The 52,215-nt window shown below is 32.8% G+C and carries 43 protein-coding genes; 26 read left to right on the top strand and 17 right to left on the bottom strand.

Annotated features, from left to right (window positions below; translation table 11 throughout):
- Positions 1-957: 957 nt before the first annotated feature.
- Both ACXAHM_RS20705 and ACXAHM_RS20700 read left to right on the top strand, forming a co-directional pair.
- On the top strand, positions 958-1,365 hold the full coding sequence (locus ACXAHM_RS20705; protein WP_474964172.1) for a hypothetical protein: 408 nt from the start codon (positions 958-960) through the stop codon (positions 1,363-1,365).
- A 579-nt stretch (positions 1,366-1,944) separates the two neighbouring features.
- Positions 1,945-2,796, top strand: a complete 852-nt coding sequence (locus tag ACXAHM_RS20700) for an Rpn family recombination-promoting nuclease/putative transposase (RefSeq protein WP_474964170.1) — start codon at positions 1,945-1,947, stop codon at positions 2,794-2,796.
- A gap of 444 nt (positions 2,797-3,240) precedes the next feature.
- Here the strand turns inward: ACXAHM_RS20700 and ACXAHM_RS20695 are convergent, their stop codons facing one another.
- The 5 genes from ACXAHM_RS20695 to ACXAHM_RS20675 form a co-directional block, all read right to left on the bottom strand.
- Positions 3,241-4,236 (bottom strand): 3-oxoacyl-ACP synthase III family protein, encoded by a 996-nt coding sequence (locus ACXAHM_RS20695; protein ID WP_474964168.1) that lies wholly within the window; start codon positions 4,234-4,236, stop codon positions 3,241-3,243.
- A 93-nt stretch (positions 4,237-4,329) separates the two neighbouring features.
- Positions 4,330-5,145: an orotidine-5'-phosphate decarboxylase gene (pyrF, locus tag ACXAHM_RS20690; RefSeq protein ID WP_474964166.1), complete on the bottom strand. Its 816-nt coding sequence runs from the start codon at positions 5,143-5,145 to the stop codon at positions 4,330-4,332.
- 154 nt (positions 5,146-5,299) lie between these two features.
- Entirely contained in the window at positions 5,300-6,856 is a 1,557-nt protein-coding gene (locus ACXAHM_RS20685; protein WP_474964164.1) for a protein adenylyltransferase SelO, read from the bottom strand.
- 152 nt (positions 6,857-7,008) lie between these two features.
- On the bottom strand, positions 7,009-10,983 hold the full coding sequence (locus tag ACXAHM_RS20680) for an Ig-like domain-containing protein (protein WP_474964162.1): 3,975 nt from the start codon (positions 10,981-10,983) through the stop codon (positions 7,009-7,011).
- Positions 10,984-11,273: 290 nt separating this feature from the next.
- Positions 11,274-11,849 carry a sulfatase-like hydrolase/transferase gene (locus ACXAHM_RS20675; protein ID WP_474964160.1) on the bottom strand — a complete coding sequence of 192 codons (576 nt, stop codon included), beginning with the start codon at positions 11,847-11,849 and terminating at the stop codon, positions 11,274-11,276.
- Positions 11,850-12,184: 335 nt separating this feature from the next.
- On the opposite strand from ACXAHM_RS20675, the gene ACXAHM_RS20670 reads away from it, so the two are divergent.
- The 8 genes from ACXAHM_RS20670 to ACXAHM_RS20635 all read left to right on the top strand — a co-directional run bounded on the left by ACXAHM_RS20670 (position 12,185) and on the right by ACXAHM_RS20635 (position 21,351).
- Positions 12,185-14,875, top strand: a complete 2,691-nt coding sequence (locus ACXAHM_RS20670) for an alpha-L-rhamnosidase-related protein (RefSeq protein WP_474964157.1) — start codon at positions 12,185-12,187, stop codon at positions 14,873-14,875.
- A 304-nt stretch (positions 14,876-15,179) separates the two neighbouring features.
- Complete coding sequence (locus ACXAHM_RS20665) at positions 15,180-16,679, top strand: phytoene desaturase family protein (protein WP_474964155.1); 1,500 nt, start codon at positions 15,180-15,182, stop codon at positions 16,677-16,679.
- Between the two features lie 13 nt (positions 16,680-16,692).
- Complete coding sequence (locus ACXAHM_RS20660) at positions 16,693-17,529, top strand: phytoene/squalene synthase family protein (protein ID WP_474964153.1); 837 nt, start codon at positions 16,693-16,695, stop codon at positions 17,527-17,529.
- A gap of 1 nt (position 17,530) precedes the next feature.
- Positions 17,531-18,067 (top strand): isopentenyl-diphosphate Delta-isomerase, encoded by a 537-nt coding sequence (idi, locus tag ACXAHM_RS20655; RefSeq protein WP_474964150.1) that lies wholly within the window; start codon positions 17,531-17,533, stop codon positions 18,065-18,067.
- Between the two features lie 6 nt (positions 18,068-18,073).
- The gene (gene crtD / locus ACXAHM_RS20650) at positions 18,074-19,525 is read left to right on the top strand and encodes a 1-hydroxycarotenoid 3,4-desaturase CrtD (RefSeq protein WP_474964148.1); all 1,452 of its coding nucleotides are present in this window, start codon (positions 18,074-18,076) and stop codon (positions 19,523-19,525) included.
- The gene (locus ACXAHM_RS20645; protein ID WP_474964146.1) at positions 19,522-20,187 is read left to right on the top strand and encodes a carotenoid biosynthesis protein; all 666 of its coding nucleotides are present in this window, start codon (positions 19,522-19,524) and stop codon (positions 20,185-20,187) included. Before crtD ends, ACXAHM_RS20645 begins: the two co-directional genes overlap by 4 nt.
- 2 nt (positions 20,188-20,189) lie before the next feature.
- Complete coding sequence (locus ACXAHM_RS20640) at positions 20,190-20,672, top strand: sterol desaturase family protein (RefSeq protein WP_474964144.1); 483 nt, start codon at positions 20,190-20,192, stop codon at positions 20,670-20,672.
- Complete coding sequence (locus ACXAHM_RS20635; RefSeq protein ID WP_474964141.1) at positions 20,656-21,351, top strand: lycopene cyclase domain-containing protein; 696 nt, start codon at positions 20,656-20,658, stop codon at positions 21,349-21,351. The genes ACXAHM_RS20640 and ACXAHM_RS20635 overlap by 17 nt, the downstream gene beginning before the upstream one ends.
- On the opposite strand, the gene ACXAHM_RS20630 is transcribed toward ACXAHM_RS20635, so the two are convergent.
- On the bottom strand, positions 21,323-22,630 hold the full coding sequence (locus tag ACXAHM_RS20630; protein WP_474964139.1) for a TRAP transporter large permease: 1,308 nt from the start codon (positions 22,628-22,630) through the stop codon (positions 21,323-21,325). The genes ACXAHM_RS20635 and ACXAHM_RS20630 overlap by 29 nt on opposite strands.
- A gap of 9 nt (positions 22,631-22,639) precedes the next feature.
- The gene (locus ACXAHM_RS20625) at positions 22,640-23,134 is read right to left on the bottom strand and encodes a TRAP transporter small permease subunit (protein WP_474964137.1); all 495 of its coding nucleotides are present in this window, start codon (positions 23,132-23,134) and stop codon (positions 22,640-22,642) included.
- 245 nt (positions 23,135-23,379) lie between these two features.
- Between ACXAHM_RS20625 and ACXAHM_RS20620 the strand changes: the two genes are divergently transcribed.
- From ACXAHM_RS20620 to ACXAHM_RS20610, 3 genes are all read left to right on the top strand, one after another.
- A complete protein-coding gene (locus ACXAHM_RS20620) occupies positions 23,380-24,108 on the top strand; it encodes an isoprenyl transferase (protein WP_474964135.1) in 729 nt (242 codons plus the stop codon).
- Positions 24,109-24,149: 41 nt separating this feature from the next.
- Positions 24,150-26,690 (top strand): outer membrane protein assembly factor BamA, encoded by a 2,541-nt coding sequence (bamA, locus tag ACXAHM_RS20615; protein WP_474964133.1) that lies wholly within the window; start codon positions 24,150-24,152, stop codon positions 26,688-26,690.
- Between the two features lie 154 nt (positions 26,691-26,844).
- Positions 26,845-27,987 carry an acyl-CoA dehydrogenase gene (locus ACXAHM_RS20610; protein ID WP_474964130.1) on the top strand — a complete coding sequence of 381 codons (1,143 nt, stop codon included), beginning with the start codon at positions 26,845-26,847 and terminating at the stop codon, positions 27,985-27,987.
- A 45-nt stretch (positions 27,988-28,032) separates the two neighbouring features.
- On the opposite strand, the gene ACXAHM_RS20605 is transcribed toward ACXAHM_RS20610, so the two are convergent.
- Positions 28,033-29,853 (bottom strand): glycosyltransferase, encoded by a 1,821-nt coding sequence (locus ACXAHM_RS20605; protein WP_474964127.1) that lies wholly within the window; start codon positions 29,851-29,853, stop codon positions 28,033-28,035.
- 244 nt (positions 29,854-30,097) lie between these two features.
- Here ACXAHM_RS20605 and ACXAHM_RS20600 point away from each other — a divergent pair, with 244 nt between their 5' ends.
- The 4 genes from ACXAHM_RS20600 (at position 30,098) to ACXAHM_RS20585 (ending at position 33,395) form a co-directional block, all read left to right on the top strand.
- Entirely contained in the window at positions 30,098-30,490 is a 393-nt protein-coding gene (locus tag ACXAHM_RS20600; RefSeq protein ID WP_474964125.1) for a CesT family type III secretion system chaperone, read from the top strand.
- Between the two features lie 11 nt (positions 30,491-30,501).
- The gene (locus ACXAHM_RS20595; protein WP_474964123.1) at positions 30,502-31,305 is read left to right on the top strand and encodes a PspA/IM30 family protein; all 804 of its coding nucleotides are present in this window, start codon (positions 30,502-30,504) and stop codon (positions 31,303-31,305) included.
- A 273-nt stretch (positions 31,306-31,578) separates the two neighbouring features.
- A complete protein-coding gene (locus tag ACXAHM_RS20590; RefSeq protein ID WP_474964120.1) occupies positions 31,579-32,283 on the top strand; it encodes a hypothetical protein in 705 nt (234 codons plus the stop codon).
- A gap of 185 nt (positions 32,284-32,468) precedes the next feature.
- Positions 32,469-33,395, top strand: a complete 927-nt coding sequence (locus tag ACXAHM_RS20585; protein WP_474964119.1) for a hypothetical protein — start codon at positions 32,469-32,471, stop codon at positions 33,393-33,395.
- Here ACXAHM_RS20585 and ACXAHM_RS20580 read toward each other — a convergent pair whose 3' ends face one another.
- Together ACXAHM_RS20580 and ACXAHM_RS20575 are read right to left on the bottom strand one after the other, a co-directional pair.
- Positions 33,396-34,343, bottom strand: a complete 948-nt coding sequence (locus ACXAHM_RS20580; RefSeq protein ID WP_474964117.1) for a DMT family transporter — start codon at positions 34,341-34,343, stop codon at positions 33,396-33,398. It lies immediately after the preceding gene.
- Between the two features lie 93 nt (positions 34,344-34,436).
- Complete coding sequence (locus tag ACXAHM_RS20575) at positions 34,437-35,075, bottom strand: DUF1684 domain-containing protein (RefSeq protein WP_474964115.1); 639 nt, start codon at positions 35,073-35,075, stop codon at positions 34,437-34,439.
- A gap of 142 nt (positions 35,076-35,217) precedes the next feature.
- Between ACXAHM_RS20575 and ACXAHM_RS20570 the strand changes: the two genes are divergently transcribed.
- On the top strand, positions 35,218-35,580 hold the full coding sequence (locus ACXAHM_RS20570; protein ID WP_474964112.1) for an HIRAN domain-containing protein: 363 nt from the start codon (positions 35,218-35,220) through the stop codon (positions 35,578-35,580).
- Between the two features lie 12 nt (positions 35,581-35,592).
- On the opposite strand, the gene ACXAHM_RS20565 is transcribed toward ACXAHM_RS20570, so the two are convergent.
- Positions 35,593-38,064, bottom strand: a complete 2,472-nt coding sequence (locus tag ACXAHM_RS20565; RefSeq protein WP_474964107.1) for a type ISP restriction/modification enzyme — start codon at positions 38,062-38,064, stop codon at positions 35,593-35,595.
- Between the two features lie 292 nt (positions 38,065-38,356).
- On the opposite strand from ACXAHM_RS20565, the gene polA reads away from it, so the two are divergent.
- Both polA and ACXAHM_RS20555 read left to right on the top strand, forming a co-directional pair.
- Positions 38,357-41,158 carry a DNA polymerase I gene (gene polA, locus ACXAHM_RS20560; RefSeq protein ID WP_474964105.1) on the top strand — a complete coding sequence of 934 codons (2,802 nt, stop codon included), beginning with the start codon at positions 38,357-38,359 and terminating at the stop codon, positions 41,156-41,158.
- Between the two features lie 3 nt (positions 41,159-41,161).
- On the top strand, positions 41,162-42,040 hold the full coding sequence (locus ACXAHM_RS20555) for a geranylgeranylglycerol-phosphate geranylgeranyltransferase (RefSeq protein WP_474964103.1): 879 nt from the start codon (positions 41,162-41,164) through the stop codon (positions 42,038-42,040).
- Between the two features lie 187 nt (positions 42,041-42,227).
- Here ACXAHM_RS20555 and ACXAHM_RS20550 read toward each other — a convergent pair whose 3' ends face one another.
- From ACXAHM_RS20550 to ACXAHM_RS20535, 4 genes are all read right to left on the bottom strand, one after another.
- On the bottom strand, positions 42,228-43,031 hold the full coding sequence (locus ACXAHM_RS20550) for a 2-oxoadipate dioxygenase/decarboxylase family protein (RefSeq protein ID WP_474964101.1): 804 nt from the start codon (positions 43,029-43,031) through the stop codon (positions 42,228-42,230).
- Positions 43,032-43,164: 133 nt separating this feature from the next.
- Positions 43,165-44,493, bottom strand: a complete 1,329-nt coding sequence (locus tag ACXAHM_RS20545) for a hypothetical protein (RefSeq protein WP_474964099.1) — start codon at positions 44,491-44,493, stop codon at positions 43,165-43,167.
- A gap of 153 nt (positions 44,494-44,646) precedes the next feature.
- Complete coding sequence (rbfA, locus tag ACXAHM_RS20540) at positions 44,647-45,039, bottom strand: 30S ribosome-binding factor RbfA (protein ID WP_474964097.1); 393 nt, start codon at positions 45,037-45,039, stop codon at positions 44,647-44,649.
- A gap of 82 nt (positions 45,040-45,121) precedes the next feature.
- Positions 45,122-46,399, bottom strand: coding sequence for a DUF3137 domain-containing protein (locus ACXAHM_RS20535; protein ID WP_474964095.1), 1,278 nt, complete (start codon positions 46,397-46,399; stop codon positions 45,122-45,124).
- Between the two features lie 171 nt (positions 46,400-46,570).
- Between ACXAHM_RS20535 and ACXAHM_RS20530 the strand changes: the two genes are divergently transcribed.
- The 5 genes from ACXAHM_RS20530 (at position 46,571) to ACXAHM_RS20510 (ending at position 50,705) form a co-directional block, all read left to right on the top strand.
- Positions 46,571-47,566, top strand: a complete 996-nt coding sequence (locus tag ACXAHM_RS20530) for a glycosyltransferase family 9 protein (protein ID WP_474964093.1) — start codon at positions 46,571-46,573, stop codon at positions 47,564-47,566.
- A 32-nt stretch (positions 47,567-47,598) separates the two neighbouring features.
- A complete protein-coding gene (locus ACXAHM_RS20525) occupies positions 47,599-48,681 on the top strand; it encodes an aminotransferase class V-fold PLP-dependent enzyme (protein ID WP_474964091.1) in 1,083 nt (360 codons plus the stop codon).
- 59 nt (positions 48,682-48,740) lie between these two features.
- Positions 48,741-49,289: a hypothetical protein gene (locus tag ACXAHM_RS20520; RefSeq protein ID WP_474964089.1), complete on the top strand. Its 549-nt coding sequence runs from the start codon at positions 48,741-48,743 to the stop codon at positions 49,287-49,289.
- Positions 49,290-49,499: 210 nt separating this feature from the next.
- Entirely contained in the window at positions 49,500-49,970 is a 471-nt protein-coding gene (locus ACXAHM_RS20515; protein WP_474964086.1) for a VIT1/CCC1 transporter family protein, read from the top strand.
- A gap of 105 nt (positions 49,971-50,075) precedes the next feature.
- On the top strand, positions 50,076-50,705 hold the full coding sequence (locus ACXAHM_RS20510) for an SRPBCC family protein (RefSeq protein WP_474964083.1): 630 nt from the start codon (positions 50,076-50,078) through the stop codon (positions 50,703-50,705).
- A 39-nt stretch (positions 50,706-50,744) separates the two neighbouring features.
- Here the strand turns inward: ACXAHM_RS20510 and bla are convergent, their stop codons facing one another.
- Positions 50,745-51,479 (bottom strand): subclass B1 metallo-beta-lactamase, encoded by a 735-nt coding sequence (gene bla / locus ACXAHM_RS20505; protein WP_474964081.1) that lies wholly within the window; start codon positions 51,477-51,479, stop codon positions 50,745-50,747.
- Positions 51,480-51,611: 132 nt separating this feature from the next.
- Positions 51,612-51,782: a hypothetical protein gene (locus tag ACXAHM_RS20500; protein WP_474964078.1), complete on the bottom strand. Its 171-nt coding sequence runs from the start codon at positions 51,780-51,782 to the stop codon at positions 51,612-51,614.
- An 87-nt stretch (positions 51,783-51,869) separates the two neighbouring features.
- On the opposite strand from ACXAHM_RS20500, the gene ACXAHM_RS20495 reads away from it, so the two are divergent.
- A complete protein-coding gene (locus ACXAHM_RS20495) occupies positions 51,870-52,175 on the top strand; it encodes a transposase (RefSeq protein WP_474964075.1) in 306 nt (101 codons plus the stop codon).
- Positions 52,176-52,215 lie beyond the last annotated feature (40 nt).

The following is a 52,215-nucleotide window of genomic DNA, read 5'->3' as shown; positions in this document are numbered from 1 at the left end:
GTGTGAGAATATGTTTTTTTTATGCAACTCAAAGTTAATTGAGATACTTAAACTTTTCTCACACTTTTTTAAACGTTTAGGACGCTATTGAAAAATTATTATATTTATGAAAAATTGTATTGCACAAATTATAGTCACAAACATTGAAGTGATTTTGCAATGCAACAATGTAATAAGAAGGCTTCCTTAAGCAGAAAACAAACTTTATATTATGAATAACTAATCATTGCATCTCATCTTTTATGGCTATTTAATTATGTCATAATCTCATGTGAAGCTATATCTTATCAGAACTTATATGAAAAAATAAATCTAATTTCGCTAACATTACAACCAAATAATAGTGAATTATATACATTCGTTTGAGCATTGGCATTCACTAGGGTTGATTTAATAAAATATCTCTTCAGAAAATGCAGTGCAGACTTAAATTTTTTGAAGCACAAAAATAGAACTAAGCATTTCCATTTAAATAGGAAAAACATTCGATTATTTAAAATAGAGACACAAACAATTAGAAAATTCAAGACAAACTCTGGTCCAAGACAAGCTAAACTGATATCTGGGTTTTCTTTAATCGTAAATACTATTACATGGGGTAAGGAAACATATGCTAATTGTTTTAGAATGTGTGATAATAATACACTAAAAAAACAACTTTCGATTTTAGAAAAAAAAATTATGGCAGATGTTAAAACTACTATTAAAAAAAATATATCAAATCTAAGCATCTGAATAAGAAAGATTTATCAGATATTTCATATGTAGTATTAACAGGCAATTCAAATTCTGATAATTAAGAAATTTATGAAATAGGAATGAAAATAGTGAAAGATATTTCTAAAAATTTAAGAACAAAAAAGAAGTCATATCAAGAAAGTATTGATAATGTAAAAAAAGACTCAAATAATATTAATAATTGGATAAGATTTTTTATTAAAGGAAAAAAATAAAACTATGAAAAAAATTTTAATAATCTTTTTATTACTATCATCATGTGGAAAATTAAGAGAACCCAAATTCCTTGGAACTTGGTCAATCCATGATGCTAGTATAAAGAATTATGATAATACATTGATATTTTATACTAACATTTTCTCTTTGGAAGAAGATTGGACTTGTTCCTTACCAAAAGTTATTGATTCTACAGCTACAGATTGTGGAAGTCGTTGTGAAGGACAATGGGAAGTTATAAGAGAAAATGATATCACATATTTAAATTTTACCACCACTAACAAAATTTTTAACAGAAAGTTTACTGTTAAATCGATAAGAAAAATTCAAGATATGAATAATGGATTTGGTTATATATTTAATATGAAATTAGAATCAGATTCAATTTATTTAGATTGTTATAGATATTGAATTTAAATTCAAAAAAATAATAAATTTTCAATTCAATCTAAATACTTATTAAGTTTTCTACAGTTTGAGGTATTAAACGATAGTATCATTATGTACTAATAAAATATAATAGTCTCCCAACTGTTCTAAATATCACCACATAAGCGTTATTTAGAACGATCTAATTATATAAGTTTTCAACTTATCATAAAATTGCAAGCCAATCTATGTTGAGGTAGATTGACCCCACTGTTAGTAAAGTTAAACGTTAGCGTCATTACGAACTATAATATTGTTTAAGTTTGTACCTTATAACAACAAAACAAGCCAATCTATCCCAAAAATAGATTGGCTTGTTTCATTAAGAAGAATACGTCTATTTAGTTTTTAAAATCCCTCACCACCATATCCAAAAACTGTTCAATCATTTTTCTATTATCCCCTTTCATTTCTTGTATGATATGAAATTTTTTAAAGAGTGCTTTATCAATTAAATTTAGGTTAGTGTCATCGAGTAGAGCATTGGCGGAAATTTCTAATATATTCTCACTTTACTCAAAAAAAACTTTGCTATCTTTACCCCATAAACGAACAACAGTTATGTGTACATCCCGCTTTATCAATCCCTTTACGGATTTCGGCTTTAAAAAAATATTTGGAGAAGAGGATAATAAAGATATTCTTATTGACTTTTTAAATTCAGTACTCCCCGCAGAAGATCAAATTAAAGATTTGACATATAAGTCTACGGAACATTTACCGAAAAATGATACTGACCGTAAAGCTATTTATGATTTATATTGTGAGAATGAAAAAGGCGAGAAGTTTATCGTTGAACTACAACGAGCCTCTCAAAAGTTTTTTAAAGATCGTACCATTTATTATTCTAGTTTCCCAATTCAAGAGCAAGCAGAGAAGGGTATGTCTTGGAATTACGAATTGAAAGCCGTGTACGTGATCTCCATAATGGATTTTATTTTTGATGAAGAAGATGAAGAATTTCATCATATCGTAGAACTAAAGAACCAAAAAAATAAAGTTTTTTATGATAAACTAAAGTTTGTTTACTTAGAATTACCAAAGTTTAATAAGCAAGAAGCAGAATTGAAAACTGCCTTTGATAAATGGATATTCTTACTTAAAAATTTAACTTCTTTTGAAGAAATGCCTTCTATCTTAAAAGAAAGAATCTTTAAAAAGATTTTGAAATTAGCAGAATACACAGCCCTTCCAAAAGCAGATCAAAAAAGGTATGATGATGACTTGAAACGATTTCGTGATTATGTCAATACTTTGGACGCGAGGGAAGAAAAAGGAGAGAAAAGAGGAATTGAAATAGGAGAAAAGAAGAAAGCTATTGAAACAGCTAAAAACTTCCTACAAATGGGTTTATCAATCGAGCAAGTTGCAAAAGGTACAGGTTTAACAATCGAAGAAATTAAGAATCTTTAGAAGGAGTAATTTTTCAATGGAAATATCTCCCAAATGATTATAAGGCTTCCTTTAGAAGCAACCCCCACTGTTCTAAGTCTACTCCCTGTTTTAAGTATTAAGCAGTAGACGTTACTTAGAACTATCCCATTGTATAAGTTTTCAACTTATCATAAAATTGCAAGCCAATCTATGTTGAGGTAGATTGACCCCACTGTTAGTAATGTTAAGCGTTAGCGTCATTACGAACTATAATATTGTTTAAGTTTGTACCTTATAACAACAAAACAAGCCAATCTATCCCAAAAATAGATTGGCTTCTTTCATTAAGAAGAATTCGTTTGCTTAGTGTCAAAAAAAACTCACCATCATATCTAAAAATTGCTCATTCATTTTAAAAAAATAGCACCAGGAATATTCCTGATGCTACAATTATTTACTAGTCTAAAACTTTAATTTCATTGGTTACCACTTGATGATTGCAGATGCCCAAGTAAACCCTGAACCAAATGCAGCAAGGCAAATCAAATCACCTTTCTTAATTCTTCCTTCTTTGAATGCAGTAGTTAAACTGATTGGAATAGAAGCTGCAGTAGTATTACCATATTTTTGAATTGTATTGATCACTTTTTCATCTGGTAATCCCATCTTACCTTGTACAAATTTAGAGATTCGTAAGTTGGCTTGATGTGGTACTAATAAGTCAATATCTGTTGGTTGTAGATTATTTGCCTTTAATGCTTCTGCAATAACTTCTTGGAAACGAACAACAGCATTTTTAAATACTAATTGACCATCCATATAAGGGAATGCTGATCCACCTGGTTTCCAATAATCAGGATTGTTTCTTTCTGGTTTTGTAAACCCGGGATCAATTACAGCTAATTTTTCAGCAAATTCACCTTGAGAGTGCATATGAGTAGATAATACCCCACAATCTTCATCAGTAGCTGATAAAATAGCAGCACCTGCACCATCACCGAATAAAACAGTTACTGCTCTACCTTCGTCTGAGAAATCTAATCCTCTTGAGTGTATTTCAGAACCTACCACTAAGATGTTTTTGTACATCTCAGATTTAATATATTGATCAGCAATTGAGATTCCGTATACAAAACCAGAACATTGCTGTCTGATATCTAATGCAGGAACATTATTAAAACCTAATTCTCTTTGTAGAAGGACACCTGAACCTGGAAATATATAATCTGCACTTAATGTACAATAGATAATCATGTCGATGTCTGTAGCTTTTAAATCAGCCATTTCTAAAGCTTCTTGAGTAGCTTTTGCGGCTAAGTGATAGTTGGCTTCATCAGGAGCCGCATAACGTCTTTCCTCAATTCCAGAACGTTCACGAATCCATTCGTCTGAAGTAGTTATTTGTTGTGCTAGATCATCATTGGTTACCACTTTCTCAGGTACATAAAAACCTAAGCCAGTAATTTTTGCATTTTTCATACTCTGTAGTGCTTATATATGTTACAATGAAGTGACAAAAGCTTCAAAACAGACTAAAATATATTGTTTTGAAGCTCCGATCATTTGTTAATTCTATAAATATTGGTCTAGTAGTTGAGACATTTCGTCTCTAAGTTTTTTGGCTTCTTGTCTTGCAACATCAGCAAAATCCTCTCCATTTGAAGCATAAATAATACCTCTTGAAGAATTGACAAGTAAACCACATTCTTTGGTCATTCCATATTTGGCTACCCCTTGTAAATCACCTCCTTGTGCACCAACACCAGGTACAAGTAAGAAGTTGTCAGGAGCAACTTTACGAACATCCAATAAACTCTCAGCTCTTGTAGCTCCAACTACAAACATCAGCTGATCGCTAGATGCCCATTCTCTATTTTTTAAAATAACATCTTGGAAAAGGTAGTTCCCAGTATCCTTATTGACGATTCGTTGGAAATCCAATCCCCCTTTATTAGAAGTGTGGGCTAATACAATTACCCATTTGCCATCCATTAGGAAGGGAGTTACAGAGTCTTCTCCCATATAAGGAGCGACCGTAATAGAATCGAAAGACATGTTTTCAAAGAAAGCTTTTGCATACATTTTAGAAGTATTTCCAATATCACCTCTTTTTGCATCAGCAATAGAAAAGTGCGTTTTTGGCATATACTCTAATGTCTTTTGTAAAGATTCCCAACCTTGTGGTCCTAAGGATTCATAAAAAGCGATATTGGGCTTGTAAGAAACACAATAATCAGCCGTAGCATCAATAATTTGTTTATTGAAAGCAAAAATAGGATCGTCCTCTTTCTGTAAGTGAGCAGGTATTTTGTGAGGGTCAGTATCTAAACCTACACATAAAAAACTCTCTTTTTTCTTGATCTCCTCAAAAAGCTCTTGCTTAGTCATGATGCTTACTATGGTTTTTAAATCTGTAAAGGCACTTGCCTGTTACTTTACTACTTAAATCATACAAAGTTATCAATTCATAGCAAAAACGCACTTTTTTAACCTATAAATTTCTTACAATAAATGCCAACTACTTCTCTATTATTGACTTTTATTAAGAACTACAAGACAGCATAGAGCATCCTACTTTATGTCGAGCCCAATCTGGACGTTTTGCAAACCATCGCTCTTGGTTTACTTGTTCGTCATATGGTTTTTTTAAGAGCTCGAATAATTCACCTATTAATGTATAATTACCTTTGTCTGCTTCATCAATCGCCAATTGAGCCATATAATTACGAAGGACATACTTTGGATTTACTTTATTCATCCTTTGTAACCTATCTGTATCATCAGCGTCTTCCTTTTGTAATCGTAGCGTATAGCGTTGTAACCATGATTCCCATTCGTCTTTAATTTTTCCATCCAATTCTTCAGGAGTATAAAAAGCGTCTGTTAGGTAATCTAAGGCTTTGTCGGTAGTTTTTGGAACATTGGCTAAATTCCTAAAGAAAATAGTCATATCTGTTTCAATTAAATGTAACGTTTTTTCAAGATCCTGTACCAATTCTTCATCTTCATCTGTGATAAAAGTAAAGCCTAATTTTTGGCACATCATATTCAAATAAGCCTTCTGATACTTTTCTTTATATTCATCTAAAGCATCTTGTAAACCTTCTGGAGCTCCGATTAATGGATAAATAGCATTGGCTAATTTGAAGAGATTCCAAGCTACAATTTCACCTTGTGTTCCATAACGATACCTCTTAAATTGGCTATCCGTTGTATTGGGTGTCCAACCAAAATCATAACCTTCTAACCATCCATACGGACCATAATCGATTGTTAATCCAAGAATAGACATATTATCGGTATTCATGACACCGTGAACAAATCCAACCCTTTGCCAATGAATAACCATTTCTAAACTTCTATCACAAACTTCTTTGAAAAAAGATAAATAAGTTTCAATAGAGGGTTCACCTAAATGAGGGTAAAAAGTTGAAATAGTATAATCAGTAAGTTTCTTTAAAGTATCGTGATCTTGGTTTGCAGCCAATATTTCGAAATTACCAAAACGAATAAAGCTTTCCGCAATTCTACAAACAATGGCTCCTTTTTCATATGCTGAATTGCCATTGTACATCATATCTCGTAATACTTCATCACCACTTAGAGAGAGACTTAATGCACGAGTTGTTGGTACGCCCAAATGATACATTGCTTCACTACATAAATATTCTCTGATAGAGGATCTTAAAACAGCAAGTCCATCTGCAGATCGAGAATAGGGTGTTTCTCCAGCCCCTTTTAGTTGTACCGCCCATAGTTTATTATTATGTGCTACTTCAAAAAGATTTATCGCTCTTCCGTCTCCTAATTGCCCTGCCCAATGACCAAATTGATGTCCTCCATAGCACATAGCATAGGGAGTTGTATTAGGGTAAACTTCATTACCAGTGACAATATTTTGGAAGAATTCACTTTGAGTATCTTCAGCAGAAATACCTAATTCCTCTAACATTTCAGGTGAAATATGAAGTACTTTTGGATCTTTTGTTTGTTTGGGTGTAACAAAAGAATAGCAAGCATTCATAACTTGTCTTCTATGATTTTCTTTTACCGGATCTGCTGGAAGTGAAGTGAAAGTGTTTTTTATCTGTAGGTGCATAATTTAAATATGGTTACACTGCGAAGGTAATTAATTTTAATGGACAACGAGTACTTATACCTCTAAACTAGAATGGGATTAAGAAGTTTTGAGCAAAAAAAAGCGAGAAGTGAAAACCTCTCGCCTTTAGCAATTTAAAATTATACTATGATTTATTTTCGTATCATTAATTTCTTTGGTTGGTAGCCCTCTACCATAATAAAATAGAGTCCATTAGAAAGATCACCAATACTAAGGATCCCATTGGTCACTTCTTTTTCAATCAATTGACCTTGTAAATTTGAAACCATCACAGATTGTACAGGATAATCTGTTTGAATATTAACTTGTTGTTGAGCAGGATTTGGATAAATTTTTAATTCCAATAGATCTTCTTTAAGAGAAGTTACATCTTCCTCACGCTCCACTGTGATAGTAATTGATGAAGTAAACCCGCCATCAACAGAAGTAACTGTAATTTCAGCTTCACCTTCCGTAATTGCATTAATATTACCGTTTTGATCAATACTTACAACATTAGGATCAGAACTAACCCAAGTATGATTTTTATTGGAAGCATTTTCAGGATAAACTGTAGAAGATAAAGCGAACTGTTCATTCACCTTTAGCGTTTGATTATCTTGATCAATTTCGATAGAAGTGACATGTATTACTTCCACAACTTTTTTCACTGTAATGGTAATCGATGAAGTGAACCCTCCATCAACAGAAGTAACTGTAATTTCAGCTTCACCTTCTGTAATTGCATTAATATTTCCATTTGCATCAACACTTACAATTGATGGAGAAGAAGATGCCCAAGTATGGTTTTTATTCGTTGCATTTTCTGGACTTACTGTAGCGGATAATGTCGCTTCTTCACCTTCTTTCAATGTCAAATTATTCTCATTGATTTGAATAGCAGTCACATCGATTACTTTAGGTTCTTCTGGTTCTTCGATACTTAATACATCAGAGATGAAGGCAATATTATCTATCAGTAGAGGAATCCATTGATTTTCTGCGTTTTCAGCTTTAAAATTAATAGTGATATACTCTTGTGGAGCTAATGTAATATCTTCAAATACATCACTTAATGTAATATCAACATCAACAAAATTTCCTCTTAAACCAAATACGCCTTCTGTATGGTCTTTTAAAGTGAAGATTTCAGTACCTTCTTCAATTGATAAACTACCCTCTAAGTAGGTAACTAATAGATCTTTTGGAGAAGTTGTCGCCACACGACTATAATCAAAATGTAACGTTTTTAACTCAATATCCTTTTCAGATGTATTCCTTAATGTAACTGTAAAATGATCATTATTTGAATTTCCAGTAACAACTCTTAAAGCATTTTCGGTTGTGATTTCATCCATAAAATCGATAGTACCGTAATTTCCATCTGCAGAACCACTTTCATCTTGAAGTTGATTGATATGAAAAATCTTAATTTGTCCTTCTAATTCCTCTACTGATGAAGTAGGAGCGAAGGTTAGATTATCCTCATTAAACGTATGCCATGCTACTAATTTCTCTTCTTTTGTGATCACTAAAGCATCTTTAACTTGTATCGTGATAGAAGAAGTATAGCCTCCGTCTTCAGTAGTTACAGTGATGACAGTTTCTCCTATGTTCAATGCTTTGACTACACCTTCTTGTGTAATAGAAGCGACTTCAGGTTGACTACTAGACCATGTGATATTTTTATTAGTAGCTAAAGAAGGTTTTACATCTGCATTTAATGTTACTTCATCCTCGAGTTCTAATGTAAGATTACCTTGGGTTATCTCAACATCAGTTACAGCTATTTCTCCTCCATCATTTGCACTTCTAACATCCAATGAAATATTATCAATATTAACGGCTAGGTATTTTTGAGCAGCATCATCTACTTCAAAACGAATGGTCATTTCTTCACCATTTTCTAATCGGTAATCAGATAAAATTGACGTTAAATCTGTATTGACATCCGCAAAGTTTCCAAAATTTCCACCAATGTTTCCTGTATTATTAGTGAAAGAATATAATTCAGTATTATCACTATCATCAAGGTCTCCATTAAGATAAGTTACTTTCAAATTCTTTGGAGCATCATTACTATTTCGAATAAAATCAAAATTCAACCCCAAAATATCCATTGCTACTCCAGTCTCATTTTTAAAATAAAGATCAAATTTTTTATTCGAGTTATTTTGAGCAGTCAATTTAATTGCACCAACATGATCGCCTGCTAGCGGAATTTCATTTTCACCATATGTACCATCATTACTATTGAATGTAGCAGCAAATTGTCTAATATCATATAACTTTACATTTGCAGTGAAATCTGTAATCATCAAGTCTGATTTAATTTCTAATAATCCACGATTAAAAGAATGCCATGCAATGGTCTTTAGGGTGTTATCAGGTAAGGTAGTGATAGCAAAATTCTCCGATGGAGAAGGTTGATTTCCTTCCTTATCTCTCACTTGGAGTTGATATGTATAGGTGGTGTTGGCTGTTAAACCGTGGAATTCAAAATTTATATCACTTTGCCAGCCGCTACTAAATGCTTCATTTTCTAGACAAACAAAATTATATTCAACAGCACCTTTTGATGCTAGAGTAGCAATAGCTGACATGTACACAGCATTTTCACCTAATACTGTTGGTTGAAGGTCAAACTGAGCTTTGGCAGGACTAAAAGCAGGCTCATTACTAAGTGAAACTAATTGGATCCCTCCGATACCAGCATCTCCACCTTCTACATTACTTAATGTAAAAGTCAATTCATCAACATTTTCATAAGGGCCAAACACTGCATATGTTGCTTCTTGTTGTTCACTTTGAGATGTAGTTGAAGTAGCTTTTGATAACATGTAAGGATATAAATCAATGGAAGGGCCACCAAAAATATCTGGAGATTGATAATGATAAGTAGTTGACCCATCAGAAATTGAGGCAGAGGTATTTCCAGTACTTAATTGATTATAAATGTAATCACCATCCTCATCTTTATTCCAATTGTCATATGCATAAGTAGGGCGTTCACCTGTTAAATAGACGATCGCCATATATTGACCATTAAAATCAGATGAAATATTTGATAATTTAACTTTTAAATCTGTATCTACATTTGGAGCCAATGACAAACCTGCTTCTAATGCAGTAGCTGATACACCATCAAAATCTTTCGATTCTGCATTTTCGATCGATAATTGAACGCCACTTTCAGAAGCATCTGATAGAATAAGAGAAGAACTATTTTCATTACTCAGGTTATTCCAATTGTACATTACAGAACCTAGTTTGTGTACACCAAAACCGGCAGTGATTTGTTCATCTGCATTTTGTGTATTGACAAAATTGATACTTAATGCTTTTGACTTTGGAGGTGTTTTATCTGTTTTTGTTTGTGCATCAACCCATTCAAAGTAACCCGGTTGATCAAACTCATGTCCCCAAACATTATGTCCTTTTTCCGGTAAAATAGTTAGCATTGCTTCTGATCCAGCACGGACAGCATTTTCAGCATAACTTCGAGAGCTATTTGGGCTAACTAAACCATCTCTATTTCCATGAATCAACCAAATAGGTAATTCTGGGTAATCTTGCATGACTTCATTAATATTAAAAGCACCAGATGAAGCAGGGGCAGTAGAAGCAATAGCCGCAAAACGATTTCTTCCTTGAGATAATTCATAGGCTAATAAATCCCATGTACCACGCCCTCCAAAACTATAACCACTTAAATACACACGATCAGGATCCGTTTTATATGTATCCATAACATGATCAAGTAGTTTTGATACTTCTTCAAAATTCCATATGCCTGCTGTACGAGGACGGATGACTAAGTAAGGCATATTATCTCTGTATAATTTACCTACTTTGTAAGTCCCTTTCATTACGAAATCTTCTACTGAAGCACCTTGGTTATTATTACCATGAAGGTGAATATATACCGGAACCTTTTCCACATCGTTATAATTATCAGGAAGGTATAAGGTATAATTAAAAATGATGTTGCTATTTACAGATGGAGGACATTCTTGAGGAGTTTCAACTCCTAATGTTGTCAATTGTCCATATGAATTTGAATAGGAGAGGAGAATTAGTCCCCAAAAAGCTATTCTAAACAGTACAAATTGTAGTTGTTTGCTCATAATCATTAAAAAGTTCATATCATTTCATTTATCTTGATCAGATCAATATATTCTTGTAATTACATGACCTCAAAGATGTAAAAGCAATATGGCTCATTAATCAACACAAATCTTGAATAAACTTTACCACTAGTAGTACAAAATTGATTTAAGTAAAAAAGGCCTTCCTGAATCAGAAAGACCTTCACTACTGTGTAAGATAAATTGCTACTTTACTTTTTGTTCTACTTCTTTTAAGCGTTGCATATCTTTAAGTTGTTTAAAGAAGTTATAATTAATATTATCAGCTCTTAGTGCTGCCATTTGGAAGGGGTACTCTGGTACCGTTCTAACAAACTTCTCAACTTGTTCACCAATCGAACCAAAGAGCCACATATTTTCAACATACCATTTAAAAGCTGTTTTGGATTGATCTTGTGCTGTTTCAAATGGGTCAAATTAAACTCTTCATCCTTTGGATAATAGTATGACTCTGGCTCTTCTTCAGCATTTAAGTGATATAAATTTCCAAAGAATTCATCAAATCCATTTTCTGTAGGAAGATGTTCATCCTGATCCCCCAAGTGATTTTTTCCAAATTGTCCTGTTGTATATCCTTCTTCTTTTAATAAATCAGCAATTGTAGGAGCCCATTCAGGAATACCATGAGGCGATCCTGGTAATCCAATGGTCAATAATCCAGTTCTAAAAGGTTCTTCATCGAGAATAAATGAAGCTCTACCAGCTGTACAACTTTGTTGAGAATAATAATGTGTAAATAATCCGCCTTCATCAGCAACTCTATCTATATTGGGCGTTTGATAAACCATAATTCCTAAATTATAAGCTGACACATTTGTTAACCCTATATCATCACCCCAAACCACTAAAATATTGGGTTGTTTTGATTTGGCATAACTGTGTAATGTAAAAAGTAGTAGTAATGCAGTAATGTAACTATAATTCTTTTTTATATTTGCAATATTGTTTGATATTAAATAATATTACAAATATGAGAATTGTCCATGAATTATAAATTAATCTGTGATATTTAAAATTTATAAGTGAGAAAATGAGATGAATTTATAAGAAAGACTAAAAATTCTTATAAGTAACCGATTGCAGAGAAAATCAAATTGTGAGATTGAAAAATCCTTTTGTAAATTGAATAGGTAAAAACTACAATGACCCGTTAAAAATAATATTGTCTATAAATATGAAAATGAAGTATTTAAATAAACTGATTATTCCTACAGCTTTGCTCATTTTTGCAGGTTGTTCTGGACAAGAAGAAAAAAATGAACTTTTATATTCTTCCAATACCTATCAAGTCTATAAAGACCATGTTGTACAAGGAGAGTTTGAAGCCAAAGTAGTTTCAGATAAAGAAATGACCTCCAATTACAAAAGCCCTTTACAAGATGCTTATAGTAGAGCCGTAGAGTTTAAGTTTAGCATCAATGGTAAAGATGATGAATTACCATATGGCATTAATCATAGAGTGGTCATCAAACCTCAAAATGGGGAATATACTACTGAAGTGATGAAATTTGGTCAGCCATGGGCAATGGAGGATAAAGTTGATCCCATGGATTGGTTGGAAAAAAATACTAAAGTGACTTTCAAATTAGATATGTCCCCTGTCTTGAATGCTTTTAAAGAAAAAGGGTTTTATCAAGATTTACATGGTGATAAAATTTACAAAGATGATTTTAAAGGTGTATATATTGCTGGAGGAAGTGCTCCCTTGCGTTGGGATTTTGAAAATCTAAGTGAAAGAGAGCAATTACAGGATAAAGATGGAGATGGTATTTATGAAATTACGTTTGTGATGAATGCTCCAGATCCTGAAAAACAAACTTCACCAGTTTGGAAATCTTCTAAGAACCTTGCTAAATACCCTACTTATACTTCTGATATTCCATTAGTCAATGCATTATATAATTTAGCATTAAATGAATTAGTAGCAGACTCTGAAGCAGATGGTACTTTTAGAACAGGAAAAGAATGGGGAGGTGTTTGGACTAGAGATATTAGTTACTCTATCGTTTTGAGTTTATCAATATTAGACCCAGAACGAGCAAAAACTTCTTTAAGAAAGAAAGTTAAAAGAAATAGAGTGATTCAAGATACTGGTTCAGGGGGAGCATGGCCTGTTTCATCTGATAGAATGACATGGGCTTTGGCAGCATGGAATGTATATACGACAACAGGTGATAAAGCGTGGTTAAAAGAAGCCTATAAAGTCATTTCTAATTCTATTGATGATGATCGAATGGTCGTTTTTGATCAAGAAACAGGTTTAATGCGAGGTGAATCGTCATTTTTAGATTGGAGAAAACAGACCTATCCACGTTGGATGGACAATAATGACATCTATCGTTCTCTCAATCTTGGGACAAATGTTGTACATTATGAGGCCATGAATATTGCAGCTAAAATGGCAAATGTACTTGGTAAAGCAAAAGATGAACAAAAGTACCAAGAGTATGCAAATGAATTGAAAAATGCTATCAATGCCAATCTATGGTTAGATAAGGAAGGATATTATGCTCAATACCTTTATGGAAGAAATAATATGATCTTATCTCCAAAATTCGAAGCATTAGGAGAAGCATTGGCCATTCTTTTTGATGTAAGTGATGCGGAACGCTCGAAAGAAATTGTAGCTAAATCACCAATCGTACCTTTTGGTGCAGCTTGTGTTTACCCTCAAATACCAGGTATTCCTCCATATCATAACAACGGTATTTGGCCTTTTGTACAGGCATACTGGAATATTGCAGCTGCAAAAACAGCTAACGGTACTGCATTGGAACAAGGTTTAGCGTCCATCTATAGACCTGCTGCATTATTCTTAACAAACAAAGAAAACTTTGTAGCCGAGGATGGTGATTATATGGGTACAGAAGTCAATTCAGATGAAATGTTATGGAGTTTATCGGGAAATATGGCAATGATTTACAAAGTCTTTTTTGGAATTACGATTGATGAAAATGGCGTTTTAACTTTCAATCCTACTGTCCCAAAAGCATATGCTGGAAAGAAGCAATTGAACAATGTTAAATTATGGAATGATAATCTTTCGATTTCATTAGAAGGATATGGAAATCAAATCAAGAGTTTCAAAGTAGATGGAGAAGAAGTGAGTGCTAAAGCATTTTCTCTTTCTGGAGGTGGAAACCATACTATTGATATTGTCTTAGCAAATAATGATATTACAAATGGGACTTCAAGCAATAAAGTACCTAATGTTTTTCATTTAGAAACACCACAAGCCTCACTAAAAGGCGAAATTCTAACTTGGAAAGAGGTAAAAGGAGCTGTTAACTATGAAGTCTTTGTAGATGGAAAAAATGTTGGAACTACAAAAGATCTTCAATATAAAATTCCTTTATCAACTACATCCCTGAAAGAATATGCAGTAAGAGCAGTGGATCAAGCAGGATACTTTTCTTATATATCAGAACCAATCAATGGCAATACATTTATAACAAAAACGTTACAAAGTATTGCTAAAGTTGATAAAAAGGTGACAATTAATGGTGCACCAGCTAATGTTGTAGAAATATCAAAATCAACAAATAAAAAGATAGCTTTCAGCTTAAATGTAAAAGAAGCAGGTGATTATTTGATTTGGTTTTCTTACACAAATGGAAGTGGCCCTTGGAACACCGATAATAAGTGTGCAATCAGAACGTTAGAAGTCAATGGTCAAGAAGTTGAAACTATTGTAATGGCACAAAGAGGGACTGATGAGTGGTCAAGTATTGGAAACACAAATAGAATGAAAGTGTCTTTAGAAAAAGGGAAAAACAAGTTGCAAATCGTCTTTAATAATCACAATGAAAATATGAATGTAGATGTGAATACTGCACTCATCGAAAATATTAATTACGGGAAGGTAAATTAGACCCAATCGTTAAACAAAATGAAGCCTAGAACACCTTTTAGATCAGGGGGTTCCAGGCTTTTTTGTTTGTTTTTGCTATTTATTCAATTTCATCTTGAAAAAAACATATTTAGGAGTGATTTATGTTTAAGATAAATAAATTAGCATTATCAAATCGAAATTTAGTGGCTAGTAAATGAGCTATTTAACATTTTGTTTAATGTTTTGTTTAAACATTTTAAACGTTCTATTGTTATTCAATTCGTTAAAGGCTCGTTTTAAAACGAACTAAAAACACTATCAAGTAAAAATTAAAAACATTTATATGGCTTCAATTGGCATTATAGGTTCAGGATTTTCAGGATTGTCTGCTGCTATTACCCTAGCAAGTGAAGGACATGAAGTTCATGTTTATGAAAAAAATGAACAAATTGGAGGACGTGCAAGAATAAAGCAAATAGATGGATTTACCTTTGATTTAGGCCCCTCATGGTATTGGATGCCCGATGTATTTGAAAACTTTTTTGCAAAGTTTGGAAAAAAAGTTTCAGACTACTACGACTTAGAAAGGTTAGATCCTTCTTATAGAATATATTGGTCAAAAGATGATTATACTGATATTCCTGCTGAATTAGATCGTCTTGGAGATTTGTTTGAAGAATGGGAGGCTGGTGCTAAACAAAAATTATTTCATTTTATGGATGAAGCCAAAATCAAATATGATATTGGTATGAATGATTTTGTCCATAGACCTTCTTATTCTATAATGGAATTTGCTGAATGGCAAGTAGTAAAGAATATACCAAGATTGCATCTGATCTCAAACTTTGCTTCTTATATTAGAAAATATTTTAAGCACGAAAAAATTCTAAAAATATTAGAGTTTCCAGTTCTCTTTTTAGGTGATGTTGCCAAACGAACTCCAGCTTTATATAGTTTGATGAACTATGCTGATTTAAAGTTGGGTACTTGGTATCCCAAAGGTGGATTAGGTGCTGTAATCAAAGGGTTTGAAAGTTTAGCCATAGAAAAAGGTGTGATTTTTCATACTGGAATGCCTATTGATAAAGTGAATTGTGAAGGAAGGAAGATTATTTCAATGCAATCAAATGGTACACTAATTCAGCATGATGAATGGGTGGGTACTTTAGATTACCATCATTTTGAACAAAAACTTTTACCTAAACAATACAGAAATTATACACCTGAATATTGGGAGAAAAGAAAAATGGCTCCATCATGCTTATTGTATTATGTTGGTTTAGATAAAAAAATCGAAAATATCTATCATCATAATCTATATTTTGATACTCCATTTGATCCTCATGCAGAAGAAATATATGATAATCCTTCTTGGCCTAAGGAACCACTCTTTTATGTATGTGCACCATCAAAATCTGATGAAACAATTGCTCCAGTAGGAACAGAGAATCTTATGCTTTTGATACCAGTAGCACCAGGGTTAGAAGATACAGAAGAAATCAAAGAAAAATACTTCAATATTATAGCAGATCGATTGAAAGAGTCATCTGGAGTAGATATACGAGAACATATTTTAGTAAAAGAAACATTTGCTCATAATGATTTTGTCGAAGCATATAATGCATTTAAAGGCAATGCGTATGGACTTTCGAATGTATTGACCCAAACAGCGTTTTTAAAACCATCTATAAAGATCAAAAAACTAGATAATATTTTGATGGCAGGGCAATTGACAGTACCTGGACCAGGTGTACCTCCATCCATTATCTCAGGAGAACTCGTAGCAAGAGAAATCCTTAAAAAAAAGACACTCATAACTTCCAAAAATAAAATATACAACTAGAAACTCTAAAGAAATGAAACAGATTTATGACAATCTTTCCTATAGCATTTCCAAAAGCTTAACTCTTAAGTACACAACATCTTTTGCGATTGGAATTAGATTCTTAGCACCCTCTCTGCGCCCAGCTATTTATGCTATCTATGGATTTGTAAGAGTAGCAGATGAAATTGTAGACTCTTTCCATGGATTTGATAAAGAGAAACTATTAAATGAGTTTGAGCAAGATTGTTACCAAGCAATCGACGAAAAAATAAGCACCAATCCTATTCTACATTCTTTTCAGGAAGTAGTACATGAATTTGGTATTGAAAGAGAATTAATCCGTTTATTCATCAATAGTATGAGAATGGATTTAAAGAAAACAAAATATACGGAAGAAGAATACAAAAACTACATTTTGGGCTCTGCTGAAGTTGTAGGTTTAATGTGTTTACGTGTTTTCTTAGAAGGAAATGATGAAGAATATAAGCGATTAAAGCCTTTAGCTATGGCATTAGGTTCAGCTTTCCAAAAAATAAACTTCCTTCGTGATTTGAAAGCAGATGTTAGAGATTTGGGTCGTGTGTACTTCCCAGATATCGATATTACTGTTTTTAATGATGATGTGAAAAAAGAAATCGAAGCAGACATTCAAAAAGATTTCGATCAAGGTTTTGAGGGCATTAAACAATTGCCCAAAAAAGCAAGATTTGGTGTTTATCTAGCATATATCTATTACACAAGATTATTTAAAAAAGTAATCAATGCTCCTGCAGAAAAAATCTTAGAAGAGCGATTAAGAATACCAGACCCAAAGAAATACATGATTCTTTGTCAGTCTTATATTCGTCACCAAGTAAATTACCTTTAAGATGAATCGTAATCAAGTAATCCTTGTCGATAAATTCGATCAGCCATTAGGTGTAATGGATAAGCTACAAGCTCATGTTGAAGGAAAACTTCATAGAGCCTTTTCTATCTTCATCTTTAATGAGGAAGGAAAACTTCTCCTTCAACAAAGAGCACTAAAAAAATATCATTCGGGTGGTTTGTGGACTAATACATGTTGTAGTCATCCACAACCCAATGAAGATACCTTAGAGAGTGCACAAAAGAGACTGCAAGAAGAAATGGGTTTTTCAACTGAAATCTCTTGGGTGGACTCGATTACATACAAAGCTTCATTTTCAAATCAACTAATTGAGCACGAGTATGATCATATTTTTATTGGTCATTATAATGGAGCATTTCAACCAAATCCAGAAGAAGTAGAAAATACTCAATGGATTGAAATAGAAGATTTAGAAAAGTGGATTAAGAGAGAACCCTCTCATTTTACAGCTTGGTTTGGTTTGTGTCTTGAAAAAGTGAAATTATTTCTTGAGACAGAAAAGAAAATTTTAGCATAAAAGAATATGAAAAAGGCGGTGATCATTGGAGGTGGAATTGCAGGGATTGCTTCATCACTTAGATTAAATAAGCTTGGATATGAAGTGACATTACTTGAAGCTTCGGATACAATAGGAGGTAAATTAAGACATTTTGAAGTAGAAGGATTCCGTTTTGATAAAGGGCCTTCTCTTTTTACTTTACCACATTTAGTCGAGGAGTTGTTCACGCTTTATGGAAAGCAGACGGAAGATTATTTTCAATATATAGAATCACCTATTGCAACTCAATATTTCTTTTCAGATAAAACACCTTTCACTGCTTATTCTAATCCTCAAAAGTTTTCAGTAGAAGTAGAAAAGCTTTGGGGTGTTAAAGTGGAAAAAGTATTGGGAGAAATTATTGATGATTACAATAAAACATCACCAATTTTTATCGAAAATGGTCTATCAAAAATCTCAGATTTAATTTCCAAACAGGTGTGGGATGCTTTACCTGTTTTATCTAGAATAGGTGCTTTTGAATCTTTACATCAGTTCAATAAGAAGCATTTTAAACATCCTCAATTAGTCCAACTTTTTGATAGATATGCCACTTATAATGGTTCAAATCCATACCAAACACCTTCAATAATGAGAGTGATAAGTGCTCTAGAACATCAAGATGGAGTGTATTTCCCAAAAAATGGAATGCGTTCTATTGCCACTTCATTAATCAAGCTTGGTGAAGAAAATGGTGTGACTTATCTCAGTGATAAAAAAGTCAAAAGTATAGAAGTAAAGAATAAAAAGGTAGTCAGTGTATCTACTGAAGATGAAAAGTTTGACGCTGATATTGTGGTATCAAATGTAGATGTCAACTTCTTTCTGCCTAATATTCTTGATAAAAAAATAAAAGTGCCTCAAAAAGAAGATTTATCTTCTTCTGCAATGGTGTTTTATTGGGGAATTAACCGTCAGTTTGAACAATTGCATCTTCATAATATCATCTTTTCTGAAGACTATAAAAAAGAATTTGAACAACTTTTTAAAGAATTTAAAATTCCTGAAGATCCGACAATTTATGTGCATATAAGCAGTAAAGTAAATCAAGATGATGCTCCAAAGGGAAGTGAAAATTGGTTTGTGATGATTAATGTTCCTCCTTCTCCAGAATTATTTTCAGAAGAGGTGGTCTTGAAAATTGAAAAGAAATTAATTGAAATTATCTCAAGACAATTAGACTGTGATTTAGAAAAGCATATTGTTAATTCATCATACTGGACACCTAAATTAATCGAACAAGATACATTAAGTTGGAAAGGTGCATTATATGGTTTAAACAGTAACAAATTAACCAGTGCATTTTACAGACAACGAAATCAATCGAAACAATATAAAAACCTATTTTTTGTAGGTGGTAGTGTACATCCAGGAGGAGGAATTCCTCTATGTTTAAATAGTGCAAAAATAGTTGAGTCTTTAGTGCCATCAGTATGAAAGCAATTACAATAAATAACGATATCAAAACTTGGACTACTATCCAATGGGTAAAAGTGATATTATTTATCTTTTATACTGTTGGCAGCATTGCGGCCTTCCTGCCTCTCAATCAATATATATTACCATTTACTCCATTTTTACTGTTTTCAACTTTCTTAACCTTAGGTTATTTTGAAGAAACCAAAAACAATAGACTTGCTATATGGTATGCTTTTGTCTGTATTGGAAGTTTCTTGGTTGAGTGGGTTGGCGTACATAAAGGATTCCTTTTTGGATGGTATGTTTACCTAGATAATTTAGGAATCAAGCTTGATGGTGTACCAGTATTAATCCCAGTGAACTGGATGATTTTGGCTGTAGCAGGAGTGATGTTCAGTAAAAGAATTCGATCAAATAAAATTGTGAAATCCATTATTTCAGCAGCTTTTGTTGTTTTTCTTGATGTTTTAATTGAACGTGTTTGTGAACCTTTAGGCTTCTGGAAATGGGATGATGGAATGCCTCCTTTTAAAAATTACATTAGCTGGTGGCTTTTTATGAGTATTTTTATTTATTTCCGCTTACGATTTATAAAATCAGAGAATAAAATATCCTTATATATATACCTATTATTCTTTAGTTACTTTTTCTTTCAAAATTTAGCTTCAATACTTCTTTAATTATGATAATCAATATACTAATCGTTTTTACGACATTTCTTTTTATGGAATTTACAGCTTGGGCAACGCACAAGTATGTAATGCATGGCTTTCTATGGACTTTACATAGAGATCACCACGAACCTCATGAATCATTTTTTGAGAAAAATGATTTCTTCTTTTTGATTTTTGCAGTTCCATCATGGTTAGGTATTATGTTAGGAATGATGTATAATCATTATTTCTTTGTCTGGGTTGGAGTTGGTATAGCCGTTTATGGATTATGTTATTTCTTAACACATGACGTATTGATTCATCGTAGATTTAAATGGTTTGACAATACAAACAACAGATATTTTAGAGCAATTCGTAAAGCACATAAGGTGCATCATAAGAAAATGACAAAAGAAGACGGTGAATGTTTTGGTATGTTGATCGTTCCTATTAAATTTTGGATTGAAGCAAAAAAAGTAAAACAAAAGAAAAAGAATGCCCGAGCTATCTGATATCTATTTGATCATAAATATACTGGCCTTTTTAGGTCCATTTTTTCTGAGTTTTGATAAAAAAGTAGCCTTTTATAAAAAGTGGCTGAGACTCATTCCTGCAATTTGCTTTATGGGAATAGTGTATTTACCATGGGATGTCGCTTTCACCTATATGATGAAATGGGGCTTTAATGCTGATTATTTATATGGGATAAATATATTATACTTACCAATAGAGGAGTGGATGTTCTTTTTCATTATTCCTTATTGCTTTCTTTTTGTATATGAATGTGTCATTGCTTATTTCCCAAAAACAAAAGCCAAAACATTTATGCCTGCCTATTTCTTTGTAGGTGTCGCAATGTCTCAAGCATATTATGGAGGATTATATTCTAATGTAAATTTTTACGTAGTTTGTTTATCCTTAATTATTGTTTTTAGGTTTTTAAATGAAGCATTTTGGTGGTCTTACCTATTGACTTTATTACCCTTTCTAATATTTAATGGAATTCTAACGGGTGCAATCACAGATGAACCTATTGTTTGGTATAACAGTGATGCAATTACTAATGTTAGACTACACACGATACCGTCAGAAGATTTTTTATATCTACTTGGAATGATGCTTTTATGCTTCAGAGGTTGGATCATCGGTCAGCCTCAATATACTACTCAAGAATTGACGGAAGAAATGTAACTACATCTGGGAATGTAATTACTAATCCAATGAGTAATAATTGAATCACTATATAAGGAACAATTCCTTTGTAGATTTGACTTGTTCTTACTGATTTGGGAGCGACACCTTTTAAATAGAAGAGTGAAAATCCGAAAGGTGGTGTTAGAAAAGAGGTTTGTAAATTTAGAGAAACTAAAATGGCCACCCAAAGCAAATCTAACCCATAATGAACAAAAATAGGTGTAACCACTGGCATGAAAATAAAAATGATTTCAATAAAGTCAATGAAGAATCCTGCTAAGAAAATACCAATCAATACTAAAGCTAAAAAGGCATATGGAGGTAAGTTAGCATGTTGAATGATGTCTACTAATATTTCATCTCCTCCTAATCCTCTAAATACTAAACCGAAAGCAGTAGCTCCAACCAATATTAAAAATACCATACTCGTCAAAGAACCACTTTCTATTGCAGATTCTTTAATTGCTTTCCAGGTTAATTTTTTTTCAAACGCAGTCAATAAAGTAGCGGCTAATGCACCAACCCCAGCAGCTTCCGTAGGTGAAGCAATACCCAAAAAGATAGAACCAAGAACAGCAATGATTAAAACAAAAGGTAAAACAAAAGTCTTAATTAATATACCAGCACTCAATGTGTCTTTGAACTCTTCAATTTCTTCTTTTGAAATTTGAGGTACTTTATCAGGGTTCATGCTTGCGTATACATATACATATATAATGTAGAAGATGACTAATAGTAATCCAGGAATTACAGCAGCAACGAATAAATCACCAATAGAAATATTCATTACACTACCCATCAAAATTAAGACAATACTAGGAGGGATGATTTGCCCTAAAGTACCACTAGCAGCAATAATTCCAGTAGAATATTCTTCAGAATATCCTCTTTTTAGCATACTAGGTAAGCTCATTAAACCCATTGTCACTACAGTAGCACCCACAATTCCTGTAGAAGCAGCTAACATTGCTCCAACAATAGCGACTGATATGGCTAATCCACCTTTAACTTTACCAAGTAAAATTGCCATTGTATTTAATAAGCGACTGGCAATACCTGATTTTTCTAGCATAACACCCATATATACAAACAAAGGGACAGATATTAAAATCTGATTACTCATTGTTCCAAATATTCGAAGCGGTAGGAGATAGAATAAATCCATTCCAAAAGTGTAGTACCCAAAAATTAATGATACACCTGCCAATGTAAAAGCAACAGGATATCCTAAGAGTAATGCACCAAATAAACAAACAAATAAAAGTAGAAGTAACATGTCGTTAGTTTAATTTTCTTTTGAAGTAAAGCTTGCTATAGTATTTCCTAATCCCTGTAGCAATAATAACAACATACTGATTGGAATGATTGCTTTAATAATAAATCGATAAGGCAATCCACTCGGATCCGTAGAGTGCTCCATGATTTTATAGGAATTAATGATATAAGGAATGCTAGCATCAATAACGATAAAACAAAAAGGGACTAAAAAGAAGAAGAAACCAAAACAATTGATGTAAGCTTTAATTTTTGAAGGAAGCTTAGAGTATATCGCATCTACCCGTACATGTTTGTCTTTTCTGAGTGTATTTCCTGCATTCAGAAGGAAAATACAAGCAAATAAATGCCATTCAAATTCAGAAATTGAAGCAGAGGTATAATTAAAAAAATAACGCATCAATACATCGAAGCAAACGATGATTATGAGGAGAATTGTGAAGTGAGAAACAAAATTTCCAATTTTTTTATTCAATAAATTAATTTTGTTAGAAAATTCGTTCATATAGCCTTAGATAAATGAAAAAATAGTATCTTATTGATACTGTGGAAACAGTGATGAATAATTGTAATTTTTAAAGTTGTTAAGTAGTGTAAAATTACATTTTTCTATTAAATAAGTACTATAAGTTTTAATTTCAAAACTGTTTTTTGTTGTTATCCGGTCTATTTATCTTTATTTTCGCCCTTCAGTAATGTAATATTGATTCATATTGCAAAGCTCAGTTTTGTTTTAGACGTTTTTTTAGAATGGATTATACTATAGATAAAGCAAATTTACCTAAACATATTGCAATCATTATGGATGGCAATGGCCGGTGGGCAAAAGGAAAAGGAGCAAAACGAATTTTTGGTCATAATAATGCTATCAAAGCTGTTCGTGAAGCAACAGAAGGGTGTGCTGAATTAGGCGTAGACTTTTTAACCCTTTATGCTTTTTCAACGGAAAATTGGGGGAGACCAAAAGCAGAAGTAATTGGTCTTATGAAATTGCTTGTTTCTACGATACGTTCTGAAACAAAAACATTGATGAAAAACAATGTAAAACTAAAAGCAATCGGTAATATCGAGCAATTACCAGAAGATTGTCAAAAAGAATTAGAAGAGTCAATACAACTAACGAAAGAGAATACGGGTCTAACATTAGTGTTGGCACTTAGCTATAGCGGTAGATGGGATTTGACTCAAGCAACTAAGAAAATGTGTCATGCCTTTAAAGAAGGTGAGATTGATGCAGTGGACGAAGATACGGTAAAGCAATTTCTATCTACAGCAGACATTCCAGATCCAGAACTTCTTATCCGCACTAGTGGCGAACATAGAATCAGTAATTTCTTATTATGGGAAATTGCTTATACTGAATTATTTTTTACTAATGTACTTTGGCCTGACTTTAGGAAGAATAACTTACACGAAGCCATTAACTCTTACCAAAATCGTGAGAGAAGATATGGTAAGACAAGTGAACAACTTTCATAAAGTAACAAGGACAATATTTAAAAAGAGATCAAGCAAAACGCATGATATCAACTAAGAAGACAGTATATACACTGTTATCGTTCATCTCAATTTGGACATTCGCAATAACTACTACTTATGCTCAGTTTGGAACAAACTATGGGTCACAAAGTGGTAAGTATAAAGTAGACTATGGAACTCCTGTAGAGTATACTATTGCAGGAATCGATGTAGTCGGTGCAGATTTTAATGATAAAAATGCATTGATTAACATTGCAGGTTTTAAGGTTGGAGAAAAAATTAAAATTCCAGGAGATGCAATTTCTAAAGCCGTAAAAAAGCTATGGAAATTAGGTATTGTAGGTGATGTTCAAATAAACGTTACCGAGATCCAAGGAAGTGATGTGTACTTGCAAATTGCACTTACTGAACGACCAAAACTTTCAAAGTTCTATTTTGAAGGTGTGAAAAAAGGGCAAGCCAAAACTTTAACTGATAAAGTACAATTGGTGAGAGGTCGTATTGTGACGGAATCAATGATTCGTAATACACAGAACCTAATTAAAGCACATTATGCTGAAAAAGGTTTTAAAAATACGGAGGTTAAAATTGTTCGTGAAAAAGATCCAGTTCTAGCTAACAGTGTGATATTAAGAATCGATGTCAACAAGAATTCTAAAGTTAAAATTGAGGAAATTAAGTTGACAGGTGTTGAATCACTAAAAGAAAAGAAAGTAAAGAGAAAACTGAAGAAGACGAAAGAAAAACGCTTCGGTAGAATTTTTACACCTTCTAAATTTATCGCAGAAGAATACAAAAACGATAAAAAGGCATTAGTAGAATACTACAATGAAGAAGGTTTCCGTGATGCTGAGATTCTTAGAGATTCTGTATATGATGTGAGTAACAAATTGGTCAACATTGAATTAGATATGTATGAAGGTCAACGTTACTACTATAGAAGTATCAAATGGACTGGTAATTACAAATACACAGATGAACAATTAGGTCGTGTTTTAGGTATTGCACCTGGTGATGTATACAATACAACTGAATTAAATAAGCGTTTATCTTTCAACCCAAGTGGTGCAGATATATCAGCTTTATATATGGATGATGGTTACCTTTTCTTTAACGTAACTCCAGTAGAAGTATTAGTAACAGGTGACTCTGTTGATATTGAAATGAGAGTTTTTGAAGGTGAGCAAGCCTATATTTCAAAAATTATTGTAAATGGTAATACGAAGACTTCAGATCACGTAGTGTATCGTGAAGTTAGAACTTTACCAGGACAGAAATTTAGTAGAGCGGACTTAATCAGAACACAACGTGAACTTTCAACATTAGGTTATTTTGATCCGGAAACAATTGATATTCAGCCAAAACCAAATATGGCGAATGGTACTGTGGATATTCAATACGGATTAACAGAAAAAGCAAATGACCAGATTGAACTTTCTGGTGGTTGGGGTGGTTACTATGGTTTCGTTGGTACTGTAGGTCTAGTCTTCAACAACTTCTCACTAAGAAACGTTACCGATTTCTCAAAATGGAGACCTTTACCATCTGGTGATGGACAAAGATTCCAATTGAGAGTACAGGCTTCAGGTATCCAATATCAAACGTACTCAGTTTCATTTACTGAACCTTGGTTAGGTGGTAGAAAGCCAAACTCTCTAACAGTAAGTTATAACTACTCAAACCAAAACTCATACAGTGGTGATGTGAAAGTAGGTAGTTTAGGTATCAACTCGGCAACTGTGGCTTTAGGTCGTCGACTTAAGTGGCCTGATGACTGGTTTACAATGTCGAACTCTTTATCATTTATGGTTTATGACCTAGAAAACTGGTATGCTACTGGTTTTGGTGATTATAATAATGGTAAATCATATAACTTAGTATTTAATACAACCATCTCAAGAAACAGTATTGACCAACCTACTTATCCACGTAGAGGTTCTCAAATTTCATTAAGTATTAGTTTAACTCCTCCTTATTCTTTATTCCAAAAAGATAAAGATTTCTCATCAGATGACATTACAGATGAAGAAAGATATAAGTGGGTAGAATACAACAAATGGATGTTTGATAATGCATGGTACGTAAATATCTTTGGAGATTTAGTATTAGCAGCAAGAGCCCACTTAGGTTTCCTTAATGCTTATAATGATGATAAAGGATTAGGACCATTCGAACGTTTCATCATGGGTGGTGATGGTTTGACACAACAGTATGCTCTTCTTGGTACGGAAACAATTGGTTTAAGAGGTTATGAAAATAACTCAATTGTACCTTACGAAACTGAAGGACTAGGTGGTGTAGTTTATAACAAATATGTAATGGAACTTAGATATCCAGTTTCATTAAATCCAGCGGCAACAATTTATGTATTAGGTTTTGCTGAAGGTGGTAACAACTGGGCTTCATTTGATGAGTTTAACCCATTCGATATGTATAAATCTGCTGGTTTTGGTGCTCGTATCTTCATGCCTGCATTCGGTATGTTAGGTATTGACTGGGCATATGGTTTTGATGTACCTCCAGGACAAAGAGATGTTAGTGGTAGCCAATTCCACTTTACTATTGGTCAACAACTTAGATAATAGATCAACTTTATTATATATTGAAAGCCTCCCAATTTGGGGGGCTTTTTTATTTAAAAACATATTCAGGAAAACTTTTTCTTTTAAAGAAAGTTTGTATTTTTGAAGAAACATTCACAATAAACACATAACCAGTAATTACCAATTTACACACATGGATTTCAAACTAACAGAAGAACAATTGGCAGTGAAAGAAGCTGCCCGTGATTTTGCACAGTCAGAATTGTTGGAAGGAGTAATCGAAAGAGATACTGAACAACGATTCCCGAAAGAACAAGTCCGTCAAATGGGAGAACTAGGCTTTATGTCTATGATGGTAGATCCTCAGTATGGAGGTGGCGGTATGGACACATTATCTTATGTGTTGGCAATGGAAGAAATTTCCAAAATTGATGCGTCTGCATCTGTTTCAATGTCCGTAAATAACTCTTTGGTATGTTGGGGTTTAGAGAAATACGGAACAGAAGAACAAAAACAAAAGTATTTATCAAGATTAAGTTCGGGTGAAGCAATTGGGGCTTTCTGTCTTTCAGAACCTGAAGCAGGAAGTGATGCAACATCTCAAGTAACTGAAGCCTTAGATAAAGGAGATCATTATCTATTAAATGGAACAAAGAACTGGATTACGAATGGTAATTCTGCTTCAATTTATCTTGTAATAGCACAAACTGATCGTGAGAAAAAACATAAAGGCATTAACTGCCTTATTGTTGAAAAAGGAATGGACGGTTTTGTAGTCGGTAAAAAAGAAGATAAACTAGGTATTCGAGGTTCAGATACGCATATGTTGAGCTTTACGGATGTTAAAGTTCCCAAGGAAAATAGAATAGGAGAGGATGGTTTCGGATTCAAATTTGCCATGAGCACACTTAATGGAGGAAGAATCGGTATCGCTTCTCAAGCACTAGGTATTGCCGCAGGTGCTTATGAACTTGCATTAAAATATTCTAAGGAAAGAAAAACTTTTGGAAAGCCAATTTGTGAACATCAAGCGATTGCCTTTAAGTTGGCAGATATGGCGACTAAAATTGAAGCAGCAAGAAATTTAGTTTACAAGGCAGCTTGTTTAAAAGATCAAGGTGAAGACTTTAGTCAAGCGGCAGCAATGGCAAAACTATATGCATCAGAAGTTGCGATGGATGTTACAGTAGAAGCTGTACAGATTCACGGAGGCTACGGTTATGTTAAGGAATATCACGTAGAACGTTTGATGAGAGATGCAAAAATTACGCAGATATATGAAGGTACATCTGAAATACAGAAGATTGTCATTTCAAGAAGTGTTCTAAAAGATTAAAAATAAAAAAAGCCGATCATCTGATGATCGGCTTTTTTGTTAGAACTATCTTTCCATCGTAATTTGATAAGCTTTCATATAGTAATCATATAAAGCATCCCAATCAAAGTGGATAGAACTTTGTTCTGCAGCACTTCTTTGTAGTATACGGTCTCTTCTTTCCGTAGTCACAAAATCGTACATATAGTTGGCTAATTCCTCCGCAGAATGAGAGTAATCACTATTTTTTCTGTGAATTACTTCAATACCATCTACACGAGTTCTTTTCAGATCATTGATCACGAAATCACCAAAACCAGCTAAATCAGAAGTTACAGCAGGAATACCTCTTGCTACACATTCCATTGGTGTATATCCCCAAGGCTCATAATAAGAAGGGAATACACCCAAGTGACATCCTCTTACAAAATCATCATAGTCAATACCGAATAACGGATTCATTGAATTGACAAAGTCAGGATGATATACTAACTTAACTTTATCTCCTTCAAAGTTTAATAAACCAGATTCACGCGCAAAGTTTAAGATATCGTCTTTTCTGTCTTCCTGTAAATTATGTGTAGTGATAAATGGTAAACGATCTGTTTTCCAAGATTGTACAGTTCTTCTCAATTGAAGTCTCAAACTTTCAGGAATAAGGTCCTCAATTGTTGGAGCAGAATAAGTATCACCTTTAGAAGCCATGTAGAAAAGTCTTTCACCTACACTTTTCTCCATTGCGTCACAGATTTTTCTGATTTCACCTAAAACAGCTCTTGATTCTAATTCAATTGGATTGATAGATTCATATTCTTTTTTGGTGATAAAGAAGGTAACAACTGTTTTATTGATATTATTGACACGAAGTTTGTGATTTAATCGAGCTAAAGCTTCCAATGTTAAATCAAAACCTTTGTTTTTGTATTCGTATCTACCTGATGTGAAGAAATACAATGTATTGTCTAAATCAAACGAGTAAGATTGGAAGAAGTGTCCCATGACAAACTCGTGGATTTTCTCTTTATATACTTGATGTAAGTTTTGAGACTCATGAAGAGCTTCAAAACGGTTGATGTTAATCCCATTGGGAACAATTGCATCGATTTCTCTACCTAATAAGTATTTACATTCTACAGCAGTAAGTCTACTTACTGTTGTAAATGTATGAGAGCCATGTGCTGCAGCTCTTTCGATGGCAACTTGTGGAAGAATATTAAAGTGTGTGGCTTCTTTTTCCCAATCGTAAGTTCCTCTTTCCAGGTTATTGTAGAAACCAGGATCATTCATCGCAAGATATCTACCTAATAAAGTAGCGTGAGTTGTAAATACACACTTAATATCTAAGTTTCTTCTTCTGATTTCAGGAATAGGTAAACCTGCCATCCATTCATGCATATGAGCAATAACTTTCTGACTTTTCTTGTTTAAAGTGTCTAATTCCTGGAAAAAATCAGTGATTTGACTAGATAACATGATTGTTTTATCAAACAAATCATCACCATCAAAAGAAGGGATATTGTGACTTTCCCAATTTGATTTTTTAATGTCCGCTAGTTTCCAAGCTTCATTCATTGGATTGAACAAAACTACTCTTGGGCGACCAGATACTAACCATCGGCCATAAAATACTTCATATCCTTTACTTCTTAACGAACGAACAGTTCTTGAAACAAGGTCATTACCTTCATCTGAGATCGGTTCAAAAATCGCAGAAACATTGCTATTGATGTAAGGTCCTACTAAACAATAGTTGTCATCTCCAAAGGCAGAAAGTACATTTAATATTTTGGACTTGATTACAGTATAGATTCCACCGACTTGATTACACACTTCCCAAGCACCCTCTATTAATAGAGGAGAATCTTTTAGATGATTATTTTTTGGCATATAGTATTTGGTAGTTTATTTTATCATTGATGAATTTTATTCAACCGATTGCAACAAATATACTATTCCTTTTTTTAATTTTATTTTTTATCCAATAAATTCTATTTAAAACAATAATATTTTAATGAAATTAAATGAATAGATATATAAATTTTATTAAATATTGTAGAATTTGGTGTCATTTGGTATCCAAAATCTGATTATATTCGTATTATCAATTATTAATAAATTAAATAACCATACAATGAATAACTTTGAGAAAGTAAAAGGCTATTTACTAAATCTTGGCTATGATATTAAAAGTGAAGATTCTAATGAGGAATTATTCATTATCTCTGACGAAGAGGAAGGCCTAATCAATGTAATTGTTGATTGTGAAGATCCTATTCTTATCATTGAAATGCATATCCTAGATATTACTACTGATAAACCAGACTTTTACAGATCTTTACTTGAAAAAAATAGAGCATGTGTTCACGGAGCATTTGTAATTGATGCTGAAGGAAATAGAGTTTTATTTAGAGATACTCTAGAACTTGAGAATTTAGATGAAAATGAATTAGAAGGCACATTAAATGCTTTCAAATTAATGATCAGTGAAAACTACGATCTATTATTAAATTACGCACATAACTAATCAAGAATAACATGTCATTTTTTAAAAGAATATTTGGATGGATGTCTGCAGAAACAAATGCAGCATTAGATAGTTTAGAAGACCCCATTAAAATGACGGATCAAGGTATCCGTGAATTAAAGCAAGATCTAGATAAGAGTTTACAAGGTTTAGCACAAGTTAAAGCGATATCAATTCGTACCCGTAAAGAGTACGAACAACATAAACAAAATGCTGCAGACTGGGAAAGAAAAGCAGTTCTACTTTTACAAAAAGCAAATTCAGGACAGTTGGATACTGCAGAAGCAGATCGATTAGCAACGGAAGCCTTGAGTAAAAAAGAACAAGCTGTTGCTGCTGCTCAAACACATGAAAAAATGGTGGCTCAGAATGATTCTCAAGTCACTAAAATGGAACAAAATGTTCAACGTTTGAAATCTCAGATTTCTCAATGGGAGAATGAAGCTAAAACATTAAAAGCAAGAGCTAAAGTAAGTGAAGCTTCTTCGAAGATCAATAAACAATTGGCAAGTATTGATTCGTCAAGTACTGTGGCAATGTTAGAGAGAATGAAGAATAAAGTAGAGGAGCAAGAAGCTTTAGCAGAGTCTTATGGAGATATTGCAGATGCTAATGTTTCTATTGATGATGAAATCAATAAAGCGATTGGACCTGGTGCTGGTACTTCATCTTTGGCATTAGAGCAATTGAAAGAGAAAATGCGTCTTGGCACAGGAGAAGCGAACAATTCTGCTTCCTCTGCATCAAGTAATGCAGCACCTCAAGAGGAGTCCGAACTTGATAAATTGAAAAGTCAATTGAAGAATAATCAGTAATATTTATTTCTTCATCAATGTAAGACAATAAATTAACTCATTTTATAGTGTAGTATTAACTTTAAAAAGTTATATTTCTTACTGTAAAATGAGTTTTTTTTATCTCTCAATAATTATTTTTTAAACTATTGGTTGAATATTCATTGTGATTCATTAGTTTTATATAAAAATTCGAAGTTGTGTTACTTCTCTTTAACAGAATATGTAGTATGTAATACAATGGAAATGAAATTTTTTGATACAATTTATATTCTCCTGAAACGATCCCAAGTAATGAAAAATCAAATTCTGTCTAGTACACTAATAATTTTAGCCTTATTATTCTCAACAACTTCGTTTGCCCAAAGTAAAAAGAAATTAAAGCAAATGAATGCTCAATTAACTACTGAAAATACAGAGTTAAGAAAGAGTAAAACTGCTTTGGAAAAACAATCGAACTCATTGCAAGCAATGAACGATCAAATGAAGTATGAAGTAGAAGGATTGAAGGCAGATATCAATTCATTACAACAAAAAAATAAAGCACTTCAAAATGAGGTAAATCAACTTTCTGAAGCTAACGAAGCATATGAAGAGAAATTAGCGGAAGTAAGTACTTCTGGAAGTGGTGGTGCTGTAGCTACTGCTGGTAAAAATATGCCAGCAAACGCAGATCAATGCTCGAGCAGACAAGGACAGTTACAAAATGATAAGACGTATTTTGTTGACTTAAGTAGTCAAATTATTTCTCATGGTTGGGGAGTTCAAGTTTACTCTACTGCAAGTCTTTGTGATGCACAAGGTTATGCTGAAAGTTTCCAAGAACATTACAAAATGTGGAAAACGTACGTAAAAGTAACAGAACAAAACGGTAGTCAAGTATACAGTGTTGTATATGGTTCATTAAAATACCAAGATCAAGCTAAAGTATACTTAGAGAACTTTAAGAAAATTGGTAGAAATGAGGATGAAAGAAATGCTGTTTTGGTACAACACTAGAATAAAAAACATTTAATATTAAGGAGGCTTCGGTCTCCTTTTTTTATGCATTTTTTTAAGAATTAACAATGAAATTATGTAATTTGAAGTAGGAAGAACCCGTTGTAATGTTGACTACTTTTATGAATGGAATATTTATTGCAGTATGTCCTTCAAAATTAATCTAATAATCTGTAATTAAAAAAGTGAGTAATCCTACTATAACAAATACATGGAGAAAAGTAATACGTGCTTTTTACGTATACTTTGTCGCATGTTTTCTTATCGCTGTAGGGAACTTTAGTTCTTTTAAACAGATCGAAGATCATGATGTTGTATTAGAAAAGGTTCAGAAAGTGCGACAAGAAGCTATGAGAATGACTTTAGCAGCACAAGAATTCCTTTCTTATGAAGCACATTATGAAGATTTCCATAAATCAAGGGAAGCGACGCCTATCATGAAGGAATATCATGATATTGATAAAGCATTAGAATTATATGTAGAATCCATACTAAGTTCTAATTCTTCTTGGAAATTAGATTATGAAGATGACCTAGTTTTATTCTATAATCATTTAAAATCTCATAGAAAGACATTTGCAAAAATCATTACCCAATTAAAATACCGAGGGTCTCAAAATTCTGGAATGATTGGGGATTTACAAAAGAGAACTAGGGTATTAGCAGAAGATCCTTATGTAAATATTGTATCTCTTGAGCAAATGAAATTATATGAAAAGAGTTACTTATTATCTGCGGATACCTCAGAATTCTATAAAATCAGAGAATTAAACCATCAAATGCAGCGCGATATCAAAAACATGCCGATGGCAGAAAACCATAGATATCAGTTGGTCAATAATTTAAAACGATATAATTCTACTTTACTTAAAATTGTAAATGTAGACCTTACGATTGGTTTTAGAGGAGATAAAGGGTTGACATTAAACCTTCAAAAAAATACTGAAGATATTATTCGCTTGTCACAAAAAATGTATGATGATGCGAAATCTAAAAAAGATAATTGGATGTCTTACAGTAGATGGTTATCTGTGATTTTTGGTACTTTATCAATTAGCGTCTTACTAGTACTGAGTCTTACTTCTCATGAGTTATTAAGTAAGATGAAATAATTAAGCTGAAGAAGTAGTATCAGATTCAATCTTCTCTAATTTAAAGATCCATTTTGCAAGTGGCATTGCTAAAATTGCAAAAGCAATAATAAACGCCCCACCATAGAAATAGAGATCCATAATTTCACTTTCTCCAAAAAATAAATAAGCAATAACACCTCCATAAATTGGTGCAAGATTGTTGGCTAATGACACACTAAAAGGAGTGATTTTTTTCATTACTCTTACAATGGATGAATAGGCGATAATAGAGAATACGACAGCTAAAATGACAATTAATCCCATGTCAACTGCTGTAGGCATTGAAAAAGGTGCCATCTTTATATATGTCAAATAATAGGGTAATACTGCTGCAGTTGCTATAAAAGCACCTAACATTTGATAGAAAGTAATGACTAAATAATGATACTTCTGAGATAATTTTGAAGTTAAAATCGTCACAATAGCGGCGAAAAATGCTGCTAAAATTGCGGTATACATTCCTTCGCTATACGCAAAACTTGAACTGAAAATCATATAGACGCCAAATAATGCAGATAGTCCCGTCATTAATTCATTAAATGTAGGTTTCTTTTTGGAGAAAATGGGATAGACAAAACTTACCCAAACAGGCGTTGTAGCCATCCCTACTAAAGTAACGGAGGTATTGGAGGTTTTTGCTGCAACAACAAATAAAATCCAATATATGGAAGTCATAAAGCCTGTAAAGACAAGCAAAAGTACATGGGACGTTTTTACATTAAAGGATATTTTCCTAAGCAGTAGATAAAAAAAGATAATCACAAGAGCCATCATGGTTCTTAAAAAAACGATCTCTACTGAACTAAGAGAAATATATATATTAATAATCGGAATTGTACTTGAGCACAGAATCCAAAAATGTAGTTCTAAATAAGCACTTTTGTTGTCCGAATAGCCAATTTTTTTAAGTAAAGTAAGTAAAGCCATTGTGCCGAATAGAATGTTCTAATAAAACATCAAAATACTACATATTTTTTTATATCCCTAATCTTACATTTGCTTTACTTTCTTTTCGTTCTTTTATGGATGAAACTTCTTTTCTCCTGCATTAATTTCCACTGAAAGTTGATTTTCTAGAGGAGGTAATGGACAGTCATATGATTCATTATAAGCACAGTAAGGATTATAAGCTTTATTGAAATCGATCACTGTTTGCATAGAGCCTTTTTTCAAACCTCTTAATTCGATATATCTTCCAGCACCATAAGTAGTTTTTGCAGATGTAGCATCTCTGAAAATAACCATAGTTAATCCTTTTGTCATAGGAGTATCAATTAGATTTTGTAATAATACCAATTTTTGTGCTTCACCATCAATTTTGAAATTAGCCCATGCTACTTTTTTATATGTACGTGGATCTCCTTGTGTCGCTGCTATTTTTATAGTTTCAGGACTTGAAGCCCATTCCAATGAAGCGTTTACAATATATTTCTTATCTGGATTAAAGTAATTCAAACCTTTGAAATCAGCAATTTCATCCGCTTTTAAAGGTGAAATTTTAGTATTTCTAAACTCTTCATTTTTCTCTTCTCTTTCTTTATTGATTTTTTCAAGATAAAGACCTTGATTCAAATCGGAATTAGAAGAATAATAAGTATACGCTACTACTACAGCAATAAGGCCAAACAGTGCTATTTTAAGGATTTGTGATAGCTTCATGATCTAATTTTATGAGTATTTTAATGTGAAATCGAATATATAACAATTTGAAGAAATTATAAAATCAAAGAAAGTTTTATAGGAATATTGCAATAAAAAGTTGTATCTTGCTAATATTAGTAAATATTTTATTAGTTAATTTATGGTTAAACCTATCACTCATAACGCCGAAAAAGATTTACTAGATCACCTAAGTAAAACGCTATTATTCGAAGGTTTTGTCGCTTGTTATAGAAATTTTTCTGAACAGGAAACACAATGGGGAATTATGCGTCAGCCAATAAAACTAGTGAGAAACGGGGCAAGTGATTATGATCAATTTGCCACTGCTGTTTTTGCTGGTGATAAAATGATTGGTTATGTACCAACAACGATTAGTGAGAAAATTGCAAAAAGGTTAGATGCAGGGGAGGAAGTACATGCTGAACTTGTTAGTGTAGATCCTGATGCAAAAGACCATGAAAAAGTAAAATTTAGAGTCTGGCACTATAACGAAGAATTATAATACTTGACCTTGTTACTTTCTACGCTTTAATCGTATTGTTGGACCACTATTTTCAAATAATGCATCAGGTAAAGTTGTTTGAATAACTTTATAATATTGCGATTGTAACTGTAAACTTTTGATTAAGTCAAGACGATTAATAACCGGAATTACAGCATTAAAATATTTTTGTAAATCTTTATTTAGAGGTTTCCTTTCTTTGTACTCTTGAAGTATAAGTTGGGAAACTTTTTCGTTATGCCATGTACCAAGGGTATCTTCAAGGGAAATACCTTCAATTTTTTGAGTAGAATTGAGTATCAAATCATTCTCTTCTTTCTCTTCATAATTTTCAGAAAAAGTAAATGTAGTTTCCACTTCTTTTTGAACACCTGTGGTAAAAATCGTTCTGCCATATTCAGACCAACTCCAGAAGTCATTCAATAGCGGAATTCTTGGTGCTAATGCTTTAAGTTCTTTTTCGTAATCAATTCGATATAATGGATGATTAAGAATCGCAAAGCAATAGTAAAAGATATTCTCTTTTGTTAATTGTTTTGTTTTCTTTTCATTCTCAATTTTACCTTTTTCTAATTTTTGGATGGCACTGCTTATCTTAATAGAAGATTGTGTAATACTATTGATCATGGTTTTCTTTTCAGTAGATGTTCTGAAAAGTTGATTCATTTTAGTATTCAACAAATGCAATGTTTTTGTAATCTCTTCAAAAGAACTTTGTGTATCGCTAGCTATCCCTTGAAGTTGGAGTGTATACTTATGTAATACAGGAAGTCGTGATGTGAATTTCTCTATATTCTTTGTTTCTTGAATAAGAACATCTAAAATTGGTTCAATCGTATTTTGTTGCTCTACTTTTGGAAGACGAGAGATATAATATTGTTTAAAACGATCTAGTGCCCAATCACTAATATTACTATTAAAAGATCCGTCTTCTTTGTATATACTTAAAGGTAAAACAGTAGGGAGTTGTTTTCTATCATAAAAAGATTTTAAAGGCCCTTGAATGATAGGTGTAGCTTCTAAACCAATTTCCTTGTGTGTACTTAAAGCAAAAGTAGGGTTGTCTTTTCCAAAGCCATACGTTTGTGCTGTAGACCAGTTGTTTTGATCTCTTTCAGAAATATAAGCCCACTTCTTTAAGAAAGGTTTGGAATAGACTTTTACTATATTTTTTGCATCAAATTTTTCTTCAATTCCTAAAGCTAAAGTGTTATCCTTTTTTTGATTTTTGTAAAATAACTCCATTTTTTGAATCAACTGTTTTTTGTTGAAATCAGTTGCCCAAGATTTATTTTTTATATCAATTAAAGGTGTACTTTGATTAAAAATGCTTTTTTCTTTTTCAGAAATCAGACAAAGGAAGTTTTTATATTCATCAGAAGATAACGTAATCCAATCATCACTTTCTTCATTTACATGAGCAAAGTCTTCCAAATAACTTGGAGCGAAGAATACACCATCTTTATCTTCTTCCTCACTGAATATAAAACAATAAACCACTTGATTAGAGTATTGCTGTGCTTGAACGTAAACTCTCTGACAAATGTCTACAACCGTTTTTCTCCATTCTTTGAATTCAGGAGCTGCTGCTATGGAATGATCCCCACGAATCACTAAAATTCCATTATTTCCTAGACGTTCTTTTGCCCATAAAAACCAATAAGAAACTGGATTGCGTTTGGCGTCATTTTTAAAAACTTTTTTGACTTTATTGACCCAATCTTTATGTACAGATCGATTGCCTAAGGACATCTGTTGTATGGTGCCAAATACTATTTGTACAGGATCACGATTTAGATTGATCAACTTGTCCAAATTGTCATCTTGTTCCGAAAAATTAAAGTGTTTTTGTCCTTGGGGTTTTATATCAATAAAACTAAGACTATTCCCAAAGGAACGAACACTCATCGGAATTGTGATTGCACTCCAATAGTAAACTAAAAGATCATAGCAAACAATAGTATTGGACTGAGCTTCAGTGTCCAAGAAAGGAGGGAGTGTAAAAGAAGGATATAAATATTGAGCATTTTTTCCAGAGTTATTCAAATGTTTTCGCATTAAAGATTTGAACATTCCCAAGAAGTAATCGGGTAATGCTTCACCTTCTTCTCTGCCCATCAGTTTTGTAAATGTATTTTCAGGAGTTTCTTGCGTAGATAATTCATTTATAGCATCCTCAATTGATTCTAAATTGAGTTGAATTAGATCTAGATCAATTGTTTTGTCAATGAGTCTTTCAAAGGCTTGATAAATAGAATCTTGATGAAGATGTTTTAATTTATCATTAGCAACTAATTGAGAGATAATATGCTTCCCAATAATATGTTCACTGATAAAGCGAATCAAATCTTCAGTGCCAAAAGAAGGATAAAAAGAGCGTTGAAAAACCTTTCTTAAGTCTCCACTATGCTCTTGAATAGCACCCTTAAAATTACCTGCAAATAAAAGTTGCTGTTGTAAGCCTTGAATCGCTTCTCCTACCAAACCTATTCGATTTATTTATTGCTAAAAAATAGGAGTAACCGAAGTCTTATAAAAGACCTACTCCATTTACAAACTGAATTGCAAATATAACTCTTCATATGAAGGTCTAAAGATAAATATGAAAAAATAACAATTTTGGCTAGAAAAAAATGAATTTAATTTATCCTTTTAAATCTCCTTTCTTACTCGTGAAATTACTTGTTTTTGTGGCTTTAAATTGTCTCATTTGTACACTAATTTAGAATTAAGACAAACACAAAATTATATTTCGTACTCTGTACATTTTAATATTATGAAGAAATTGTTTCTGCTTGATGGCATGGCATTGATTTTTCGAGCCCATTTTGCTTTAATCCGAAATCCTAGAATCAACTCTAAAGGAATGAACACTAGTGCTCCAATGGGGTTTGTGAATTCTATGATGGAGGTAATTAAAAAGCAGAAACCAACACATATTGGTGTCTCTTTTGACCTTCCAGGACCAACTTTTCGACATGAAATGTTTTCAGAGTACAAGGCGAATCGTCAAGAAACACCAGAAGATATTTCAATTGCCATTCCTATTGTAAAAAAGATTGTAGATGCATTCAATATCCCTCGTTTAGAAGTAGAAGGTTTTGAAGCGGATGATGTTATCGGAACATTAGCGAAAAAAGCATCGAAAGCAGGTTTCCAAACATATATGCTGACACCTGATAAAGATTATGCTCAATTAGTTGATGAAAATACATTTTTATACCGTCCATCTACTAAAGGAGGGATTGAAATTTTAGGAGAAAAAGAAGTTCTTGAGAAATTTGATTTAGATCGTATTGATCAAGTTATAGACCTTTTAGGTTTGCAAGGTGATGCAGTAGATAATATCCCAGGCATTCCAGGTGTCGGTCCTAAGACAGCTGTAAAATTATTAAAACAATACAGTACGGTTGAAGGGATTTTAGAGCATTCCTCTGAATTAAAAGGAAAATTAAAAGAGAGAGTTGAGGGCAATAAAGAACAAGCATTAATGTCTAAAGAATTGGCAACGATCAAAATTGATGTGCCAATTGAATTTGATGAAGGTCAACTTGAACTTAAAGAACCCAATAAAGAAGAGGTCGTTAAGATTTTTAATGACTTAGAGTTTAAAACACTTCTTGCTCGTATTTTTCCTGGAGAAAAAGCTGCAGCGACTAAGAAAGTGGTAAAAGCTGGTGAACAAGGAAGTTTATTTGGAGGTACACCAACTTTAGCTACATCTACAGTAGAGACAGAAGTTGAAGAAGTTGAGGAAGAAATAGTAGGACCAGATACGATTGGGACTGTTTCGAAGAATTATCGTATGATTGATAATGAAGAAAGGTATACAGAACTTGTCGCTTATCTTTCAAAACAAAAAGAATTTGCTTTTGATACTGAAACTACTGGCCTTGATTCATTAGAAGCACAAATGGTGGGTATGTCTTTCTCAGCTGCTAAGGATGAGGCTTATTATGTGCCTCTATCTTTAGAAAAAGAGGAAGCAGATAAAGTTTTGGCTTACTTCAAACTACTATTCGAAAATGAGTCTATTCTTAAGATTGGTCAAAATTTAAAATATGACCTTCAAGTGATGGCTTCGGCTGGTGTAGAAGTTAAAGGACCTTTCTTCGACACGATGTTAGCCCATTATCTTATCGAGCCAGATAAGCGTCATGGAATGGATACATTATCCGAAACTTACCTTAACTATATCCCTGTTTCAATAGAAACAATTTTAGGAAAGAAAGGAAAGAAGCAAAAAAATATGCGTGATATTCCTGCTGCTGAAGTTTATGAATATGCTTCAGAAGACGCGGATGTTACTCTTCAATTAAAACATAAATTTGAGCCAATTCTCAAAGAGAAAGGATTAGATACACTTTTCAATGACATTGAAGTTCCATTAATGGAGGTATTGAGACGAATGGAAGAAGAAGGGGTAAACCTAGACGTTCCATCATTAGAACAATACTCAGTTCATATTGGAGAAGAAGTTGCTCAATTGGAAAAAGATATATATGCTTTAGCGGGAGAGGAATTCACAATTTCATCACCAAAGCAATTAGGTGTTATTTTATTTGAAAAAATGAAATTGGTAGATAAGCCTAAAAAGACAAAAACAGGTCAGTATGCAACTGGTGAAGAGATTTTACAAGGTTTAAAACAACATGAAATTGTTGAAAAAATATTAGACTTTAGACAATTAGCGAAATTGAAGAGTACTTATGTAGACGCTTTACCAAAACTGATTAAGTCAGATGGTAGAGTACATACTACATATAATCAAGCAGTAGCAGCTACAGGTCGTCTAAGTTCTACCGATCCAAACTTACAGAATATTCCAATTAAAACGTCAAGAGGTAGAGAAATCCGTAAAGCATTTGTGGCAAGAGACGAAAACTATACTTTCGTTGCGGCAGATTATTCACAAGTGGAATTACGTATCATGGCTGCATTCAGTAAGGATGAAGAAATGATCAATGCTTTTAAAGAAGGACGTGATATTCACACCGCTACAGCCGCTAAGGTATTTAAAGTAAAGGAAGAAGAAGTAGATTCAGAGATGAGAAGAAGAGCGAAAACAGCTAACTTTGGTATTATATATGGAGTTTCTGCTTTTGGTTTATCACAACAGTTAAATATCTCAAGAAGTGAATCAAAAGAGTTAATTGATAACTATTTTGAGCAATTTCCTTCGATTAAAAAATATATGGATGCTGTCATTGACAAAGCAAGAGACAATGAATATGTAGAAACATTAATGGGTCGAAGACGTTATCTACGTGATATTAATTCTCGAAACTTTACAGTCAGAGGAATGGCAGAGCGAAATGCGATAAATGCCCCAATTCAAGGTACTGCAGCTGATATTATTAAGAAAGCAATGATTGAAATCCAGAATTGGATGGATACGCAAAACCTTAAATCAAAAATGATCCTTCAAGTACATGATGAATTGATTTTTGATGTTCATAATGAGGAATTGGAATTGATGAAGGAAAAAATTAAATCCTTAATGGAAGGTGCTTATGACATTGGAGTACCATTGGAAGTAGAAGTTGGAGAAGGAAACAATTGGTTAGAAGCTCACTAGAATATGACAAGACCACAAACAGAACAAACTTTTTTTATTAATATAAAAGATTTCTTACGACTTGTAAGAATGAATAATTTATTGATTATCCTACTTACACAATGGATGGGTAGGATATTCCTGATAGGGCCAAGTAGTCAGTGGAAAGAGCAACTACAAGATGTTTCATTCTGGATGTTGACCATTTCAACGCTATTGATTGCGGCTGCGGGATATATAATCAATGATTATTATGATATTAAGATAGATGCTGTCAATCGACCAAATAAGCAAGTGATTGGTAAATTGATGAAAAGAAGAGTGGCCATTTTTACTCACACCGTTTTTAATTTTGTAGGTATAGTGATTGGTTTCTTCTTATCAATGGAGGTGGGAATTGTATGTTTCTTGGTTTCTTTTTGGCTTTGGTTATACTCCAATGATCTGAAAAGAAGAGCATTTATAGGGAATGTAAGTGTAGCAGCAATAACTTCTATCTCTATATTCTTGATCAATATCTACTTTGTAGAGCATAATAGAGCCGTATATGAATTTGGCGTCTTTTCTTTCTTTGTTTCTTTGATAAGAGAGATAATTAAAGATTTAGAAGATAAAGAAGGAGATATGAAGTTTGGGTGTAAGACTTTACCCATAGTTTGGGGAGATCAGAAAACAAAGAAATTAATCTATGTCTTATTTGCTTTATTCCTGGGTATTTCTACATTCATCGTGTTAGGGATGCAAGAAGTCCTCATTCAATATTACTTCTTAGCCTTATCATTACCTGCCTTTGTGATGATTTATAAACTCTATAAAGCGATTTCAAGTAAAGATTATGCAAATATTAGTACCTTCATTAAAATCTATATGATAGCAGGTATAATAGGCATGTTTTTAATATAAAAGAAATAAACCCTACAAATCATTGTAGGGTTTATTTTTGTCTAATAAATTAAAGTTTAGATAATCTTGAATTGGTTAGAAAAAGGAGTATCGATGTTAGTTGAATGATGTAAAGAATAAAATAGATGAATATATTATTCTTTACACCTTGTTTAGAACGACTTAAGTCGTCATTTATTTTACGCTATTAATTAGAAAGTGCTGTATCTGTACTTTCAAATATTTTGTCTGCAGAAGAAGCGATAAAACCTTCAAATAATTGACCGTTTTTATCTTCATATCTCTTTGCAAACTCATAATAGCATGATGGAATTTCATATTGGCCTTCTTGGAAATCAATAGTCATTTTATCAGCAAGAATACTAGACTGTTCTAATAATTGCTCCTTACTACCTTTGATTTCTCCACCAGAAGTGTTCAGTTTAAAGCCATTGTCCTTTAGGAACGTATTGACTTCTTCTAGCGTTTTAAAGTTTTTCAACTTATTACAGTGAATAGTGAAATGATTGGCTCTGAAACCAAAAACATACATCCAACCAGCATATTCTGATTCTTCTAGTAGTTTTTGATAGATTTTGTAAGAAGGTTTGCCCCAAATACATCCACTTAAAAGCAATTGTTCTACATCCATTTCTTCGATACCAGCAGAAGCAACGATAGAGTCTGCCACTTCCTGTACGAATTCACTACAAAGTTCTAGTCTTAACTCTGAAATGAAAATCTTTGGTGCATCTTTGTCTGAACGGTGTTCGAAATGTGCTGCCTTCAGTTTTTTAGCTTCAAAAATGTATTCACCTTTCTTTTCATAACCCATCCTGACAAAAGGTTCGGAAAGACGTTCTACATTGACTAGGGGATTGTTAAATGTACGGATAGCAATATGATCGTTCTCAATTTTTTCGCCTTTATCTTCGAAAATTGCTTGGATCTTACCTGCTGAGGGAGTGATTTCAACATACTGATCCCATAATTTTTCAATGATATTTTTCATGTGTTTTTGTAATTGGTAATCTACGGTTGTATTGGTAATTTAAATGTACTACTTTTTATTAAATGTAAAAAGTACGTTTATATTTATACTGCAAATATACACATGAAAAGTATCTTCCAAAGAAAAAAGTGAATTATTTTGATTTATAAAATATCACTAAGCCATTATCTAGTTCAGTTCTTTCGTATTGTTTTTTGATAATAGTAATGAAATCCAATAGTTTTTCACCATCTCCATTCGTATCTACGATTACTTCGGGCATGTCTTTTTCAAAAGCGTTGTAAATTGAACGAATTTCATCATAGCTATTAATTCCATTAAAATAGCCTTTACAGACTTTGTAATTCAAGTAAGGAGTGGCAAGCTCATGTCCATTGTAATACTTGTATTCATTTCCGAATACTAGCATTTTACCTCCAAATTGATCTAAATCAGGAATATTAGTAGCCCATGCATTTTCGTAAGGAGAAGCAATTTTTTTAGGTAAAATATTAAAAGCACAACCAAACATAATGACAAGAAGTAAGCTGACGTATGTCCATAATGTAATTTCAGCGAAAAATTTACTTCTCATGATTAACAGTTCATGTGCACAGAAAAAACTTAGTGCAGGAATGAACAAGGTTAGTTGATAAGAAATTGTGAAAGAAGAGAAAAATATACTTAGTGAGGCTGTGATAACCCAAATAAGCATTAATTGCTGTATATTTTGTTGAGAGTTGATGAATTGATTATAACTAAATGTCTTGAACATACCCATTACTAAGATGAATATTGGAACTGTGACTAGCATCAGCATTTGATCCCAAGATAATTGATAATCGTGAGCTAAGTTAGGGATCACCAACATGCACATGTTTATGAAATTTTCTAACCCACCTAAATAATATAAAAATACTAAGTAACCTCCCCAAACGATCGTAAAACCAACAAGTGCTAGAAATAAACGGTTAAAAGAAGATACTCTAAATGTGGCAAGTGCAAATATACCCATTAAAAGAAAGGAGAACGATGGCATATAAGCCAAGGAAGCCAAACCAAAGAAAATACCTGTATTCAAAATACTCTGCTCCACTCCAGTTCTTTCCATCCTTAATAGGTTCCTTAAACCAAAGAGTAAGAAAGTTAAAGAGATTAATGTAGGAGATAAAGTCATAAAATCGTAACTGAGATTCGAAAATATCAGGTACATAAAACCAGGAACAAAAGTTTTCTGTTTATACGCCTCACTTCTGTTCATCATTAAATTGAAAAGATAAGATTGTATAAATGTAAGAATTGCGGCGAATACAAAGAATACTTTTTGTGAAGCACCAAAAGTAAGAGCAATTAACCAATAAACGCTTGCAGATAGTGGGGCAATATTGTCCCAAACATCCAAGTACATACTATTACCTTCGGCTAACTTATTGCCTAAAGTAATCCAGTGAATTTCATCTGAAAGTAAAGGGATATCACTCATCCATATAGGAACTCTGATAAGGATAAGTATGAAAAAAAGTATGATTAAGCGTAGAGGATCGTTGATCTTAAAAAATGCCAGCATATTTGCTTATACCTTGGAATTAAAAAAGGTTTAGTTGCTGTGTCCTTTTTGCACAGCAACTAAATTAAATTAACGTGTGTAGATGTTGTCATCATCGTCATCCTCTTTTTCATCAGGAATGTCGATGTTGTCAAACAACTTATCTATTTTTTCTGCTTCTTCAGCTGTATTGTCATAGTAGAAACGTAATTCAGGAATTACTCTCGCTTGATGACGGATACGTTGAGCTAGTAAATTACGAATTGATTTATTTTGCTCTTCAATTTCTTCAACTTTCCCTTCAGGGTCTTTCGTTAATAAGAAGCTTAAATATACTTTCGCTAAACCTAAGTCAGGAGAAATTTCAACGTGCGTAACAGAAATGAATGCACCTCCAAACATAGAAACAGAGTTCTGTTGGAAAATTTCACCAAGATCTTTTTGGATTAAACGAGAAAATTTATGTTGTCTTTTACTATCCATTTTCTTGAATTGATTTAAAATCACTCTATATATTGAGTAACATGCAAATTTCGTAAAAAAAAGAAGAATGGCCTACATTAATCTAGTATTCCTCCTCTTCATCATCATAATAATCCTCATTTTCGAGGTTATCAAAGTCAAAATGCGGATTTTGAGGCTCACTTTCTCCAAAAAGTTCTTGTTGAGAAGCCATCATTGAAGGATCGAAAGCAGGTTCCTCTTCCTCATTATATTCGGGGTCATCTCCAAATTGTTCTTCCTCATCCAAAGCAAATTCGTCATCATGAATAAAAGCTTCCTCTTGGATTGGAGTATCATCATAGATATGATCATCTTCTGTTGAATCACCAAAGTTATCATTGATTTGGGTAGGAGGAGCGACTTCAGGGATAGGATCATTTAGCGTATGAGCAACTGACAAAATCATAGACATATCTCTGTAAAGTGCCTTTAGGATAAATGCTCTTTTCAGAGACCTTGTGGTGTCTACTTTGAAAAGCTCTTTACGCACATCCATAAAAATATAAAGTTTACCATTCCTTAAGACACAGTTTACTTTTGCTTTAAAGTGTTTTCTAATTTTATATAATCTCTTGATAAAATCATCCTTCAATGATTTCTCAGCATCCGCACGATTACCTGCATAAACTTTAAAATATTTTCGGAACTCTGGATCTTTTATAGGTACATAAGTACCAAATCGATTATCTTTTTCTTCAATTAATCGTCCTAAATGTCCCCAATGGTTTTGAATGTGATCTTCAAAGATAAAAACTTCAGTTTCAGGTGGATCTTCAAGAGTTACAATCATAAAAAATCCATGAAATTGAGTATTTAGTTCTTTTTTACCTCGTTTATGTTTTGGAATATACCAATGGTTTTTTGGAGGGAAATAGTTGCCCACTTTAATTTCAGACAACTGAATAGGGGATCCTTCAATATTTCCTTCTATCAAATCATCCCCAAAGTAGACATCAGGAATGACAGGGTTTACACCACTCTCAATCCATTTTTGTAAAGGCAGAAAATCTTCAGGAGCATAATGTAGACTACTATCCATAAACCTAATCATTTCTCGTACTACAACTTCTTTGTATTGACTTTCAATACTATCATCTTGATAGTTATTATTGAAATAATTCATTGAAGTTAAAGGAGCGAAAATACACATGAAATAAACGCCATATTCATTGATCTGACCTAAGTAAAGCAACATGAGTGCAATAGAAATCATGAGCATGGTTAAACCTCCAAACTGCAATCTTTTGTTGTGTAGGAAAGCTCGATTTTGTTCAATCTCATCTAATTGATGAGCAATATTTTCTTTGAAATGGTTTTTAAATGATTCAAATGATTTCATACAGTGTGCAATATTATGCGACTATTCCTTTATGAATATAAGTAGTTGTAAAAGATTATAAAAGTAATGCTTTTGAAGAATAACATAATTTTCTGCGATTTATCATGTTTTTTTCTTCAGATATGGTTTGCAAATATTGCAATATTCATAATGAAATGAGAATTTAGCAGGATGAAAAAATTCCTAGTGATCCAAACAGCGTTTATCGGAGATGTTATTATGGCAACTGCTGTTGTGGAGAAATTAATTCAATTTTACCCTGAGGCACAAATTGATTTTGTGGTAAGAAACGGAAATGAGGGACTATTAAGAAACAATCCTCATATTAATGAAGTTATTATTTGGAACAAAAAAGTAGAGAAAAATAAAAACTTAATGAGGGTAACCGCTGAGGTGAGAAGACGTCAATATGATCGTGTGATCAACTTACAGCGTTATTTTTCTACTGGATTAATGACTTTTTTATCAGGTGCTAAATCTACTGCTGGCTTTGATAAAAATCCATTGAGTATGTTATTTTCAATAAAGAAAAAACATAAAGTTGGATTAGGAAGAGATAAAGAGCATCATGAAGTGACAAGATATTTATCATTAATAGAAGATATCACTGATAGTGAATTTGTGGCCCCAAAAATGTATCCTAGAGAAATCGATTTTGAAAAAGCAAAATTTGATGGGAAATACATCACAGTAGGTCCAAGTTCGGTATGGTATACAAAACAATTTCATAAAGATAAATGGATCGAATTTATCAATAAAGTTCCTGAAGATGTTGCAGTAATCCTCATTGGAGGTCCTGGAGATAGAGATCTTTGTGATGAAATTGCTGAAAAGGTAAATAGAGAAAATATGTGGAATTGGGCAGGGAAACTGTCATTTTTACAATCTGCGGCTTTGATGAAGAGTGCGATGATGAATTATGTCAATGACTCGGCACCTCAACATATGGCAAGTGCTATGAATGCACCTGTAACAGCTGTTTTTTGTTCGACTATACCTGAGTTCGGTTTTGGACCTTTATCGAGCAATTCAAAAATTGTAGAGGTAAAAGAAAAATTAAAATGTAGACCTTGTGGAATACATGGTCATAAAAAATGTCCAAAGAAGCACTTCAAATGTTCGATGGATATTGATACGAATGAACTACTATTAAACGAATGGATGTAATCCAAATGTGCGTCTAACTAAACTTGCAAAACATGAAAAAGTACCATTTAACTGCTGGCCCAAGTGAGCTCTATTTTACTGTAGGACAGCATATTCAACAAGCATTAAAAGACAATGTAGCTGTTGTTTCTCATAGAAGTAAAGCATTCCAGGATGTATTTGCATTTACGGTAAGTCAAATAAAAGAAATGTTGGGAGTACCCGAAGATTATTATGTAGTATTTACGGGTTCTGCTACTGAAGTTTGGGAAAGATTAGCACAAGATTGTATTCGTGAAAAAAGTGCTCATTTTGTCAATGGCTCTTTTTCAGAACGTTTTCACTCATTCGCTGAAGCTTGGGGTTTATCAACTCAAAAAATTGAGAAGCCATTAGGAGAAGGTTTTAATGATAATGATTTTGCTATCGAAAAGGATTGTGATTTCATTGCGATTACTCAGAACGAAACAAGTACGGGTGTTCAATTTCCGGTAGAGGATATTTACAAAATTCGTGCTTCCAATCCAGATGCATTGATTGCTATTGATGCTGTATCTTCTGTTCCTTATTTAGATATTGATTTTTCTAAAATTGATAGTTTATATTTTTCAGTTCAAAAAGGAATGGGTTGCCCAGCTGGTCTTGGTGTTTGGATCTTTAATGAAAGATGCTTAGACAGAGCGAAAGAATTAAAAGCTGCAGGAAGAAAAATGGGAGGTTATCATGATATGTTTACCTTACTTAAAAATGCAGCCAAACATATGACTCCTGCTACACCAAATGCCATTGGTATTTATACTCTGGGTAAGGTTTGTGAAGATATGATTCGTAGAGATATGAAAATTATTCGAAGCGAAGCAGATTATAAAGCCTCTATTTTATACAGTGCTATTGGAATGCATAAAGATTTAGATTTTGCAGTTCATGAGGAAAGAGTTCGTTCGAAAACAGTGATTGTAGTAGAAGTAAAAGAAGGTAGAGAGGCGAAAGAATTGATGACTTATCTTTCAAATAAAGGTTTGGAAGTAAGTTCTGGTTACGGACCGAATAAGGCTACTCAAGTGAGGATTGCAAACTTCCCTACAATTTCAAAAGAAGTCTACTTTAGCTTAGTCGATTTGATCGAAGCTTGGTAATCAAAATATTAAATAGCCAAAGGAGAGTTTTAACTTCTTTGGCTTCAATTTTTTCAACTATGACACAAAAAACGATTAACTGGGGGAAAGAACAACAAATTCAAATGCTTCTTTTCGTCATCATTACATTTTTTCTATCCTTTTATTTAGGTTATAACTTTTTTCAATCTCAGAACGAACCGCCAAATATTCGTTTTATTTATAGTTTATTGTCTTTATTGAGTGGGGGATGTAGTATCTATTTTTTAATCTCATTTATTAAAGAAAAAGACTGTAGATCAACGTATACTTTTGAGGATGATCGTTTTATTGTAGAGCACTACATCTCAAAAGATCAGTACGAGAAAAAAGAATATAATATTGAGAATCTTAAAAGTCTTTCTCTTTTAGAAAGAGAAAAAAAGCAGCTAACTAACCAAGGGCGTGACTTTTATAATTTAATGACAGTCAAAAAAGTAATGATCTATCGTCTTTTCTTATTTCTAAAAAATCAAGAAGAACCTATTGACTTATTGCCTTATGCCAATTTATCAACGCCTAAATTAAAAGATTTGGCAGATTGGATTCATCAACAAATGACCTTATTCAAGAATATCAGCCAGAATTAATGGCAGGAATATTTTAATATTTGCCTGCTTAATTTAATAATCTGATTAAAGTTTTTAGAATAGTCTCTTATACGGTAAATAACTTTAAATAAAATTACCTGCGAGGCTATTTTCTTCGTTTTCTACATTGTAAAAGGCCTATGCTTATGCATAGACAAAGAATACTTCTTCAAATATGAAGTTATTTTTAACAGCCAACTCAAACTTACAATGAATAGAAAAGACACAATTCTACAGAAAATTCAACCTGCTTTAGCAGGGTTGACAGATGGTACTATTTCATCATTAGCTCCCATCTTTGCAACAGCATTTTCTACACATAATTCTTGGAATACATTTATCGTAGGTCTTGCAACTTCTATTGGTGCAGGTATAAGTATGACTTTTTCAGAATACCTTTCTGATGATGGTAATATTTCTGGTAGAGGTAACCCTTTAAAAAGAGGTTTAATTACAGGTTCTATGACTGCATTGGGTGGTCTTGGACATACAATTCCATTCTTATTTGATAATTTTTCACAAGCTATAGTTGTAGCGCTATGTATTGTTTTAGTTGAGCTATCTGTTATTGTTTGGTTAAGAAAACATTATTTAGAAGCTTCAGTCAAAAATTCGATTGTTCAAATCGTAATCGGAGGAGTAATTGTATTGTCTGTAGGTATACTTCTCGGACAAATGTAATGAACCCTTACAAAATACTTCAATATTCCTAACTATCAATTTTCAATCTACACAAAGAGATCGTCTCAATTCGAATTATGAATAATATATACTTCAAAAACAATTATGGCAGTAAGAACAGAACAAGAAAACTGGAATTACTTAGATACAGTAATGATTGATGCATTACTTCAAGTAAAAATGGAAATTGAAAAATACGGTAGTGATAATAACACTGTTTTTAAGACATCATCAACTTTTCCCATCTCCCTTTCTAGAATAGTGTATGCAATAGAAGGAATTGGTAGTCGTAAAAGTGATCAAGTGAAAAGCTATTTGATTGAAAAATTTTCAGATAACAAAACGTTTCAAACGTATGAATTTTTGAGAACAGATTTACCATTTGTACATGATCGTGATTACATTGTGGAACATGAATGGAAAACAGTTGGAAATGAACCAAATGAAGTAGTTGAGTTAACAACACATTCTATTGAAAAAGAAGATTATCCTGTTGTAGATGGCGTTATTAGAGGTGATATTAAGAAATTTGATTTTCAGTTAGAAAGCATAGGTCCTGATCGAACAAATGTTTCTCTAGTTGTTCATGTAGATAATAAAGGAACAATACCGACTGTGATTTCAAATAGGCTTCAAAAGAATTGGGCAGAAAGAACACTTAGAGAAATTTATTATAGAGCAAAAAGTGGGGGAGATTTATCAACAATTGTGGAAAATTTACCCGAAAAGATATAAATAAAAAGCCAACCTATTCGATATATAGGTTGGCTTCTTTTATTTTTCAATAAACATGTCGATTGTATATTGTAGGAGAGAGATATCACCTACATCACCATGTCCTGGAACAACTATTTCTACTTCAGGGTGATTCATCATAGTTTTTATAACAGAGTTTGACCATTGGGAAGTATCAGCATCTGCTAGGTTTCCCTTTGACCAACCTTCACCTTTAATCAAACAACCTCCGAAAAGAACTTTATCATCAGGGATATAAGCAACAATATTGTCTTTGGTATGACCACTCCCTTCAAAAATAAAATTAATTTCTTGATCATCTACATTTAAAGTGAGACTATCTTGAAATGTATTTTGAGGTGCAGTGAACCCATTTTCCGTTGCAAGTTTTGCTGTTAAAGTAGATCCATACGATGGAATTTCCTTTGAATGATAATAATCTAAACCTGCTAAACAATCAATATGAAAATGAGTGGGTACAGCTGCTTTTACTTTGACCTTATTTTTTTCTAGCCATTGAAATAATTCGATTGAACTTTCCTCATTTGTCGGTGTATCTATAATTATACCTTCACCATCATCAATCATAATTATCCCATTGCATGGTACTTTTCCCCATTGTTCTGTTTTCAAATAAGAGGTATGTAACCATACGTGTTCTGATAATTGCTTGATATTTAATTCTTCTGATTTATATTCTTTTGCGACTTCTGTTTCTTTTTCACACCCCCAGAGAAGAAGTAATAAAGAAATTAAGAAAATATTTTTTTTCATTAATATATGGTTTTATGAAGTTGCAAAGTAAACAGTTTATTAATTATCAGACAATCAGTACTAATTAATAAAATAAAAATAGCCTATACTTTGTACTAAAGTATAGACCGTTATAAATAAACTAGTATTATTCTATTTTTTACTTTGAATAAAAGCTTTCACTTTTGAATTAAAAGTTAGGCCGAATGAGTAAGTCGCTACGATAAATCTAATCACAGCTTTAGCAGGAATAGAAGCAAGGAAGTCTACAATGATCAGACCTCTAAATAGGAGTAATTTGCCATTTAAGGCAGCATATATCATCCCTAATAAATTGGCAATATATGGAATAGCTACATTTACTCGGAGAGTAAGTTAAGCCCCTTTAATCAAAACAAGTATTTTTGCATTATGGGAAAAAGACGTACAAGAAAAAGCTATGACAAAGAATTCAAGTTGATGATAGTAAACTTGGTTCAAAGTGGTAGACCAGCAAAGACAGTTGCAGAAGAGAATAATTTAGATGATCATATGATCAGAAGATGGGTTCGTGAATATAATAAATATGAGGGCAACTCTTTTCAGGGAAATGGAAATGTTGTACAGACATCAGAAGAAGCTAGAATTGCACAGTTAGAAAGAGAACTTGAAAAGGTGAAAACAGAACGTGATATTTTAAAAAAGGCCATAGGCATATTCTCCAAGAGCGACAGTTAACCTATAAGTTCATTAAAGATCATAGTCAGGAGTTTTCTGT

It is taken from the genome of Flammeovirga sp. AWQ4_249 (genome assembly GCF_056161045.1).
The sequence above is the reverse complement of the archived record's forward strand: the minus strand, read 5'-3'. Positions and strand labels throughout refer to the sequence as shown.

Coding starts and splice junctions, on each gene's coding strand:
- ACXAHM_RS20705 (WP_474964172.1), top strand. CDS start 958: ATGAAAAAAATTTTAATAATCTTTTTATTACTATCATCATGTGGAAAA.
- ACXAHM_RS20700 (WP_474964170.1), top strand. CDS start 1,945: ATGTGTACATCCCGCTTTATCAATCCCTTTACGGATTTCGGCTTTAAA.
- ACXAHM_RS20695 (WP_474964168.1), bottom strand. CDS start 4,236: ATGAAAAATGCAAAAATTACTGGCTTAGGTTTTTATGTACCTGAGAAA.
- pyrF (WP_474964166.1), bottom strand. CDS start 5,145: ATGACTAAGCAAGAGCTTTTTGAGGAGATCAAGAAAAAAGAGAGTTTT.
- ACXAHM_RS20685 (WP_474964164.1), bottom strand. CDS start 6,856: ATGCACCTACAGATAAAAAACACTTTCACTTCACTTCCAGCAGATCCG.
- ACXAHM_RS20680 (WP_474964162.1), bottom strand. CDS start 10,983: ATGAGCAAACAACTACAATTTGTACTGTTTAGAATAGCTTTTTGGGGA.
- ACXAHM_RS20670 (WP_474964157.1), top strand. CDS start 12,185: ATGAAGTATTTAAATAAACTGATTATTCCTACAGCTTTGCTCATTTTT.
- ACXAHM_RS20665 (WP_474964155.1), top strand. CDS start 15,180: ATGGCTTCAATTGGCATTATAGGTTCAGGATTTTCAGGATTGTCTGCT.
- ACXAHM_RS20660 (WP_474964153.1), top strand. CDS start 16,693: ATGAAACAGATTTATGACAATCTTTCCTATAGCATTTCCAAAAGCTTA.
- idi (WP_474964150.1), top strand. CDS start 17,531: ATGAATCGTAATCAAGTAATCCTTGTCGATAAATTCGATCAGCCATTA.
- crtD (WP_474964148.1), top strand. CDS start 18,074: ATGAAAAAGGCGGTGATCATTGGAGGTGGAATTGCAGGGATTGCTTCA.
- ACXAHM_RS20645 (WP_474964146.1), top strand. CDS start 19,522: ATGAAAGCAATTACAATAAATAACGATATCAAAACTTGGACTACTATC.
- ACXAHM_RS20640 (WP_474964144.1), top strand. CDS start 20,190: ATGATAATCAATATACTAATCGTTTTTACGACATTTCTTTTTATGGAA.
- ACXAHM_RS20635 (WP_474964141.1), top strand. CDS start 20,656: ATGCCCGAGCTATCTGATATCTATTTGATCATAAATATACTGGCCTTT.
- ACXAHM_RS20630 (WP_474964139.1), bottom strand. CDS start 22,630: ATGTTACTTCTACTTTTATTTGTTTGTTTATTTGGTGCATTACTCTTA.
- ACXAHM_RS20625 (WP_474964137.1), bottom strand. CDS start 23,134: ATGAACGAATTTTCTAACAAAATTAATTTATTGAATAAAAAAATTGGA.
- ACXAHM_RS20620 (WP_474964135.1), top strand. CDS start 23,380: ATGGATTATACTATAGATAAAGCAAATTTACCTAAACATATTGCAATC.
- bamA (WP_474964133.1), top strand. CDS start 24,150: ATGATATCAACTAAGAAGACAGTATATACACTGTTATCGTTCATCTCA.
- ACXAHM_RS20610 (WP_474964130.1), top strand. CDS start 26,845: ATGGATTTCAAACTAACAGAAGAACAATTGGCAGTGAAAGAAGCTGCC.
- ACXAHM_RS20605 (WP_474964127.1), bottom strand. CDS start 29,853: ATGCCAAAAAATAATCATCTAAAAGATTCTCCTCTATTAATAGAGGGT.
- ACXAHM_RS20600 (WP_474964125.1), top strand. CDS start 30,098: ATGAATAACTTTGAGAAAGTAAAAGGCTATTTACTAAATCTTGGCTAT.
- ACXAHM_RS20595 (WP_474964123.1), top strand. CDS start 30,502: ATGTCATTTTTTAAAAGAATATTTGGATGGATGTCTGCAGAAACAAAT.
- ACXAHM_RS20590 (WP_474964120.1), top strand. CDS start 31,579: ATGAAAAATCAAATTCTGTCTAGTACACTAATAATTTTAGCCTTATTA.
- ACXAHM_RS20580 (WP_474964117.1), bottom strand. CDS start 34,343: ATGGCTTTACTTACTTTACTTAAAAAAATTGGCTATTCGGACAACAAA.
- ACXAHM_RS20575 (WP_474964115.1), bottom strand. CDS start 35,075: ATGAAGCTATCACAAATCCTTAAAATAGCACTGTTTGGCCTTATTGCT.
- ACXAHM_RS20570 (WP_474964112.1), top strand. CDS start 35,218: ATGGTTAAACCTATCACTCATAACGCCGAAAAAGATTTACTAGATCAC.
- polA (WP_474964105.1), top strand. CDS start 38,357: ATGAAGAAATTGTTTCTGCTTGATGGCATGGCATTGATTTTTCGAGCC.
- ACXAHM_RS20555 (WP_474964103.1), top strand. CDS start 41,162: ATGACAAGACCACAAACAGAACAAACTTTTTTTATTAATATAAAAGAT.
- ACXAHM_RS20550 (WP_474964101.1), bottom strand. CDS start 43,031: ATGAAAAATATCATTGAAAAATTATGGGATCAGTATGTTGAAATCACT.
- ACXAHM_RS20545 (WP_474964099.1), bottom strand. CDS start 44,493: ATGAGTGATATCCCTTTACTTTCAGATGAAATTCACTGGATTACTTTA.
- rbfA (WP_474964097.1), bottom strand. CDS start 45,039: ATGGATAGTAAAAGACAACATAAATTTTCTCGTTTAATCCAAAAAGAT.
- ACXAHM_RS20535 (WP_474964095.1), bottom strand. CDS start 46,399: ATGAAATCATTTGAATCATTTAAAAACCATTTCAAAGAAAATATTGCT.
- ACXAHM_RS20530 (WP_474964093.1), top strand. CDS start 46,571: ATGAAAAAATTCCTAGTGATCCAAACAGCGTTTATCGGAGATGTTATT.
- ACXAHM_RS20525 (WP_474964091.1), top strand. CDS start 47,599: ATGAAAAAGTACCATTTAACTGCTGGCCCAAGTGAGCTCTATTTTACT.
- ACXAHM_RS20520 (WP_474964089.1), top strand. CDS start 48,741: ATGACACAAAAAACGATTAACTGGGGGAAAGAACAACAAATTCAAATG.
- ACXAHM_RS20515 (WP_474964086.1), top strand. CDS start 49,500: ATGAATAGAAAAGACACAATTCTACAGAAAATTCAACCTGCTTTAGCA.
- ACXAHM_RS20510 (WP_474964083.1), top strand. CDS start 50,076: ATGGCAGTAAGAACAGAACAAGAAAACTGGAATTACTTAGATACAGTA.
- bla (WP_474964081.1), bottom strand. CDS start 51,479: ATGAAAAAAAATATTTTCTTAATTTCTTTATTACTTCTTCTCTGGGGG.
- ACXAHM_RS20500 (WP_474964078.1), bottom strand. CDS start 51,782: ATGATATATGCTGCCTTAAATGGCAAATTACTCCTATTTAGAGGTCTG.
- ACXAHM_RS20495 (WP_474964075.1), top strand. CDS start 51,870: ATGGGAAAAAGACGTACAAGAAAAAGCTATGACAAAGAATTCAAGTTG.